At 45.3% G+C, this 56,969-nt stretch carries 63 protein-coding genes and 1 pseudogene (1 of these 64 running past the window's edge); 47 read left to right on the forward strand and 17 right to left on the reverse strand.

Annotated features, from left to right (window positions below; translation table 11 throughout):
* Window positions 1–1,048 (reverse strand): YkvI family membrane protein (locus C7R92_RS09235; protein ID WP_106834027.1); only part of this gene is annotated, 1,048 nt, incomplete at its 3' end.
* 53 nt (window positions 1,049–1,101) lie between these two features.
* On the opposite strand from C7R92_RS09235, the gene C7R92_RS09240 reads away from it, so the two are divergent.
* The 3 genes from C7R92_RS09240 to C7R92_RS09250 all read left to right on the forward strand — a co-directional run bounded on the left by C7R92_RS09240 (window position 1,102) and on the right by C7R92_RS09250 (window position 3,703).
* Window positions 1,102–1,851, forward strand: coding sequence for an MBL fold metallo-hydrolase (locus C7R92_RS09240; RefSeq protein ID WP_106834028.1), 750 nt, complete (start codon window positions 1,102–1,104; stop codon window positions 1,849–1,851).
* 33 nt (window positions 1,852–1,884) lie between these two features.
* The gene (gene mnmM / locus C7R92_RS09245; protein ID WP_106834029.1) at window positions 1,885–2,445 is read left to right on the forward strand and encodes a tRNA 5-(aminomethyl)-2-thiouridylate-methyltransferase MnmM; all 561 of its coding nucleotides are present in this window, start codon (window positions 1,885–1,887) and stop codon (window positions 2,443–2,445) included.
* Between the two features lie 166 nt (window positions 2,446–2,611).
* Complete coding sequence (locus tag C7R92_RS09250) at window positions 2,612–3,703, forward strand: YheC/YheD family endospore coat-associated protein (protein ID WP_106834030.1); 1,092 nt, start codon at window positions 2,612–2,614, stop codon at window positions 3,701–3,703.
* Window positions 3,704–3,780: 77 nt separating this feature from the next.
* Here C7R92_RS09250 and cbpB read toward each other — a convergent pair whose 3' ends face one another.
* The 4 genes from cbpB to C7R92_RS09270 all read right to left on the reverse strand — a co-directional run bounded on the left by cbpB (window position 3,781) and on the right by C7R92_RS09270 (window position 7,972).
* Window positions 3,781–4,251, reverse strand: a complete 471-nt coding sequence (cbpB, locus tag C7R92_RS09255) for a cyclic-di-AMP-binding protein CbpB (RefSeq protein ID WP_069849175.1) — start codon at window positions 4,249–4,251, stop codon at window positions 3,781–3,783.
* A gap of 266 nt (window positions 4,252–4,517) precedes the next feature.
* Window positions 4,518–5,657: an acyltransferase gene (locus C7R92_RS09260; protein ID WP_106834031.1), complete on the reverse strand. Its 1,140-nt coding sequence runs from the start codon at window positions 5,655–5,657 to the stop codon at window positions 4,518–4,520.
* A gap of 58 nt (window positions 5,658–5,715) precedes the next feature.
* Complete coding sequence (locus tag C7R92_RS09265; RefSeq protein WP_106834032.1) at window positions 5,716–6,558, reverse strand: lipoate--protein ligase family protein; 843 nt, start codon at window positions 6,556–6,558, stop codon at window positions 5,716–5,718.
* 166 nt (window positions 6,559–6,724) lie between these two features.
* Window positions 6,725–7,972: an S-layer homology domain-containing protein gene (locus tag C7R92_RS09270; RefSeq protein ID WP_106834033.1), complete on the reverse strand. Its 1,248-nt coding sequence runs from the start codon at window positions 7,970–7,972 to the stop codon at window positions 6,725–6,727.
* An 88-nt stretch (window positions 7,973–8,060) separates the two neighbouring features.
* Here C7R92_RS09270 and C7R92_RS31985 point away from each other — a divergent pair, with 88 nt between their 5' ends.
* The 9 genes from C7R92_RS31985 to C7R92_RS09310 all read left to right on the forward strand — a co-directional run bounded on the left by C7R92_RS31985 (window position 8,061) and on the right by C7R92_RS09310 (window position 18,157).
* Window positions 8,061–8,219: a hypothetical protein gene (locus C7R92_RS31985; protein WP_158265735.1), complete on the forward strand. Its 159-nt coding sequence runs from the start codon at window positions 8,061–8,063 to the stop codon at window positions 8,217–8,219.
* 91 nt (window positions 8,220–8,310) lie between these two features.
* Window positions 8,311–9,822: a tRNA (N6-isopentenyl adenosine(37)-C2)-methylthiotransferase MiaB gene (gene miaB / locus C7R92_RS09275; protein WP_017249246.1), complete on the forward strand. Its 1,512-nt coding sequence runs from the start codon at window positions 8,311–8,313 to the stop codon at window positions 9,820–9,822.
* A 6-nt stretch (window positions 9,823–9,828) separates the two neighbouring features.
* Window positions 9,829–10,272, forward strand: a complete 444-nt coding sequence (locus C7R92_RS09280) for a YlbF/YmcA family competence regulator (RefSeq protein WP_017249245.1) — start codon at window positions 9,829–9,831, stop codon at window positions 10,270–10,272.
* A 136-nt stretch (window positions 10,273–10,408) separates the two neighbouring features.
* Window positions 10,409–10,969, forward strand: coding sequence for an outer spore coat protein CotE (cotE, locus tag C7R92_RS09285; RefSeq protein ID WP_017249244.1), 561 nt, complete (start codon window positions 10,409–10,411; stop codon window positions 10,967–10,969).
* A 110-nt stretch (window positions 10,970–11,079) separates the two neighbouring features.
* Window positions 11,080–12,369 carry a putative amidoligase domain-containing protein gene (locus C7R92_RS09290; protein WP_106834034.1) on the forward strand — a complete coding sequence of 430 codons (1,290 nt, stop codon included), beginning with the start codon at window positions 11,080–11,082 and terminating at the stop codon, window positions 12,367–12,369.
* Window positions 12,370–12,457: 88 nt separating this feature from the next.
* Window positions 12,458–15,046: a DNA mismatch repair protein MutS gene (gene mutS, locus C7R92_RS09295; protein WP_106834035.1), complete on the forward strand. Its 2,589-nt coding sequence runs from the start codon at window positions 12,458–12,460 to the stop codon at window positions 15,044–15,046.
* Between the two features lie 24 nt (window positions 15,047–15,070).
* The gene (mutL, locus tag C7R92_RS09300) at window positions 15,071–17,146 is read left to right on the forward strand and encodes a DNA mismatch repair endonuclease MutL (protein WP_106834036.1); all 2,076 of its coding nucleotides are present in this window, start codon (window positions 15,071–15,073) and stop codon (window positions 17,144–17,146) included.
* A gap of 119 nt (window positions 17,147–17,265) precedes the next feature.
* Window positions 17,266–17,796: a hypothetical protein gene (locus tag C7R92_RS09305; RefSeq protein WP_106834037.1), complete on the forward strand. Its 531-nt coding sequence runs from the start codon at window positions 17,266–17,268 to the stop codon at window positions 17,794–17,796.
* A 112-nt stretch (window positions 17,797–17,908) separates the two neighbouring features.
* A complete protein-coding gene (locus tag C7R92_RS09310) occupies window positions 17,909–18,157 on the forward strand; it encodes a LexA family transcriptional regulator (protein WP_106834038.1) in 249 nt (82 codons plus the stop codon).
* Between the two features lie 24 nt (window positions 18,158–18,181).
* Here the strand turns inward: C7R92_RS09310 and C7R92_RS33100 are convergent, their stop codons facing one another.
* Window positions 18,182–19,150 carry a globin-coupled sensor protein gene (locus C7R92_RS33100; RefSeq protein WP_106834039.1) on the reverse strand — a complete coding sequence of 323 codons (969 nt, stop codon included), beginning with the start codon at window positions 19,148–19,150 and terminating at the stop codon, window positions 18,182–18,184.
* 249 nt (window positions 19,151–19,399) lie between these two features.
* On the opposite strand from C7R92_RS33100, the pseudogene C7R92_RS09320 reads away from it, so the two are divergent.
* A pseudogene (locus C7R92_RS09320) lies at window positions 19,400–19,645 on the forward strand (YolD-like family protein).
* Window positions 19,646–19,738: 93 nt separating this feature from the next.
* Here the strand turns inward: C7R92_RS09320 and C7R92_RS09325 are convergent.
* Both C7R92_RS09325 and C7R92_RS33105 read right to left on the reverse strand, forming a co-directional pair.
* The gene (locus C7R92_RS09325) at window positions 19,739–20,164 is read right to left on the reverse strand and encodes a hypothetical protein (protein WP_106834040.1); all 426 of its coding nucleotides are present in this window, start codon (window positions 20,162–20,164) and stop codon (window positions 19,739–19,741) included.
* A 29-nt stretch (window positions 20,165–20,193) separates the two neighbouring features.
* Window positions 20,194–20,316, reverse strand: a complete 123-nt coding sequence (locus C7R92_RS33105; protein ID WP_279629812.1) for a hypothetical protein — start codon at window positions 20,314–20,316, stop codon at window positions 20,194–20,196.
* Window positions 20,317–20,891: 575 nt separating this feature from the next.
* Here C7R92_RS33105 and C7R92_RS09335 point away from each other — a divergent pair.
* From C7R92_RS09335 to hfq, 5 genes are all read left to right on the forward strand, one after another.
* The gene (locus C7R92_RS09335; protein WP_146147609.1) at window positions 20,892–21,287 is read left to right on the forward strand and encodes a hypothetical protein; all 396 of its coding nucleotides are present in this window, start codon (window positions 20,892–20,894) and stop codon (window positions 21,285–21,287) included.
* A 570-nt stretch (window positions 21,288–21,857) separates the two neighbouring features.
* Complete coding sequence (locus C7R92_RS09340; RefSeq protein ID WP_106834042.1) at window positions 21,858–23,054, forward strand: alpha-amylase family protein; 1,197 nt, start codon at window positions 21,858–21,860, stop codon at window positions 23,052–23,054.
* Between the two features lie 285 nt (window positions 23,055–23,339).
* On the forward strand, window positions 23,340–24,125 hold the full coding sequence (locus tag C7R92_RS09345) for a class I SAM-dependent methyltransferase (RefSeq protein ID WP_069844676.1): 786 nt from the start codon (window positions 23,340–23,342) through the stop codon (window positions 24,123–24,125).
* Entirely contained in the window at window positions 24,122–25,081 is a 960-nt protein-coding gene (miaA, locus tag C7R92_RS09350; RefSeq protein WP_106834043.1) for a tRNA (adenosine(37)-N6)-dimethylallyltransferase MiaA, read from the forward strand. The genes C7R92_RS09345 and miaA overlap by 4 nt, the downstream gene beginning before the upstream one ends.
* A gap of 29 nt (window positions 25,082–25,110) precedes the next feature.
* On the forward strand, window positions 25,111–25,350 hold the full coding sequence (hfq, locus tag C7R92_RS09355) for an RNA chaperone Hfq (protein ID WP_007719110.1): 240 nt from the start codon (window positions 25,111–25,113) through the stop codon (window positions 25,348–25,350).
* A gap of 134 nt (window positions 25,351–25,484) precedes the next feature.
* On the opposite strand, the gene C7R92_RS09360 is transcribed toward hfq, so the two are convergent.
* The 3 genes from C7R92_RS09360 to C7R92_RS09370 form a co-directional block, all read right to left on the reverse strand.
* The gene (locus tag C7R92_RS09360; protein ID WP_106834044.1) at window positions 25,485–25,916 is read right to left on the reverse strand and encodes a VOC family protein; all 432 of its coding nucleotides are present in this window, start codon (window positions 25,914–25,916) and stop codon (window positions 25,485–25,487) included.
* A gap of 112 nt (window positions 25,917–26,028) precedes the next feature.
* Window positions 26,029–27,261: a multidrug effflux MFS transporter gene (locus C7R92_RS09365; protein WP_106834045.1), complete on the reverse strand. Its 1,233-nt coding sequence runs from the start codon at window positions 27,259–27,261 to the stop codon at window positions 26,029–26,031.
* 47 nt (window positions 27,262–27,308) lie between these two features.
* Window positions 27,309–27,776, reverse strand: coding sequence for a MarR family winged helix-turn-helix transcriptional regulator (locus tag C7R92_RS09370; RefSeq protein WP_208636194.1), 468 nt, complete (start codon window positions 27,774–27,776; stop codon window positions 27,309–27,311).
* A gap of 200 nt (window positions 27,777–27,976) precedes the next feature.
* Between C7R92_RS09370 and infC the strand changes: the two genes are divergently transcribed.
* Both infC and C7R92_RS09380 read left to right on the forward strand, forming a co-directional pair.
* On the forward strand, window positions 27,977–28,462 hold the full coding sequence (infC, locus tag C7R92_RS09375) for a translation initiation factor IF-3 (RefSeq protein ID WP_106834047.1): 486 nt from the start codon (window positions 27,977–27,979) through the stop codon (window positions 28,460–28,462).
* A gap of 21 nt (window positions 28,463–28,483) precedes the next feature.
* Window positions 28,484–29,236 (forward strand): DUF4184 family protein, encoded by a 753-nt coding sequence (locus C7R92_RS09380; protein WP_106834048.1) that lies wholly within the window; start codon window positions 28,484–28,486, stop codon window positions 29,234–29,236.
* Window positions 29,237–29,266: 30 nt separating this feature from the next.
* Here C7R92_RS09380 and C7R92_RS09385 read toward each other — a convergent pair whose 3' ends face one another.
* Both C7R92_RS09385 and C7R92_RS09390 read right to left on the reverse strand, forming a co-directional pair.
* The gene (locus C7R92_RS09385) at window positions 29,267–30,217 is read right to left on the reverse strand and encodes an AAA family ATPase (protein ID WP_069844681.1); all 951 of its coding nucleotides are present in this window, start codon (window positions 30,215–30,217) and stop codon (window positions 29,267–29,269) included.
* A gap of 105 nt (window positions 30,218–30,322) precedes the next feature.
* Window positions 30,323–30,919, reverse strand: coding sequence for a hypothetical protein (locus C7R92_RS09390; RefSeq protein ID WP_106834049.1), 597 nt, complete (start codon window positions 30,917–30,919; stop codon window positions 30,323–30,325).
* Window positions 30,920–31,051: 132 nt separating this feature from the next.
* On the opposite strand from C7R92_RS09390, the gene C7R92_RS09395 reads away from it, so the two are divergent.
* The 8 genes from C7R92_RS09395 (at window position 31,052) to glnA (ending at window position 39,085) form a co-directional block, all read left to right on the forward strand.
* Window positions 31,052–31,360, forward strand: coding sequence for a hypothetical protein (locus tag C7R92_RS09395; RefSeq protein WP_106834050.1), 309 nt, complete (start codon window positions 31,052–31,054; stop codon window positions 31,358–31,360).
* A 509-nt stretch (window positions 31,361–31,869) separates the two neighbouring features.
* On the forward strand, window positions 31,870–32,403 hold the full coding sequence (locus tag C7R92_RS09400; RefSeq protein WP_106834051.1) for a hypothetical protein: 534 nt from the start codon (window positions 31,870–31,872) through the stop codon (window positions 32,401–32,403).
* A gap of 307 nt (window positions 32,404–32,710) precedes the next feature.
* Complete coding sequence (locus tag C7R92_RS09410; protein ID WP_146147610.1) at window positions 32,711–33,172, forward strand: hypothetical protein; 462 nt, start codon at window positions 32,711–32,713, stop codon at window positions 33,170–33,172.
* A gap of 384 nt (window positions 33,173–33,556) precedes the next feature.
* Window positions 33,557–34,474: an RNA ligase family protein gene (locus tag C7R92_RS09415; protein WP_106834054.1), complete on the forward strand. Its 918-nt coding sequence runs from the start codon at window positions 33,557–33,559 to the stop codon at window positions 34,472–34,474.
* An 84-nt stretch (window positions 34,475–34,558) separates the two neighbouring features.
* Entirely contained in the window at window positions 34,559–35,851 is a 1,293-nt protein-coding gene (gene hflX, locus C7R92_RS09420) for a GTPase HflX (RefSeq protein ID WP_106834055.1), read from the forward strand.
* Between the two features lie 7 nt (window positions 35,852–35,858).
* Window positions 35,859–37,136 carry a methionine gamma-lyase family protein gene (locus tag C7R92_RS09425; protein ID WP_017249222.1) on the forward strand — a complete coding sequence of 426 codons (1,278 nt, stop codon included), beginning with the start codon at window positions 35,859–35,861 and terminating at the stop codon, window positions 37,134–37,136.
* Between the two features lie 168 nt (window positions 37,137–37,304).
* A complete protein-coding gene (locus C7R92_RS09430; RefSeq protein ID WP_015891641.1) occupies window positions 37,305–37,715 on the forward strand; it encodes a MerR family transcriptional regulator in 411 nt (136 codons plus the stop codon).
* A gap of 35 nt (window positions 37,716–37,750) precedes the next feature.
* Window positions 37,751–39,085 (forward strand): type I glutamate--ammonia ligase, encoded by a 1,335-nt coding sequence (glnA, locus tag C7R92_RS09435; RefSeq protein ID WP_007719084.1) that lies wholly within the window; start codon window positions 37,751–37,753, stop codon window positions 39,083–39,085.
* 105 nt (window positions 39,086–39,190) lie between these two features.
* Here the strand turns inward: glnA and C7R92_RS09440 are convergent, their stop codons facing one another.
* Window positions 39,191–40,324 carry a site-specific integrase gene (locus C7R92_RS09440; RefSeq protein ID WP_106834056.1) on the reverse strand — a complete coding sequence of 378 codons (1,134 nt, stop codon included), beginning with the start codon at window positions 40,322–40,324 and terminating at the stop codon, window positions 39,191–39,193.
* Between the two features lie 52 nt (window positions 40,325–40,376).
* Window positions 40,377–40,580, reverse strand: a complete 204-nt coding sequence (locus C7R92_RS09445; RefSeq protein WP_106834057.1) for a helix-turn-helix domain-containing protein — start codon at window positions 40,578–40,580, stop codon at window positions 40,377–40,379.
* A gap of 325 nt (window positions 40,581–40,905) precedes the next feature.
* Between C7R92_RS09445 and C7R92_RS09450 the strand changes: the two genes are divergently transcribed.
* The 3 genes from C7R92_RS09450 (at window position 40,906) to C7R92_RS31990 (ending at window position 43,299) form a co-directional block, all read left to right on the forward strand.
* Window positions 40,906–41,559: a helix-turn-helix domain-containing protein gene (locus C7R92_RS09450; protein WP_158265736.1), complete on the forward strand. Its 654-nt coding sequence runs from the start codon at window positions 40,906–40,908 to the stop codon at window positions 41,557–41,559.
* A 314-nt stretch (window positions 41,560–41,873) separates the two neighbouring features.
* A complete protein-coding gene (locus C7R92_RS09455) occupies window positions 41,874–43,106 on the forward strand; it encodes a helix-turn-helix domain-containing protein (RefSeq protein ID WP_106834059.1) in 1,233 nt (410 codons plus the stop codon).
* A gap of 25 nt (window positions 43,107–43,131) precedes the next feature.
* Complete coding sequence (locus C7R92_RS31990) at window positions 43,132–43,299, forward strand: hypothetical protein (protein WP_158265737.1); 168 nt, start codon at window positions 43,132–43,134, stop codon at window positions 43,297–43,299.
* A gap of 385 nt (window positions 43,300–43,684) precedes the next feature.
* On the opposite strand, the gene C7R92_RS09460 is transcribed toward C7R92_RS31990, so the two are convergent.
* Window positions 43,685–44,059: a helix-turn-helix domain-containing protein gene (locus tag C7R92_RS09460; protein WP_158265738.1), complete on the reverse strand. Its 375-nt coding sequence runs from the start codon at window positions 44,057–44,059 to the stop codon at window positions 43,685–43,687.
* 220 nt (window positions 44,060–44,279) lie between these two features.
* Between C7R92_RS09460 and C7R92_RS32820 the strand changes: the two genes are divergently transcribed.
* The 16 genes from C7R92_RS32820 (at window position 44,280) to C7R92_RS33110 (ending at window position 56,489) form a co-directional block, all read left to right on the forward strand.
* Window positions 44,280–44,783: a helix-turn-helix transcriptional regulator gene (locus C7R92_RS32820; protein WP_244195710.1), complete on the forward strand. Its 504-nt coding sequence runs from the start codon at window positions 44,280–44,282 to the stop codon at window positions 44,781–44,783.
* Window positions 44,784–44,800: 17 nt separating this feature from the next.
* Complete coding sequence (locus C7R92_RS09475; protein ID WP_106834061.1) at window positions 44,801–45,079, forward strand: group-specific protein; 279 nt, start codon at window positions 44,801–44,803, stop codon at window positions 45,077–45,079.
* A gap of 35 nt (window positions 45,080–45,114) precedes the next feature.
* Window positions 45,115–45,738: a BRO-N domain-containing protein gene (locus tag C7R92_RS09480; RefSeq protein ID WP_106834062.1), complete on the forward strand. Its 624-nt coding sequence runs from the start codon at window positions 45,115–45,117 to the stop codon at window positions 45,736–45,738.
* A gap of 361 nt (window positions 45,739–46,099) precedes the next feature.
* A complete protein-coding gene (locus tag C7R92_RS09485) occupies window positions 46,100–46,327 on the forward strand; it encodes an AbrB/MazE/SpoVT family DNA-binding domain-containing protein (RefSeq protein WP_106834063.1) in 228 nt (75 codons plus the stop codon).
* Between the two features lie 172 nt (window positions 46,328–46,499).
* On the forward strand, window positions 46,500–46,709 hold the full coding sequence (locus tag C7R92_RS09490; protein WP_106834064.1) for a hypothetical protein: 210 nt from the start codon (window positions 46,500–46,502) through the stop codon (window positions 46,707–46,709).
* A gap of 65 nt (window positions 46,710–46,774) precedes the next feature.
* Entirely contained in the window at window positions 46,775–48,454 is a 1,680-nt protein-coding gene (locus tag C7R92_RS09495) for a DEAD/DEAH box helicase (RefSeq protein WP_208636195.1), read from the forward strand.
* Between the two features lie 221 nt (window positions 48,455–48,675).
* Window positions 48,676–49,053: a replication terminator protein gene (locus C7R92_RS09500; protein ID WP_244195711.1), complete on the forward strand. Its 378-nt coding sequence runs from the start codon at window positions 48,676–48,678 to the stop codon at window positions 49,051–49,053.
* A gap of 42 nt (window positions 49,054–49,095) precedes the next feature.
* The gene (locus C7R92_RS09505) at window positions 49,096–49,803 is read left to right on the forward strand and encodes a hypothetical protein (RefSeq protein ID WP_106834065.1); all 708 of its coding nucleotides are present in this window, start codon (window positions 49,096–49,098) and stop codon (window positions 49,801–49,803) included.
* A 67-nt stretch (window positions 49,804–49,870) separates the two neighbouring features.
* Window positions 49,871–50,515, forward strand: a complete 645-nt coding sequence (locus C7R92_RS09510) for a hypothetical protein (RefSeq protein ID WP_106834066.1) — start codon at window positions 49,871–49,873, stop codon at window positions 50,513–50,515.
* A gap of 22 nt (window positions 50,516–50,537) precedes the next feature.
* A complete protein-coding gene (locus C7R92_RS09515) occupies window positions 50,538–50,963 on the forward strand; it encodes a gp33 family protein (RefSeq protein WP_106834067.1) in 426 nt (141 codons plus the stop codon).
* Between the two features lie 20 nt (window positions 50,964–50,983).
* Window positions 50,984–51,766, forward strand: coding sequence for a hypothetical protein (locus C7R92_RS09520; protein ID WP_106834068.1), 783 nt, complete (start codon window positions 50,984–50,986; stop codon window positions 51,764–51,766).
* A 65-nt stretch (window positions 51,767–51,831) separates the two neighbouring features.
* A complete protein-coding gene (locus tag C7R92_RS09525) occupies window positions 51,832–54,717 on the forward strand; it encodes a DUF927 domain-containing protein (RefSeq protein ID WP_158265739.1) in 2,886 nt (961 codons plus the stop codon).
* A gap of 13 nt (window positions 54,718–54,730) precedes the next feature.
* Complete coding sequence (locus tag C7R92_RS09530; protein WP_106834070.1) at window positions 54,731–54,916, forward strand: hypothetical protein; 186 nt, start codon at window positions 54,731–54,733, stop codon at window positions 54,914–54,916.
* Window positions 54,917–54,926: 10 nt separating this feature from the next.
* Window positions 54,927–55,325, forward strand: coding sequence for a hypothetical protein (locus C7R92_RS09535; protein ID WP_106834071.1), 399 nt, complete (start codon window positions 54,927–54,929; stop codon window positions 55,323–55,325).
* A 35-nt stretch (window positions 55,326–55,360) separates the two neighbouring features.
* A complete protein-coding gene (locus C7R92_RS09540) occupies window positions 55,361–56,329 on the forward strand; it encodes a DNA cytosine methyltransferase (RefSeq protein WP_106834072.1) in 969 nt (322 codons plus the stop codon).
* Window positions 56,330–56,360: 31 nt separating this feature from the next.
* Complete coding sequence (locus tag C7R92_RS33110; RefSeq protein WP_279629813.1) at window positions 56,361–56,489, forward strand: hypothetical protein; 129 nt, start codon at window positions 56,361–56,363, stop codon at window positions 56,487–56,489.
* 168 nt (window positions 56,490–56,657) lie between these two features.
* On the opposite strand, the gene C7R92_RS09545 is transcribed toward C7R92_RS33110, so the two are convergent.
* Window positions 56,658–56,969, reverse strand: partial view of an HIT family protein gene (locus C7R92_RS09545; protein ID WP_106834073.1) — the 3' portion only. Its footprint extends 174 nt past the window's final position; the window shows 312 of its 486 coding nt (coding positions 175–486); its start codon lies off the right edge, out of view — the gene reads right to left on this strand; it ends in the stop codon at window positions 56,658–56,660.

A 56,969-nucleotide genomic window follows, 5' to 3' on the forward strand; every position in this document is an offset into this window, starting at 1 on the left:
CACTCCCTCCTACTCGATTGCGTTCGCGCCACTGCCTGTACACGAGCATGACAAGGAAAAAGACAACCAATTGACCAAAGAGTGGATACAGGAAGCGGAGAAGCGAGCTGAACCCGATAAAACTGATCAAATAGCAAATCAGCAAAATCCCGAGTAAAATAGTCGGCCCTCGAAGGGGGGTAACTTGTCTAATCTGTTGCGCTAGACCAAAAACGTTGGCCACAAGAGTCGAGAAAATTTCGGCATACACCAATAGGGAGAATAAAAAAGGAATGGTTGGCCCCAAGCCTTGCAGCACAGCAATCATAGGCATTTCCGCGTGATGGATTCCCGGCATTTTTACAGAGAGAGAAGCATAGGCGAGCAAGAGCAGAAGGCCTATTCCCAATCCTCCTATGATTCCCCCCAGGATGAGAGGCTTCTCGCTTGTACTCTGTCTACCCATCGGAATCAAAACCGCTTGTGTAAGCGTGACATTTAAGGCAACATAATAAAAGGGAGAACTAAGCCACGCCCAAGGCCGTAAAGATTCAACGACGACATTCGTATCTAACCATGGCTTCGTATAAAGGAAGACAAGTACAGTAAAGCCAATGAGCATCGGAACAAAAATGCTGTTCACGTGATGGATGGCAAACAGCCCTTTTTTCGTCACGAAAAAAATCAAAATCATGCTAAACCAAATGCCGATTTGGGGAGATAATCGAAATGACTCCCAAAAAATCGCGCCGGTAGCAGCGAGCATGACGGAGGTAGTGCCTAGCAATACGGTTAAGAGCAAGGTATTAAATACAGTGCCAAACGGATGCCCAAATAAATAGGTGCTGACTTCTTGATAGGAATCGGCCTGAATCCGATAGGCAATCAGCATGACGCGGATGCCTGCCCAAATAAACAGCGTCGTCGCCAGAATGATGCCCACTAAGCCTTGTGTTCCATATTGAACAAAGAACTCTACAATTTCTTTGCCTGAGGCAAAACCAGCTCCTACGACTGTCCCAATATACGTAAAAGCGATCTGCCATGCGGCTCTCCATGTTCCTTGCATCTCAGACCTCCTGTCCCACCTTATTCCATCCTATGAGAGGGAGTGAACCGAATATGCGCGTTACCGTGTTAGGCTATCAATCTCCTTATCCTGGCCCAGGGGGTGCTACTCCGGGTTACCTAATTGAAACAGACCGTGTCAAAATTCTTCTCGACTGCGGGAGCGGTGTTCTTGCTCAGTTAGGCAAGCATTTGCCCATTTATGAGCTGGATGCCATGCTCTTATCTCACTATCATCATGATCATGTTGCGGATGTAGGAGTGATGCAGTACGGTTTAATGGTTCATCAGCTATTTGGCCAAAGACCTGCTGACAAGCCGCTTCCGATCTACGCTCCTGCGCTGCCAGTGGCCAATGCTCAGACATTGGTGTATCGAGATGCGACCACATTTACCCCAATCACCGAAGAAACGTCTGTTACCATTGGGGACGTCTCGATTACTTTTTTACGGACAGACCATGGTGATGGAGATCCATGCTACGCTATGCGTTTGGAAGCAAACGGTCATGTCCTCGTATACGGAGCTGACAGTGGACCAGGTACAGCCTGGGAGGGCTTTGCGAATCAAGCGGATTTGTTTATTTGCGAGGGGACCTATCTGGATTACAATTTACCAGCCAAGCAAAATGGGCATCTGTCTGTTCGCCAAGCGGCAGAACTGGCACAATCCTTATTCTGCCGTTCTTTATTAGTTACGCATTTGTTTTACGGCTATGATGAGTCTAAAGTAATCGCGGAGGCCAATGCCTTTGCTGCAGGTCCAGTTTATGCGGCGCGCATCGGCCTGCAAATCGATTTATAACAAGGTTTGTGTACATAGAGAGGAGAGTTGACTGTGTTTCCAAATGTATTAGAAGTTGCACGTAAATTAATCCGTGAACGGGTACAAGTAGGAGAAACTGTTGTAGACGCCACGATGGGGAATGGAAATGACACCTTATTTCTTGCGCAATTGGTGCAAGAAGAGGGGAAAGTAATCGCCTTTGATATCCAGCCGCAGGCGATCGAGAAAACGCGAGAGAGACTCGAGAGAGAAGGTCTGGCGAACAGGGTAGAAATGATGCTCGCCAGTCATGAGGAAATTGACAAGCTGGAGATTAGTGCCGCGGCGATCATGTTTAATCTGGGCTATTTACCGGGTGGAGACAAAGAAATCACAACACAAGCGAGTAGTACCATTCAGGCGATTCAATCAGGGTTTAGGGTGCTCAGACCAGGCGGAATCATGACAGTCATGATTTATTGGGGGCATTCGGCGGGAGAGACGGAAAAAGAGGCAGTAGAAGCATTCTGCCACGAGCTAAGCCAATTGGATTATTTGGTTTTAAAATATCAATATATCAATCAGCAAAACCAAGCCCCATTTTTACTGGCTATCGAACGCCGGGGACAATAAAAAGAACGAAATGCGATCCTTTCCCGGGCAAGCGCAGCATCCGACATCATTCCTATGAGAAAGCAATTATTTTGTCAGTTCGCGAAAGAGGTGTACAAAAATAGGCACGCTCTTGCCCTTTCTGGCACATACCCTATGTGAGAGCAATGTGGCAAGGGGGATCTACGTGGACAGAATCGGGATAATGTTGGATTGGGCCCTTATGGAGAAAGGTATTCAAGGCCTCAAGTCATATGAGCGTCTGCCTTATTATGTCGAAATCGGAAGAGAGCTTGGATTGGAGCCTGTTTTTTTCCATCCGCGGCATGTGAAGCCAGGAGATGAAAGGGTCAAGGGATATTTTTGGAACGGAAATCGACTCGTCTCCCAACTGGTTTCAGTCCCGCGCGTCATCCACAATCGTGTGTTGACAGGGGATACAAAAGCACGAAATGTGATTCGAAGATTGAGCCAAAAGAAGACGGTGTTCAATGGCTTGGTTGTACGGGATAAGAGAAGAGTACACCAGATGCTCTGGAAAAACGAACACATCCGCAGCTATCTGCCACATACCGTTCCTTATTCCATGGAGCAGTTGCGTCAGTTCTTGGATAAGTACCAGGTGGTGTACGTCAAGCCTTCGATTGGATCAGTCGGAATTGGGGTAGCACGTATTGAACGGCATGGAGGCAATTATTACTTCATTGCCTCGAAAAAGCGGCAGATTTTATCTCATTCGCAGATACTCTCCACGGTGCGACGTTGGGTCGGTAACAAAAGATTTTTGATCCAGCGAGGAATTCCTTTGGCGCGCTATGGAGGAAAAACGTTTGATATTCGTGTTTCGGTGCAGAAAAACAAAGAGAAACAGTGGACTGTGAGCGGGATGGTTGCCAAGGTTGCCAATCAGAAAAACAAGCTGAGCAATCTCTCTCGAGGTGGGACAGCAGTGCCGTTTTCGGAAGCTTTGGTACCCATCTTTCCTGAAGTGAAACAACAACAAGCGGTCATCGAAAGAGTTGGCATAGCCGCGGTGGAAATTGCGAAGCAGTATGGTTGGCATTTTTCATCATTAGCAGATCTAGGGATGGATATGGGAATTGACGAGCGAGGCAATCCGTATTTAATTGAAGTCAATGTGCGTGATCAGCGCTATTCTTTTTTCAAGGCAGGAGAGAAGGCGATGTTTAAACAAACGTACCGTCATCCACTGGAATATGCGCAGACATTACTCGCTGAAAAAAAGAACCGGAAGCATCAGCTTCTATCGCCAAGCTAATTACTCTAAAGAAGTAACGCAGAAGAATGTGAAAAAGACGGTGGCATTTATTGCCCCGTCTTTTTGTATGCCGTGACCTACGATTCTGCCGGCTGTTGTTGGTCAGCCAAAGGAAAGGGCAGATTGCGAAAGTGACGATATACCAAAGCCAATATCGATTTTCGAGTCAAGATTCCTTGGAAATAGTGCTCGTCGTCTTCAATGCAGACGAAAGGGTGATTAATGGAAACTTCCAATGCTTTCAAAAATTCATCGGTGTCACGCAATCGAGGGACTTTCGTATCCATCACATCATCTACAATATGTTCGGACATACGCTCGGTCTCGAAGCGTTCCAAACCTAGAGTCTTATTCATGATCATATTCGTGCTGATTAACCCATGCAAACGATACTGATGATCCAGTACAGGAACGGCTGAATAGCCGGACTTGATTAGGACTAGCAGGGTGTGCTCAAGCGAATTACCTAACTGCACATGTGCGACCTTTGTGGACGCGATTATGAGATCTTTGATCGGAATATGTAACAAAGGGATCTCTTGATTCATTCAGATCCACCACCTTTTCTTTCTGTCGTCTATAGCAGTAAGCACTGCTCGTGGTCCTCTTCTATGATACCGTAAGCGAGGTACAAACGGTAGGGCTACATTTAGAAAACTTGGCGTCACCAAGCCTTTGACGGGGCATTAGACGAAAAAAAGCCCGGCAGTTACGCCAGGCAAGTAATCGAGGTGTGGAACAATCGTCCCTCGTACTAGTATGGGAGATCATATTGTTTTTTACATTAGGAGTTTAGAGGAAACCAGTGTATCCCTTATGCTTTATACGTTTGATTTTTGAAAATCGGTTTTGCTTCCATACGTTTTCTTCGATTGAACCAAAAGGACATCGTCGTCAATTCGAAAAGGAAAATGCACAGTGGCGGTGTAATTACGAACATGCCGAGAACCAATGACGGCGTCGACCAGCCTAGTCGATGAATGACATAGCTCTGCAGTAAGAACAAGATCAACGGATGAACCAAATAGATAGCCATATTTTGTTTGGCCAACCGGGCAAGCCACAGACCGAGGTTAGGCAGTTTGCCGAGATAACTGGATGCAGGGTAAAAGCTGATGATCACACAGAGTGTGTACACCAAATAAAGCGGTTCAAAAATATTCATGCTCTCGTAATAGCTTTTGGAGCCGGAAAGATAGCTGTACGCCATCCAAACAGCAGCACATGCCATCACAACGATAGAAGGTATTTGAAGGCGTTTCACCCACGTCCGCCATTTATCCACATTCATCCCGGCATAAGCGCCGAGTGCAAAAGTAAATACGTACATGAAAACATAATGCTGTCCGTAAACATAACTGTGCTGCATGAGGGACAGGAATGGGTTTGCAGCCCAATCAATGGCCCATAACGGCTTAATGAACAAATAGTGATAGAGAACGTACAGACCAGCCTGTCCAATAAATAGCGCGATGATCCAGCGGAAGTTCAAGTACCGTTCCATCCACGGTTTGATCAGGCAAAACAACAAGCACAGTTGCAAGTAAAGCGGAATGTAGTACAGGTGGTAGAACGAACTGCCATTAAACAGGCTTTCGAAAAACGGTCCAACGAGCACGGCCGGGTCAGAGGTTTGGTGTTTAAAATAGGTGAAGATGGCCGTCCAAATTACGTAAGGCAAAATAACTGCGCGCCAGCGTTTTTTCCAGAAAGCACGCCAATCCAATTGTCGGTGCTGATACCAGTAAAACAGAAGCATTCCAGTTGCAAATATAAACAAAGAACGACCGAATTTTAACAAGATGATTAGAACGGCTTGTAAATCACTATTCCACGGATACGTCTTCTCATTTGAGAGAAAAAAACTGAGGATGTGAATCATCAAGACAGTAAGAGCCCCAAAAACAAAAAGGGCATTCAGATCCTGAAACGTCCCCTTTCGATTGCTATTCATAATTCCTCCGGAATTTTTCCGGCAGCACCTGGAGTATCAAAAGCAAATATAATGCCCGTTATTCGGGTAAGTGCCAGTCAGGTGCGGCCAGTTCTTTTGCGGTATAAGAAAATAAGTGTAATCGTTGCGACAAATGATGCCTCGACTCTGTCACTAACTCATTTTGCACATAAAAGGGGGTAGGTGATACAGCCCACTCAGAACGGATTGTCTCCAATAGACGTGCTTTTACATCATCCATAGTGGGCAATTTTCCAGTCAAACTCGCAATGCTGCCAACGGTAGAAGCATCAATGGAAGGAATTGGCTTATGACTTTGCATTTCATCCAAGCCGGCAAGACGGTAAAAGTGCTCCATCCATTCCCCTCGTGGTCGATCGTCGACGTTAATGCATAACTGCAAAATAGAGCCGTGTCGCGTGCGTCTTTGTGCCATACCTCCGATTTTTTTACCATGAATGGAAAAATCGTATTCCCCTGCACAGTAGGAACCCGTCACTTCTCCAAATTCCAGCTTCCCATAATCGCGCAGGCCCACGTCAAGAAGCTGGGCAACAAATGAGAAGAAGGAGTCAATGGAAATCGAAGTGTCAGGTAATAAACAAGCCATATTGAGAACGCCAGCATCAAGCGGAACACAAGCTCCACCAGATGAGCGAAGCACACAACCAAAGCCATCTTGACCAAACTTACGCAAGGCTTGCTGGAGATGAGGAAGCTTGGCGTCTCTACGGCCGAGATACAGCGCCTGATCGTACACCCAGAGATGAATCACAGGGGTTGCAGATTCAAATTGCATACTGGCTGCCAACGCTTCATCACGGATTAAAGGCTCAAGTGGACTATCCTGGTAGGTACCGGAGTCCATCCAGCGAAACGGTTGATTAACAGAAAACGACATAGGAAGGCTCCTTCACAGGACAAGAATAGCTACCATTATAACATCTGAAATGCGTTTATTTCTACGTTTTCGCTATCTTTTTTCCATTTGGTAGAACATGCATGTCAAGGAGAGTGAAAAAATACCCGACAGGCCAAGATAGCTTGTCGGGTCAAAATATGGTTCTTTATTTAGTCTCCTTGAAGGAGAAATTGTCCAGATAGGTCGTTTTGCGAGGCGCGTTTTCAGTTGCCTCTTCTTGCAGGTACAGACCGAGCTTTGTGCCTTCTTGTTTCACATACTGTTGACCGAACAAGTATTGATCGTTCAGGTAAATGGAAACCGTGTTCTCGTTAACTTCTACTTTTAAGCGATTGCTGGATTTCAGCTTGTAGGAGCTAGAAGTAATGATGTCAATATCGTCTTCTTCGACATCATTCACTTTCCCTAAAACAACGCGATCTTTTTGGACGAATACAACATTGGCTTTTCCGTCTTTCCCGTTGAAGTAAAGGCCTCCTAAACCTTCACTGCCTACGACATTGACATCGACGCTCAATTCGTATTTCTTAACTTTGTCAGACTCATTCCAATTCAGTGGCAGGAAGTAGTGATCCAGATCATCGTCATCGGATTCCGCTGTCACTTGTTTGCTAGCGACCTCCCATTTTCCTGTCGCTTTGTCTGTATTCCAGTTTTTCAATTTGGAATCAGAGAAGGAATCGCTGATATTGATTCGCTCTGGTTCTGGCTGAGGCTGCGGTTGACCAGGGGTAGGGAATACAATTTTGATCTCATCATCATCGTCACGATCCAAAATAGCACGATAGAGCAGAGAAGCAGCTTCCGCACGAGTAATCGGATCTTGTGGACGGAAATTGCCATTGTATCCTTTCATCAGATCAGTTTGGATCGCAATCGCAATATACGGACGCAGAGCTGACGAAATATCATCGTAATCACGGAACTTTTTCAATTGATTCAGGTCGGCTTTGTACTTTTGATCGTAGCGCAACAGGCGTACCAATGCGACAGCAATGTCTTCACGTACTGCAGCTTGATCTGGCTTATACGTGTAAGTGGAGCCGGATTTGTAACCAGTCAAGTAAGGCTTGGCGTATTCCACATACAGAAATGCCCAGTGATGACGCGGAACATCCTTAAAGGTTTGGTCGACGTAGCGTTTGTTTATATCTACATCTGCTGCTGCGATCATAATTTTGGCAAATTCGGCGCGGGTCACTTCATTGTTCGGTCTAAACGTCCCATTGTCATATCCTTTGATGATCCCTTTTGCCGCCATCTCCGTAATTTCCTTGTATGCCCAATGGCTACGCGGAACGTCTGAGAACGAAGGAGTGGAAGCGGCACCGACGACTGGGATAATCATTAAGAACATCAACACCGACAAAAATACGGCTAGTGCTCTTTTCATGTTAACCTCCTCAAAATGGCAATGTAGTTTTTGTTGACTGCTATTCAGACGGCGAGTGGGCTTGTATTGTTGCAGGAGAAAAAATATTATGGTGAAAATAGGAAAAAAGACGGAGTTCCAAATGGTAAGGGCATGCTTGTTTGATTTGGATGGAACGCTTTTGGAGCGGGAAGGGGTTAACAAACCGGGAATACCCAGAGATGATCGGCACGGTCTCTCGCCGTTTCGTACATTTTTTGCCTCATAATAGTTATTATGCATTAGCTTTTGTATCACCCAAAATGATATAATTCTTTATTGGTTACTTATGTAGATGATTTTAGTTGAGGTGATACATGATGAAGGAAACGAAAGAGGCGACTGTGGACTTAAAATCCGTTAAGTCTCCAAAGAAAACGGAAGACTATGCGAAATACTTCCAGGCCCCCTCTCTGAAAGATGCGAAAAAGCGTGGTAAGGAAGAGATTTTAGTCCATTACGATTTTAATATCCCAGAAGACATGCAGCACATCGGAAAAGGAAAGCGTTATCACGTTCGTACGTATGGCTGCCAAATGAACGAGCATGATTCGGAGACGATTTCTGGTATTTTGCAGGCAATGGGCTATACCTCCTCTGATTCTGTCGAAGATGCGGATGTTATCCTATTTAACACCTGTGCGATCCGCGAAAATGCAGAAGATAAAGTATTTGGAGAGCTTGGCCACATGAAGCGGCTCAAGAATAACAATCCGAATCTGATCCTCGGTGTTTGCGGTTGCATGTCCCAAGAAGAGAAAGTTGTTAAGAAAATCCTGAAAAGCTACCAGCAGGTCGACTTGATTTTTGGAACGCACAATATTCACCGTCTGCCAGAGCTGTTGCGCGATGCGATGTTCAGTAAAGAAATGGTGATTGAGGTTTGGTCCAAAGAAGGCGATATCGTCGAAAATATGCCGAAGCTCCGCGAAGGAAACACCAAGGGCTGGGTTAACATCATGTATGGCTGTGACAAGTTCTGTACGTACTGTATCGTGCCGTATACCCGCGGAAAAGAGCGCAGTCGACGCCCGGAAGATGTTATCGCGGAAGTGCGTGATCTCGCTCGCCAAGGCTTTAAGGAAATCATGCTTCTTGGACAAAACGTCAATGCGTATGGGAAAGATTTTGAGGACATCGAGTATGGTTTTGGAGACCTGATGGACGAGGTCCGCAAGATTGATATCCCGCGTGTGCGCTTCACAACAAGTCATCCGCGTGATTTTGACGACCACTTGATCGAGGTGCTGGCAAAGGGCGGCAACCTGGTGGAGCAAATCCATTTGCCTGTCCAATCCGGTTCGACAGAAGTACTCAAGCGGATGGCGCGCAAATATTCTCGTGAGCATTATCTGGAGCTCGTTCGCAAAATCAAGGACGCGATCCCGAATGTCTCGCTTTCTACCGATATTATTGTTGGCTTCCCAGGCGAAACCGATGAGCAGTTTGAAGATACCATTTCGATGGTGGAAGAGGTCAAGTATGAATTTGCGTATACCTTCATTTACTCCCCACGTGAAGGTACACCGGCTGCTGTCATGGAAGACAACGTTCCAATGGAAGTGAAAAAAGCGCGCTTATATCGACTCAATGAAGTGTTGGCTCGCATCGCACTGGAGCAGAACAAAAAACTGCAGGATCAGGTTGTCGAGGTACTGGTGGAAGGCGAATCGAGGACGAATGCGGAAGTGCTCGCGGGTCGTACGCGTACGAACAAGTTGGTCCATTTCACTGGCGACAAATCCTTGATCGGACAGTATGTGCACATAAAAATTACAGATGCGAAAACGTGGACACTCCACGGAGAACTCGTATCCAAAGTTGAGGTGTAGGTCATTATGGAACAAACAAACGTGTATACCCAGAAAGAAATTCTTGATAAAGCTCGCGAACTTGCAGCTATGATCACGCGTACGAATGAAGTCGATTTCTTCAAACGTGCCGAATTGCAAATCAAGCACAATGAACGTGTGCAAGATTTGATTGACACCTTGAAGCAGAAGCAAAAGCAAATGGTGATGTTTGAATCCATCAACAAGCCGGAACTGGTGAAAAAAGTGGAAGGCGAGTACAACCAATTGCATGAGGAGCTGGATTCCATTCCAATCGTGACGGAATTCAAGCAATCGCAAGTCGATGTGAATGATCTATTGCAAATGGTCACGAACGTGATCACGAACACCGTTTCGGAGCGTATTATTTTGGATACAGGCGGAAACCCATTGACTGGAGAGACGGGTGGCGGGCCTGAAAAGAAAAAATCTGGTGGCTGCTGCTCCTAATTCTTGATAGAAAGCCTTCCCGGCGCTGTATTGATGAGTACCCAACAACTTTCCCAAATATAAGGTGGTTGTTTGCACGCTAGTCGAATGCCCTGCATACAAATGTACAGAAACGTTGTATGGAGGAGGTAACGAAATGTCGGGTATAGACAAAGATCTACAGTGCCGGGAACTTATCGCGAAAGCAGTCTGCGGCAAAGGCCATAAATTTTCTACTACAACCCACACCATCATACCGTCGCAAACTCCTTCGACGATCCTCGGATGCTGGATTATAAACACGAACTTCCAAGCAGAGAAAGTCGGAGATGCCGTTGAAGTATCTGGTATGTATGACGTCAACCTGTGGTTTTCGTTTGCTAATAACACGCAAACCGAAGTCAAGCGGGAAACTGTTAAGTTCTCCGTACTCGTACCGCTTACGTTCTTCGACAAGAACTGCAGAGGCGATCTGGAAATCGTTGCACGCGCCGTGGAGCAACCGAAGTGCATAAAAGCGGAGTTAAGTGGTGGTGGCACAATCACAGTCAGAGTTGAAAGCGAATATGCAGTAGAGGTCATTGGAGAAACAAAGGTGTGCGTTGTTGTCTGCAATAGTTGTGATGACAAAGAGTTCCATCTGGTTGACGACTTTGAAGATAACAGTGACGAGTTTGATGACTTTGATTCCGCTACGCTACTCGACGAGCTCGACTAAAGAGGAGAAATTATCTCCTCTTTTTTCTTTTTTTCGGATGCGTACCATCCACACTTTTTTCTGGGCGCAGTCATAAGATAACGAGAGAATAGCGGGGGAGTGTGGAAGGCATGATTCTACGCACAAAGGCGAGTCAGCGAGCTAACAAGCAGGAAACGCCAGTAACACAACCGATGACGGCTAACGCTAAAGAAGTCGTAGCGTATTTGCATCGTCCAGAAATCGGGCGCTGGTTGCTCCGGCAAGGGAGAATACCTGTAACGACAGGAAAAGCAGCGCGACCGGGCTGGCGGACATATAGGATCTGCCTTTACCAAGACCATGTACTGGAAATCGCCAGGAGCGAGGAGCAATCACAATGGCTGCTGCACCGGATGCAGGAACCTGAGTGGCAATCTGTTTCCCTGCCTTCCACCGAAACGGAGGTACAGGTGGTGCAAGGGCTGGCTGCGCGCAGTTTGTATGCCGCTGGAGCCGATGCGGGTCAAGTGACGATCATGGCGGCTTCTCCCCATCGGCTTAAGGTCGTCGAGGTGGAACCAAATTGGCCAGCCAAGGATGCTGACGAATATATGCAGCAGGCTCGAGACTGGTGGGAAGGTCGGATGCGCAAACAGCCGCAAAAGCTGCAAAGCTTGGGGGCTGATCCCGAGTTTGCTTTACGCAAGCCCACTGGAGAGATGGCACTTGCTTCTGACTTCCTGAGTATTAATGGCACGGTTGGATGTGATACGACACGCTATCGGGAAGAATTAGGTCTCCATCAGCACCCGGTTGCAGAATTGAGACCTGCGCCCTCGGAGGACCCTGATCAATTATTTATGCATATCTACGATAATCTGGCACTCGCATACAAGAAAATAGGGAATTCGTCTATCGAATGGCTCGCTGGCGGAATGCCGTTTCAAGGTTATCCAATCGGCGGGCATATTCATTTTGGCGGGCTTACCCCTACTTTTTCTCTTCGGCGAAAATTGGATGCGTACTTGGCTCTTCCCCTTGTTCTGATTGAGGATGCAGGCTGTATGAGCCGCAGAGAGCGATATGGATTTTTGGGGGATGTAAGGGAGAAGGAATATGGATTCGAATATCGTACACTCCCCAGCTGGCTCGTTGATCCCCTTGTCACTCGAGGTATTCTTCATTTGGCCCATTTGGTTGCAACCAATCACGAGAAGCTACAAGCGACGCCTCATCTAAAGCTCCCGCTCATCAAAGCGTACTACCAGGGCGAAAAAGAAAAGCTCCTGCCGTACGTTGCCCAAGTCTGGCAAGAATTAAAGGAGCTACCAGGCTATACACTGTCACGAGTTCATTTGGATCGATACTTTTCTTTTTTAATCGAAAGCCAATCGTGGAGAACGGATGAAGACCTTCGCAAGACATGGAAGCTAGCATAAACAGATCTACCATTGGATGCAGGGTCAACATTACCGTACAATCATGATATAATAGCGACGAGAATTCGTAGGCTAGGAGAAGAAAATCATGGCTCAATATACCCCGATGATTCAACAGTATCTGGCTATCAAAAAAGATTATCCGGATACTTTCTTATTTTTTCGCTTAGGCGATTTTTATGAACTGTTTTTTGATGACGCCATTCTTGCGTCCCGTGAGCTGGAAATTACACTGACGGGACGTGAGGGTGGTGGTTCTGAGCGCATACCAATGTGTGGTGTTCCACATCATGCGGCAGATGGCTATATTGCAGAGCTACTGAAAAAAGGACATAAAGTAGCCGTTTGTGAGCAAGTCGAAGATCCAAAAGAAGCCAAAGGGGTCGTTCGCCGGGAAGTTACACGCGTCATTACTCCGGGAACGATGATGGAAGGCAAATGGCTGACGGATAAGGAAAACAATTATATGGCAGCGTTGGCCCAAGTAGAAGGGCGAACAGGTGTTGCTGCGTGTGATATGAGTACAGGCGAGATGTACGTTACCTCTTTGGTGGGACAAGCAGAGGCTTTTCTGGATGAAGCCTTGCAATATCGCCCCAAGGAGCTCGTCTTTTTTGGCCTCGCTGTTTTGCCGAAGACAGCATTGCCATCTACAGTCGTGGATGCAAACCAACTGGACGCATTTGCGGTGGATAGTCAATATGCGGAGCAGGCAAAAGGGCTGGATATGTCCATGCGAGCGGCGGTCAATACTCTCTTGTTCTACATAGGGACGACGCAAAAACGCAGTCTTGCCCATATGCGCCTGTTAAAACAGTACGATGCAAAGCAGTATCTGCAAATGGACGGCTTTTCCAGACGCAATTTGGAATTGACAGAGACCATTCGCGATAAGACGAAAAAAGGCTCTCTGTTGTGGCTGTTAGATCGGACTCAAACCGCAATGGGTGGTCGTCTTTTGCGCAGATGGATTGAGCGCCCATTGCTCAGTCGCGATCAGTTGGAGGCACGTCTGAGTGCTGTGGAAGCCTTGAAGGGTGATATGCTGCTTCGCTCCGATTTGCGGACTTGCTTGGATCGTGTCTATGATTTGGAGCGTCTAGCGGGTCGTATTTCCTACGGGAATGCGAACGCACGAGATCTCATACAGCTACGGATGTCTTTGGAGGCTGTTCCAGAGCTGAAGCAGTATATGATCCAAACGAATACGCCGGTATTGATGGAACTTGCACAAGGGATGGATGAGTGTACGGATATCGTCAACTATTTGGCTCATGCGCTCGTGGATGATCCACCGATATCGGTTCGTGAAGGCGGAATGATTCGGACGGGATACGATGAGTACCTGGACAAGCTCCATACGGCAAGTCGTGAAGGGAAGACGTGGATTGCCCAACTAGAGCAGGGAGAGCGGGAAGCGACAGGGATTCGTTCACTCAAAGTAGGCTTCAATAAGGTGTTCGGCTATTACATCGAAATATCGAAGTCTAATATCCACAACGTTCCGGCGGGGCGGTATGAGCGCAAGCAAACTTTGGCTAATGCAGAGCGGTACATCACACCAGAGTTGAAGGAACGCGAAGCGCTCATTCTTGAAGCGGAAGAAAAGATGATTGAGTTGGAATATCAACTGTTCGTGACGGTAAGAAGTGAGGTCGCGAAGCATATACCAAGACTGCAGAATCTCGCTGAGCGCATTGCATCTGTGGATGTTCTTCAGGCATTTGCTACGGTAAGTGACGAGCGCGGTTTTATACGTCCTGAGCTTGTGGAAAGCGGCGATTACGTCATTACAGAAGGGCGTCATCCAGTAGTGGAAGCCGTTCTGGAGCGCGAAAAATACGTGGCAAATGACGTGGAGATGGATCAGACGAATCGCCAAGTTTTGCTCATTACGGGTCCAAATATGGCAGGTAAGAGTACGTACATGAGACAGATCGCCTTGATTACGGTGATGGCACAGATCGGTTGCTTCGTTCCGGCTAAACAGGCCAAGCTGGCGATTGTTGATCAGATCTTTACTCGAATCGGGGCAGCCGACGATTTGGTAGGTGGTCACAGTACGTTTATGGTGGAAATGCTGGAGACCAGACACGCCCTGCAAAAAGCGACAGCGAAGAGCTTGATCCTACTTGATGAAATTGGCCGCGGGACTTCGACGTACGATGGAATGGCGCTTGCACAAGCAGTCATTGAGTACATTTGCCAAAAAATCGGTGCCAAAACACTCTTCTCGACGCACTACCATGAGTTGACCGGGTTAGCAGAGACGTTGAGTGGTGTCGTGAATGTCAACGCTCGATGCGAAGAACGGGAAGGAAAGCTCTTGTTCCTTCACAAAATTGAAGAAGGTCGAGCAGATAAAAGTTATGGAATCCATGTGGCTGAGCTGGCTGAAATGCCGACCTGGGTCATTGAACGGGCGCGCAGTATCTTAACTGGGCTTGAAGCGAATGGAAATGCAGGGAATGGAAATGTAGCGAGTGACGTGCAAATGTCGCTCGAAACGCTATGGACGGCACCAGTTGCTGCGGTGCGTGAAGAAACGATGCAGTTTACGTCAGCGGAGGAAGAAGCGATTATGGCTGAACTGCGCGAACTGGATTTGAATTCAACGACGCCAATGGACGCCATGATGAAGCTATATGCATGGAAACAGCAATTGAAAAAGCGATAGGGTTCGTCCGGAGGGGAGGCACTCATGGGAACCATTCAAGTTTTAGATGAGCATCTCGCCAATATGATTGCTGCAGGGGAAGTAGTGGAAAGACCGGCTTCGGTTGTCAAAGAGCTGGTCGAAAATGCAATTGATGCCAGTGCAACGACAATCGAGATCCACGTAGAGGAAGGCGGTCTGGAGATGATTCGGATCGTTGACAATGGGAAAGGGATGGATCGGGAAGATTGCCAGCTGGCTTTTGAGCGCCATGCCACCAGTAAAATCAGCAACGCTCGTGATTTGTTCCGCATTCGTACACTGGGCTTTCGTGGCGAGGCCCTGCCGAGTATTGCTGCAGTCTCGCGCATGGAGCTGACGAGCAGTACGTCCAGTAGTGAGGTAGGTACTCAGCTCTTGATTGAAGGTGGTCAGCTCGGAACGATTTCTGATAAAGCCGCTGTAAAAGGGACGGAAGTATGTGTACGCAGCTTGTTTTTTAACACACCTGCGCGCTTGAAATACATGAAGTCGATCGCTACGGAAGTCGGACATATTTCCGATTATGTGAATCGGCTTGCACTCACGCATCCGTCGATCTCCTTCCTGCTGACTCATAACGGTAAGACACTCTTGCAAACGTCTGGCGACGGAAAGCTGCTACACGTCATGGCGGCTATCTACGGTGTGCAAGTAGCGAAGCTGTTGCTACCAATTGCAGGGGAGACCCTCGACTATAAGTGGTCTGGTTTTCTTTCGAAGACGGAAGTAACAAGGGCGAATCGCTCATACCTTTCGACACTGGTAAACGGTCGGTACGTGCGCAGCTATTCGATCAACAATGCGATTATGCGCGGTTATCATACATTGTTACCCATCGGCCGTTATCCGATTGTGGCTTTGCAGATCGAGATGGATCCGTCACTGGTCGATGTGAACGTACATCCTGCCAAACTTGAGGCGAGATTCAGTAAAGAAGATGAATTGTGCAGTGCTATAGAGCAATCGGTAAAAGAGACATTGCGACAAGGCTTAGGAATTGTCAGACCCATGGCTACGCAACCAAAAGCGAAGGTCGTCACCCAGGTCGTACAACCGCAGTTTGACCTGCAAATCAGCAAGCCTGAAACACCACAATCGCCACTGTTAGCAGCGAGTCCCCGACTCCAGGAATGGATGGCCAAGCAGGAAACAACCAGTAAGCAAGTGGATGTAGTGCCTCATATCGCACTATCCCTTGAGAGTGGCACGGTGAAGGAGTCGGCAGTCAACTATGAAAAGCTGGAGTTTGCAAAAGTAGAGGCTATCCCGCATGAAATTGTGCAGGCAACTATGTTGGATCAAACGGACACGAGAGAATCTTTCCAACCTTATGAGACTAAGATTCCGGAACAATTGGACATTGCCCAGGCTCCATCCCTTGCTCCTCATTCAACGAATGAAATCAGCGGCGAGGACAATTCAGCCACAGCAGGTACCGATCAATCACAGCCACTCTTGGAAGCGACCAATGAACATGAGACGGATTCGCCTGTTCCCGTTATGTACCCAGTTGGTCAAGTACACGGCACCTACATCGTCGCGCAAAATGACGAAGGCATGTATTTAATCGATCAACATGCCGCGCAGGAGCGGATTTTTTACGAGTATTTCATGGACAAGCTTGCAGAAGAGGGCATTTCCAGCCAGATCATGCTATTTCCACATACGGTGGAGTATACGGCAGCAGAGGCGAGCAAACTGGAGAAGCGACTGTCGCTTTTGCAATCGTTTGGTTTGGAGATCGAGGCGTTTGGGGGACGGACCTTTATCGTTCGTGCGCATCCACATTGGTTCCCAGAAGGGGCTGAGCTGGAGGTCATTGAGGAGCTCATTCAGTTTGTACTGGAAACGGGCGAAAACGCCCAAGCCAATGTCGTGTTGATGCGCGAAAAAGCTGCCATCATGATGTCCTGCAAAGCTTCGATTAAAGCGAACCGCTTCCTGACACATGCAGAAATGGAAAGCTTGCTGAACCAGCTGCGCAAGACAAGCAGTCCGTATACGTGCCCACACGGCAGGCCGATTGTGATTCATTTTACTGGTTATGACTTAGAAAAAATGTTTAAGCGTGTGACCTAAACACTATTAAAATAAATCCTCAAAAAGCAATCGAAATTTTAAGTACGTATTGGAGGGGGACGGAGGATAATCCCGAAATTGCAGGGATATCTGGATATTCGGAGGCAGTTCGATATCATGTGGATGCATTGAATCTCTTGAGGGAATTCTCACAAAAGGAAGCAAAGAAACTATCTGAAAAAAAGTTAATTGCGAGTTCGTTTATTACATCATATTCAAAATCAATTGAATATATCGGCCAGATACTAGTTCCCTGTTTACAGTTGGCCAAATTAACAAATGGTATGGACGAAAGTGCAGTTAATCTCATGAGTTTGACTCTTTATGAAAAAATTCAGATGTTTAATAGAGAAACTTCCAATAAATACGTCGACCTAACGAAGGGAATAAATAGGAATATTAGAAATGCTGATGCTCATTTATCTTTACGTTATGTTCCCAATAAGGATTCGTTAGAGTTAAAGGTTCGGAAGGGGGGAAAGATTACTTTAGTATTGATTCCTATTAATAAATGGATTCTCGAGATTTATCCAATTCCAGGGTGGATAATTCAAGCATATATTTATTCAGGATGTCTATTGTGTCTAGGAATGATTAACAAGCAATTATTTGCAGAAAAGTATGATCAAATATTTAGTGACAGTAAATAAAATAAACCTCGAATTGTCATCTATATTGATAGTTCGAGGTTTATTTTATTTGCACATACGCATGGTGCTCGCATATAAGAGGAACATAAGTTCTTGTTTTGGGGGGATAGGCATGTTGTCTGATATCGAGCGGAAGGTATTAAGAGTGATCGGCAACTATTCGGCAGGGCGGCGTAGAACACCAACTGTTGATGAACTGTGTATCAAGACAGGTCGGGATAGAGGGGGCATTATGGCAATATTGCATGTCCTCACAAAAGAGGAATACATTGAGTGGAAGAGGTCAGAGCCAGATACCATGACGGTCCTGGAAGGGTGGGAAAGGAAGGAGCTACATAATAGAACACGGCCAAAGAAATAAGCTCCTTTGGCCGTTCAGTAGTAGTTAGTGATTATGAAGACGATTAGAAATTTCATCTAGTTTATGGATGATAGAAAATAATTGCTCGGAAGTAGTATCTAATTGCTCAGCGGAAACAGTTGATAATGAGACATGTTGATCAATTTTAAGTAATTGAGTGTTAATGTTCTGTAGAGATTGATAAATGTCTTTAGATGAGGCATTTGATTTATCGGCTAATTTACGTACTTCATTAGCAACAACGGTAAAGCCACGTCCGTGCTCTCCAGCTCTAGCAGCTTCAATCGCAGCATTAAGGCCTAGAAGATTTGTTTGTGTAGAAACATCTGCCACGAAGCCGCTGAGTTTCTCAATCTCCTCATTCTGCTCCTTTAACACATTCATGGAATGAGCGATCTCACCATTGTATTCATATAGTTTGGTTGCAGAATCGGTGAAGAAGGAAGAGATTCTAAGCGCTTCCTGGGTTGTAGCTGTCAATTCGGCTGCCATTTGCTCCATATTGTGGCGGTAGCTTACATTTTCACGCATCGTGTCGCCGATATACTGTTCAAGAATAATTGCAGAATCAAAAAAAACTCTTTTGATAAGAGCCTGATAAAATGCAGTTGAGTTTTTTAACGATTGAATTCTATCAGAAAAAAGACGTAAATACAGTGAGTATCCACCTAAGAACCAAGAAGCCGACAATCCAATTCTAGCATGGGTTGTACCAATTCGTTTTCGGCTGTTTACATATTCTTCATCAATAACATGAGAAGAAAGCGTTTCGATATACCAAATCTGCATGTTCTTTAATTGGTCCATAGTTACATTTGTACGAATCATTTGATTCAAGTTAGGATGTTTTTCCAATTCTTTATAAAAACAATCTACGATTTCTTTTGAGTGAGTGTTGAAGAATTCTTTGTGTGAATACAAGAGGTCTAAATCTTTTTCTGTTAGACCGTAGAACACCCTAAGTGAATTCCAATTACTATCTAGTGCAATCATGATACCAACCCCTATTTTCTTTATATGTAATGTAAAACTCTTTCAGATTCTAACAAAATAAAATGTTAAATAAAAATGAAATATTTATGAAATATATACTGATATGCTAAATATAACATATTGAAGAAACACGTATCCCTGCAATTAAGAACATGGAAGAAGGTACTAGATGTATGGGAGAGAAAGGAACAAAGCGGATGGCGAGAAGATAGAAAATCATTTCTATGCGATTCATTGAGGAGGGGCTTTATAGCAATGGCAGCTACGCCAAAGCGTCCTACAAGGGATGAGTTTGAATTAGAGGATTGGGGGATTCAGCTCTTGGAAGCAAAAGATGACGGAGATGAAAGGTCGTTGACTGTTTGAGGGATGCCTGAGAAAGTGCGTGGACGGATCATGGTTCTTGACTCGCGTACAAGACTAGTTCATGAAGATGAAAACGGAACGATAGGGAAAATACCCTTCCTGGACATTATGAAGGTGAGTTACGAGTAATTACCAGCACCAGTATTCGTCGATTTTATTTTAGCTAGCTAGTAAAAAACCGTCCCTGTTTTGAGGGGACGAGTTTCTTTACTAATACCTATACTATTTCTTCTCCCACTTACCGTTTTCCAGCACGAACTCTACAGCTGTGTTCGTTCCATCCGCGTACTGTCTCAGTATGTACAGGCTCTCACCGGACTCGTGCAGATGGATTTGGGGCATTTTATCGCCTACTTCAGTTTTAGTCAGCTGTCTAAGCTCTTTGAATAGGCCTTTGTCCATTTTCCAAACGTCAACTTTTTCAATTCGCGCGTATCCAGACAAATCTATACCAGTGTCGGCAGCGATCTCGTTAGCTCTTTGAGTGAGTAGATTATCGAAGGCTTGGGCTTCCTTTTTCGCCTCCTCGTCGCTCAACTTGCTGATGGCGACATACGACTCAGCGCGAGTGATCCCTGCCGACGTGCTATTTCCAACAAGCAGCAGCGCACCGATACTCGCGAGGGCAAATGTAGCCTTTTTGTACATACCATTACACTCCCCCTAAAACTTGGTTTCTACCAGTCGGGGTCTGCGGTTGCAATGATGACTCTTTTCCAATCTGGTTCAGCATTTTGTGGGACGTTAACAAAGGTGAACAGAAGGGCAAAAGCTGCAAGTCCAGACAACCATTTTTTCACAGTCTGTACCTCCCCTATTAAATGGATTCAAGCAGTGTTTTGCGACAACTACCAGTCCGGCTCGGCCCCATACCATATGACTAGGTGTTCCGGTTGACTTAGTGACATTGACGGAATTGCTGTGACAAGGAAAGCAAACGCGAGTATGAGTAGCTTCTTTTTCACGAGCAGCACCTCCTATTCCTTTATGCCCTCATTATGGCAGAATCTCTCTTTCCATGTTTTCGAAAGAGAAAGCCCTTTGTTGCAGCCGATGATGTTTTAGGAAGAGTCCCACGCCCTCTATAACTTTGTCGGACGCCCTAGTAGCTGATACTTTGCAGAAGGCTCTCGAACCCGTCCTCAACGTGTCCAATCGCGAGTAGTTAGAGATGGTGAACAATACTTATCCCAGCATTCTATTGATAAAAAAGAAGTATCAACAGTTGGGGATTGGTTTGATGCAGGTTATGATGTTTATGGATATGAGATGGATAAGGCTGATAATTAAACAATAAGAATCATGAGAGGCCCTTACTGTTTTGATTAAGTAAGGGTTATAATTTTTTTAACATGCTTTCAATGATTGGGGTGTAATGATGATCAGAAAAGTTGCTATTTTAATGATTATTGCCCTACTTGTTTTCGTTGGAATACATCAATTTTGGCCTGGCTTATTTTATCCAGAACTCCCATTTTCCTCAGTTAAGAAAGAGGTAGTTTTTGAGTTAATTAAACAGTCACCCGATCATCTAGTAACAGTAGCCCAAGAGGACGATTTTTCATGGTACGGGGCACAGTTTGAACAAGGGAGGGCAATCGATCTTTTTTTGGACGTGATGAAAAAAAATGGATGGACTTTGATTGATCAGGATGGTGCTGGATACTTTTTCTCGCAAAGTAATAATAAAATTGTAGTTACAACACAAATGTGGACAGGAAAAATAATGTTATTTAAAGTACCGGCTGCTGTTTCACTAATAACCAAATAAATGATGAACGGAATAGAATTTTTAAGACTCGCCCCCTTTTGGGAACCACATAACAAAGACGCACGTCCACAAGACAACATCTAGTGATAAATATTCTCCTTTTCCTCTGAGGAAGAACGCGCAAAATACGTTGAAAAATTTGTGAAGGCGGAGTAAGGATTTCAGAAACAAAATCTTACAGATTATAAGAGTGAGTAAACAAAAGTGATGAGTTCCTTCATTAAATAGAAGATAAAAGCCTCGGTTCATGTGACCGAAGCTTTTATGATTAATTTGCTTATTCATATTCTGTTACAACAGAAATGGGCGTGATTCAGTACAAAATTGACAACGCACATAAGTAAAACATATAAAAATGCGTACTCTAAATACATGAAATACCGCGCGAAAATTCACTAGGTGCAGGTATTTCGTTCCCTGTACCTTGTAATAATGAAGCGTGTGATGTAACAGACACCCCCTTCCTTGGGGGTGTTTCTTTGAGAAGTTTATTCAGAAAATTTTAATAATCAAGATTGATTTTAGACAAACACCGACATATGATTACTTGCAAAAACGAGGTGAAACGAAATGAGTTCATCACGCCAAGTCGGAATGTTTATTTATCCGTGGGACATAGCCGAGAGCGGTATCGAAGCTGTGATACAAACATTGGAAGGTGCCAAATGTAATACAGCGGTGGTCAATAGCAGCTATCATCAGGGGAGATTTTTTCACCCGCAAAGCAAAACGTTTCGCAGGCTGCCGCTTTCAGGGGTGTCGTTTACGCCTGAATGGTCGAAGTATAACCGTTTGCGCCCGACCGTACACGAGCAAATCGCACAAGCAAGCGTTCTTGCCAAAATGAAAGAAGCTTGTGAGCGGGCAGGAATGGGGTTTCATACATGGTGGGTTGGCCTTCACAATTCTACGCTAGGTTTGGCTCATCCAGATCTTTGTGTGCAAAACATTTGGGGGGATACATACACGTACGCGTTATGTCCTTCGCAGCCTGAGGTTCAGCATTACGCCAAGGCACTATTTGCAGATACGTTAGAGCAAGTCAAGCCAGAGCGGATTTTGATCGAAGCGACCGCCTTTTTGCCGATGAAGCATGGCGAGCATCATGAAGTATGCCTCCTACCGTTAGGAGAATCATTACAATGGTTACTCTCGTTCTGTTTTTGCGGGGCATGTACGCAACGTGCTGAAGCGAAACGAATCGATGTAGGAGCTGTCCAACAGCTTGTATCAAGGCTGGTCAATCAGATGGTGGAAGCCGATTCCATCTCGCAAGTATCTGTAGAAACGAGAGAAGTCGCCTTCTTGCTGCTGGAATACCCGGAATTGTATCACTATCAGCAAACTCGTCTGGAAGTGGTAGATGGGCTATGGAGGAGCCTGAAGGACATCGCGCTGAGTAAGGGGACTGCATTGGATGGCTTTCCGTCCTCGACACCGTTTTATGTGAATCAGTCCTATTGGGAAGGGGTTTCATTACGAAAAGCTGCGGCTACTCTCGATCGTGTCGTCCCTCTCGCCTATGGAGACAGTGTTAATGAGGTGGCGTATACGTTTCATGCGATGAAGCTTGTCGCCCCAGAAGCTGCGTTGGGGGCTGCTTTTTCCCTGCATCATAGCCAAATCCAGTCAGCGTTTGATCTGGCAGCGAGGGTGGGAACTGCGGTGGACGCAGGCGCTCAATCGATTACGTATTACAATCTCGGTTTGTTAAATAACCGCAGGCTGAACTGGATCAGACAGGCAAACCTTACCATAGAGGAGTAGAAATACTCGCAACCAAAAAGACCCAGGGAACTTCACGGGTCTTTTTTACATGGGTGAAACTGATGGACTGGAAAATCATACTACAGTCCGACGTGCTTTCATAAAAAATGGTATGATTGTCATAGTAAAGAGGAAAGCAGTTTGGTTCAGATTCTATTTGACCGGCAAATTAATCCTGCTTACAATAATATGATCGTTACCGTTTATGTAAAAACCGTCTAGTCGTTTTTCTAGAACAGCAGTTCTTGTCAAAAAGGGCGAAGACGTAAGGAAGGGAACAAAGGCGTGATTGTTACGACAGGACTTGAGCCTGGTGAAGAAACCTTGCGTCACGCAGCTGAATTGGCTAGTACATTGGGGCTACAGGTTGTGAATCGACGCGATTATTCATTGGGTCAAATGCGCAAGCGATATGGGGTAGAAGAAGTACTGGTGGTTTCCGCTCTTGGAGCACGTCTGGAAGTGCCGGGGAAAAAACCATTCTTTTTTCATCCGAATACATCTGCTTTTCGTATAAAGCGGCTCATGCGCGGCGATACTGATACTATGCTTGTTGCTTGCCAAATTCATCCAGGGGATGAAGTGCTTGACGCAACCTTGGGTTTGGGTGCTGACGCTATTGTATTTTCTCACGCGACTGGTGCAAATGGGAAAGTCGTTGGCATCGAATCTGAGCGATTGTTAGCCATCTTGGTAGAAGATGGGCTACGGCACTGGTCATCCGATGCGGAAGAACTGGAGCAAGCCATGCGTCGTATTGAGGTGCGATGTGGCAACCATCTAGAAGTACTAAGAGGACTGCCTGCACGTTCCTTCGACGTCGTTTATTTCGATCCTATGTTCGAGATAACTGTACAAAGCTCGTCGGGGATCGCCGGAGTCCGGGAGCTCGCCAATCCAGATGCTCTTTCAGAGGAGGCTGTTTTGGAAGCGCAGAGAGTTGCGAGAAAACGTGTGGTAATGAAAGAAGGAAAAGAAGGTAGGTTGTACGAGCGCTTCGGTTTTACACCGTTTCGCTCCCGCGGCCAGCAGGTCGTGTACAGCTACAAAGAGATAGGTGGAGGGGAGTGACCTTGCAACAGAGAGAAAGGCTAGTCGTGATTATTGGGCCAACATCGGTCGGCAAGACCCAGCTAAGTTTGGAGCTGGCCGAACAGTTCGACGGTGAGATCATTTCCGGAGATTCCATGCAAGTATACCGTGGAATGGATATTGGCACCGCAAAAGCAGAACCAGAGGAGCTTGCGCGTATACCGCATCACCTCATTGATATTAAAAATCCAGACGAAGAATACTCTGTCGCGATGTTTCAGGAAAGTGCCGCAACGTTGATTACTGACATCAACCAACGTGGTAAACTCCCGTTTATCGTCGGCGGGACAGGTCTGTACATAGAATCGGTTACCCATCGATTTCAGTTTTCCACTACTTCTCAAGATCCTGAGCTCCGTGATCGTCTGCAAAGATTGGCTGACAGCGAAGGCGTGGAAGCACTGCACGCCAGACTGGCCGATGTCGATCCGATTACAGCCGAACGCTTGCATCCTAATGATGTAAAGCGGGTGATTCGCGCATTGGAGATTTATGAAAGCAGCGGGTACAAAATGTCCGACTTTCAGCTGCGGGCGCAGCATTCCCCTTATGATTTGGTGATGATCGGCCTCACGATGGACCGCGCAAAGCTGTATGAACGAATCAACCACCGGGTCGAACTCATGATCGAAGCGGGACTAGTTGAGGAAGTGAGGGGGCTCTTGGATGCTGGCTACGACGCGTCGCTGGTCTCCATGCAAGGCTTGGGTTATAAGGAGCTCATTCCTTATCTGTATGGAGAAATCACGCTAGAAAAAGCAGTGAACGACATACAGCAGCGAACGCGGCATTTTGCCAAACGCCAGCTTTCTTGGTTCCGTCGCATGGCAGAAATTCAATGGTTTGACATGACTGATCCGGCGGAACATAGGAATAACGTGGAAACTATCAAGCGAATATTGGCAGGAAAGTTTCAACAATTGCCGAATATATAACATACAAGTCCTTTTAGGGGGTAGTGTACATGAAACAGACGATCAACATTCAAGATACGTTCTTGAATCATTTGCGGAAAGAAAACATCGCGGTTACCATTTACCTTGTGAACGGATTTCAATTGCGCGGGTATATTAAAGCATTCGATAATTTCACGATTGTGATTGATAGCGAAGGCAAGCAACAATTAGTATACAAGCATGCGATCTCCACTTTCACTCCGCAACGCCCTGTATCGCTTATGTCTCAGGAGAACAACCAACAGTAAGCGATGCAACACCAACAGCCAGGATACATGTGATCCTGGTTTTTTTTATTATCTGGCGCGATTGATGGAAATACCTTAAGCGCAAAAAGCAATAAAGAAGCCCTGTCGCCATAGAAGCGAACAGGGCTTTCACATTACTCCATGCAATGATTATTCGTGTAAATTTGGAACGTGATGCCGAACTTGTCCTTCACATTGCCATATGCTGGGCTGAAGAACGTTTCTTGCAGTGGCATAATCACTTGTCCGCCTTCTTGCAGGGCATCAAAAATCTTATGAGATTGTTCTTTATTATCGGTCGAGATGCAGATGGTCACTTGATCACCAAGTTGATGAGGTTGTCCTGGAAAGGTATCGGAAAACATCAATTCTGTTTCGCCGACGCGAATAGTAGCATGTCCGATACGATTCTTGGCTTCTGCAGGTAATGGGAACTCCGGATTTTCCGGCATTTCACCGAAGGTTTGCTTGAACAGCACTTCAGCACCTAGCGCACCCTCATAAAAGCTAATCGCTTCACCCGCAGTACCATTCAAAACGATGTAAGGAATCAAACGCAATGCCATGTGTCAACATCTCCCTTGGTTTTCATATGACCAACTTGTCAAACCCACTTACTATTCTTGCCCATACTGTAATTGTAATGCACAGAACGTATGTTTGCAATAGGGGAATTGATCAGGAGGCTGATAAATTCCGATGAACCATGACTATGTAGCAGACAATGGCGCCGATCGTAGAAAGAGCAATGATGATCCCCATTGGTACTGCGGTATATTCGCCGCTGATTCCCACAAGTGGAGCGACAATTCCGCCGCTAATGAAGGAGAGTAGCCCCTGGAGAGCAGATGCGCTTCCTGCTGCCTTGCTTTGATTTTGCATGGCGAGAGAAAATCCAGTTGCGCCCACAATCCCTACACTGGATACGACAAAGAAAAGGGGAACGAGCACAGCAATAAGACCAGCTTGTAAAAGAATCATCGTCAGAAGGAGGATTCCGCCGACTCCCGCAATGATAATCCCAGCAATGAACAAGGAAGTTTCTTTCACTTTACCTGCAAGCTTACCTGTGATTTGACTCGCAATAATAATGCCTACACCATTAATCGCGAAAATGAGACTAAACGTTTGGGGAGACACTTCAAATATTTTTTGAAAAACAAAGGGCGAACCGGCGATGTACGCAAACATGGCAGCTGTCACCAGGCCCTGCGCGATGGCGTACCCCATGAAAACGCGATCCTTCAGCAAGGTACCAAAGGTTGTCAGTGTATTGCCGATTCCCGCCTTGGAGCGGCGCTCTTGTGGCAATGTTTCTGGAAGAGCAAGCAGCACGACGAGAAACATGATAGCACCAATCAGGCCCAGTACGACAAACACGCCGTGCCAGGTAGTAAATTGGAGGATTTGTCCCCCTACGATAGGTGCCGCGATCGGAGCGATTCCGTTAATGAGCATCAAGAGGGCGAAAAACTTCGTCAGCTCTGTCCCAGAGTACAAATCGCGAACCGTAGCACGAGCGATAACAATTCCAGCAGAACCAGCAAGACCTTGTACGAAGCGAAGCAAGACGAACGTATAAATAGAGGGAGCTACCGCACACAAAAAGGAAGAGACCGCATACAAAATGAGCCCGATAATTAAAGGGATTCTTCGACCACGTACGTCGCTGATCGGCCCCGCGAACAATTGACCAATGGACAGGCCGAGCATGCATGCTGTCAAACTGAGTTGGGTCATGGAGGTGCTCGTCTGCAAATCATCGGCTAGCATAGGAAGTGCAGGTAAATACATATCTAGGGACAGTGGACCAAAAGCAGAAAGCGATCCTAGAATCGCCGCCATCCACAGCCGGCGTGATTTATTGCCGGTTAGGGACGTGGAATCAAGTTCTTTTGCTAGATTATTCACGGCAAGTTGTCAAACCTTTCTCATTATTATTCCAGGAAAGAAGCTTTTTACAACTCAGAAGTCGGTTGCGTATTTTGCAAGTAAAAAGCTTGGAGATTGCTGTGCATACGATCGAGCAAGCCCCGCAAAACATCTTTTTCTTCCTCTGAGAATCCGATGAAGCAGCTTTCCTCAATGACGCGTAATACTTCTTTGACATGCTTGGTAGCCATCCGACCTTTGTCGGTAAGATAAACGCGGGAGATACGTTGGTCCCGTTCATCTGCTCTGCGCTCGACAAGTCCCGATTTGGCCATTCGATTAATCATGACGGTAAGCGTAGCGGGCTTTACTCCGATTTTTCGGGCCAATTCTCTTTGAATCATTCCATCTTTTTCAATCAAGCGCATCAACAGAATGGGTTGACCCGGATAGACGTCGTATTTTTGAATCAGAAATTCTACATTTTGCCGATGCATTTTCATTACATGCGATGCAGAATGGGTTAATGCGGTTGCATAACTGAACTCCACCAAAGTACCCCCAATTAATTAGTTTGCTAATGAATATTCTGTGAAAGACGTCCGTAAGTTCATGCCTTGTCCTATTATACAAAAACGAATGGTCTTCGTCATGAAAATGATTTGCATTTACGAGTTTTGGAAGGATACACTGCATTCTTTGGAGAAGTAATGATGTCCTTTAAAATCGAATGAACAGGTTAGGTGAGATTAAGATGATCCTGAATGAAAAAATAAAAGCGGCAGCCGTACAATTAACAGGGGTAAACGGGGAAGATCTCGGAATCATCTCCACAAAAGAAGCGCTTCAAATGGCAAAAGAACAAGGAGTGGACCTGGTATGTCTTTCGTTGGTTTCGAGTCCGCCGCCTTGTCAGTTACTGAATCGAACGAATTATAAGGAACAGGTCAGTAAGGAAAATGCTAAAAACCGGAAAGCTGAAAAAGGCGTAAAAGTAAAAGAAATTCGTTTACGTGCTTACATCGAAGACCATGATTACGATACGAAAAAAAGACAGGCAGAACGAATTCTTTCATCCGGGGATGCTGTGCAGTTGACTGTAAAATTGGAGAAAAAGGAAAGTCAGGAAGCCAAGCGATTAATTGAGCAGTTCATCAAAGATCTGGCTCATTGCGGAAAACAGGATAAAGGGATTCAAGTAAGCGGCAAGCAGGTAGTTGCCAATCTATTGCCACTCTAATGACGAAAAGGGAGTAAGCGCATGCCTTTTACTTTTGCTCATCCGGCTATTGTACTGCCGTTACGAAAATGCAAGTGGTTTTCGTCCTCTGCCCTCGTTTTTGGCAGTATGGCACCCGATTTTGAGTATTTCTTCCGGATGCAGCCATTCAGCGTATACAGTCACACCATGCTCGGATTGTGGCTGGTTGATTTGCCCATCGCGATCCTATTAGCGGTTTTGTACCAGTACGTGGTCAAAAAGCCATTGCTTGCACGTTTGCCAGAGTGGATTGAACGAGGACTAGGCTACACAGACATTGGTAGCAGAATGCCAGCGTGGCGAGCGGTAATTGTGTTTATATACTCAGCGTTACTCGGCAGTCTGAGCCATATTGCATGGGATGCCTTTACCCATGATGGTGGACGTATGGTAGACCACTTCTTGTTCTTGCAACAAACGATCTCGATCGCCCATTATAAGGTGCCTGTTTACAAGCTACTACAGCACGGCAGTACCCTTTTCGGCGGATTGGCCATTTTGTATGTCATTGCGCGAAGTGCGCGGAAAAACAGACAGATCGTCATGAGACAAGTACCTGTCTTGGAAAAATGGTTGTTTTGGTTCGGAGTGGGGTTGTTTGGTATCGTGACGGTCTTTTATCACGCATTCCTGGTAAAAGGAATTTCGCCCTTTGTCCATCCTTTGCAGCAAGTGGTTCCGTTTCTCTCGGGATCACTGCTTGGAATCGTAGTGCTCTGCTTCGCTTTGGACAGGCTCAGATTGAAAAAGTAAAATCCCTCAATATGAGGGATTTTATTGTTTCTAAATTGAAAAATCCTCGGACTTCAGATTCATTAAATCATCACGAGTTGGGTCAGGAATTTTGAGCAATCTAACAGCTTGCACACGTATTGCCTTTTCAATATTATTTCGCACATATCGTGCATTACTGAAATTTACATGAAACGGATCGCTCGTTACTGTGAGCAGTCTTCTTCTCAGTTTTTCACTTGCTTCAGCAGAGATTCTATACTCCTTGTTCTTTGCCATTACATTTGCAATATCCATCAACTCATCCACCTCATAATCAGCAAAGTTGATGTGGACGGGAAAGCGTGAAGGCAGTCCCGGATTTAAGTCAAGGAAAGTATCCATTTCATCATTGTACCCTGCAATTATACAGACGAAATCATTGCCAAAGTCCTCAAGGCATTTGGTAAGACAGTCTACAGCCTCTTTTCCAAAATCTTTTTCACCGCCACGAGCTAATGAGTAGGCCTCATCGATAAACAGTATTCCTCCCATGGCTTTCTTAACAAGATCACGGGTTTTTTGTGCCGTGTGCCCAATAAATTCACCAACGAGATCTGCACGTTCCACTTCGGTTAGGTGGCCCTTAGTTAAAACACCCATTTCCTTAAAGATCTTTCCGAAAAGGCGTGCAATTGTTGTTTTCCCAGTACCGGGATTTCCCTTAAAAACCATATGGAAAACTTGCTTCTCAATTTTAAGCCCGTGTCGTTCCCTTGCTTTATTCATTTTGATGAGCGCATAAATTTCATAAATCGTTTTCTTGGCTTCATGTAAACCAATCAGGCTTTCTAATTCTTCAAAAACAGTTGTTAAATTTGAACTCGACGTGGTACGAACTATTTCAGGTAAAGTATTTAGCTGCTTAACACTTACTGGTCGATTGAATACAACTTGAATTCGATTATTACTACTTGAAGATTCGAGCACCTCAGTTTGAGGAATGGCTCCTGCTTGCTTCACATGTTTCACCTGCCTTGACCATCATACAGAAAGTATACTCAGGAACATCGGAAAACCTGCCAATTTTTACGCGAAAGGCACCTGATAAACAAGTGCCTTGGAAAACTACTTGATTGCATCAAGAAGATCGTCTTCATTAATTGAAGGAAATGCTTCTGATTCAGCAATGCTTTCAAATTGACTATCAACAGATTTCTTAGAATTCAAACCTTTTGAGTTGTCGGATTTATAGAGTTGGTGAGGTAAATTTGGGATCAAGATGTGCTTCTTAAGATCTTCATCGTAACTACCATTTAAGAACAAGAGATATTCACCCTGCTCTAATTCTTGAAATTTAGGTGCTACTATGTCAGCCATTTCTTTACCTCCGCCAGTGTCGAAACCAATAACACGATAAACTTCGACAGTATCACCTTCTGAAATCTTTTGGTCAGTCTCGTTGTTATATACTTTATCTACTTTAACTTCATATACATAAAATACGATTTCAGAAACTTGTTCTTTTCTGTACTCATTAGGTAATTTTGCTTTGATAATCACGTTTGAGTTTTCAACCAACTCGTCAGTTGACTTATATACTTTAGCCAAAGCATTGCTATGAGAGTCTGCGTGTGCTGTTTCCTTGATTTCTTTAAAAGCTAGCGCTGACCATACTCCAACAACTAAAGCTGCCGTTGAAATCATTGTGATTAATTTTTTCATTCACTACACACCTTTTCATCAATGTGATGATACTCACAATATCTTAACTTAATCTGGAAGTAATGATGATGAAACAGGATATCAAATTATTGGAGTGGTTTGTCGGCGTGTGTTAGCAAGGAGGTAAATCCTATGAAGAAAATAATAGAATACTTGATGATATTCTTGCTCTCTGGGACTTTCTTGATTTTCGGAAAAGTATTTGTTTATATGCTAGGTGATGAACATGCATTTGGAGATTCTGCGCCTTTTAATTTTAGTTATTTTCTATATTACATTGTGGCGCTCTATATCATTTATCTGGGTGTCAAAAGGTTGGGGTTAAATAATCGAAGTAAGACAAATAAAGTACTCGATATCACAATATTTATTCTCTATGTTACTCTAGTATATTTGCTTGCAAGTACGTTTATCTCAAGATACGTTGTCTACTTTGTGTAGACAGAAAACGTCTCAGTGTTTTAATGATTTCTGCTAGTAAGGAAAACGAAAGGTTGAATCAAAACGAGAAAACATGTTCTTAGCATTAATATTCTGAAGTCTTTAAAGATCAGTTTGAAAAAGAAGCGTTCATTTCTGGAGGATGTATCTAAAATCTTTATCAGAGTGAGGGGGCCGGAGGTCTATGACTTTTTTGTTGATTAATTCAACTTCTATCACAACAATTTTTTATTTTAATAATGAGAAGAGTGATTCAATTAAATTTGATCTAACAATATGATCATGTTCCTGTTGAAACAGCACTGTTAAGAAGCACAGAAGAAGGGGAACAGCTAATTGTTGAAAAGGAAGCGGTAATTGGAGAAGGGTTATATGTTGAAACAAGAGTAGGGCGTTATCAAGATGGTGAGCAAATTGGAACTGCCCTCGCAATTCCCACAAAAGATACTTATTTTACTGCGATTCCGTTTAAGTTCTTATATGTAACAAAAGATGGTAAAGCATATCAAATGATCACAAAGAAGAATTCCGTAGAGATATTTGAACTCCCTTTTACTAATGAAAAAAAGACTAATATTGACAAGCAACTTCTTAAAAAAATCCAACCTGAAGATAAACAAAATATAGCATTCTTTGACGAAGAAAAGCTTGAGATTAGAAGTTCTAAAGCGAAAGCTCAAGCAAATGATTGGTATACTGCGTTACAACGAGCAGAAGAAATGACATATATCTCATGGGATTACAATCCTAAGAAAATGAAGACTTCTTCAACTAAAAACACTACACCGCCTGATCATTTGGCAAAAGTTTCGAAGACGGTTGAAGAACAGGGTATTCCATATAACTGGGGAGGATATGATGGTGTAGATACTTCAAACTCTTCAGGGAAAAATTTTAAGGATAGCATATCAAAAGGGGATACGGTAGGCAACGTAAATACGAACCTAGACTACCGTTCGTCTGGTACAGCAGGAATTGATTGCAGTGGTTTTATATCATCTGCATATGAATTAGGCGACAAATATTTGGAACCTCTAATTTGACGAAGAAATTTAAAAAGACTAGCTGGTATGACTTCCAAGCAGGTGACATCGGGCTTAGAAAAGGACATGTTTGGATGTTGGAATCAGTCAAAAAAGGATCAGACAATCCTAAAGGAGTTTATACCTATGAAGCAACAACTGACGGGACAGGAGACAAAGCAAAGTCGTACTATAGAAGTTGGGATGATGCTCAAAGTTACACACCTTATACGATAAAAGAATAAAGCGAATTTACATTTATGCTAAGATATTCATATTATTGGGTATCTTAGCTTTTATTCTAACGACAGTAGGGGGATGTGATATTTTGCATAGAAATCTAATGAAGGGTATGTGGATTTTGCTTTGTTATATTCTGACTACTCTATTAGCAGGATGTCTTCCAGCAGATGAAAAGGTGAAAGAAAACCATCAAGATACGGATGTAGTATTGAATCAATATTTTGATGCTTTGAGTAAACAAGACTATGACACAATGGTAAAATTGTATGGTGGTGATTATGAATCCTTGATTGGAAACAATCCGTCAGTTGCCAAAGATGATTATAAAAAGCTTTTTGAGAATTACTGTACAATCAATGGAGGAAACATAGTAAAAATCGATACGATAATTGAAAAAACCAAGATCAGTGATGAAGAGTATATTTACAAACTTTCTTTTAAATATTTGGATGATACATCGTTTGAGAACGGTAAGCAAATTGAATACACTGTGAAAAAAATAGACGACTCTTTTAAAGTAATGGGATTGCCACCATATATCCCATAGGAATGATTTTATGTTTGAATAATAAATCTAAAGTTGAATGAGGGAACACTAATCGGGGTTAAAGTGCTGATACAGTAGTTTATACTCATATCAGAAAAATAGAAGAACATGATGACGGAATCATTATGAAAAGTGCAAATGGACAGAAAGATCATTGGCAGATTAAAGCTACAGATTACGATAATGAAGTAGATATTATTCTGCAAATGAATGCACAAACGGGAGAAGTGAGTCATTTAACCAAAGAGGAAAGGTAAACGACCGTTACTCCGTGAGCGTAGAGTGATGGTCGTTCAGTTTTTTTCGATGTTTCCCATTCGAAATTCCATAATATGATATAATCTTCCAAAATAAAGGGCTTTACCAAACATGCGGAGGATTAAGATGGAGCAAAAGAAATATACGGACGTCATACGTCTCGGCCATCAAACGACAGAAGGTGTATTTAGCGAAGGGGATTTCATTATCATTCAAGAAAAGCTTGACGGAGCGAATGCAAGCTTTCGATACGATGAGGAAACGAACAGCATCCGAGCATTCTCTCGAAATATGGAATTGCATGAGGAAGAGAATCTGCACGGCTTTTTTCAATGGACACAACTGCTCCCGAAAGAGGAAATCGTGGCGGGCATGGTTTATTTCGGAGAGTGGTTGAATCCGCATAAAATCAAATATCCTCGGTATGAAAAACAATTCTATTTATTTGATATGTACGATACCGTTGCCTGCGAATATGTGGATTTCTCTATCGTGGAAAGGGAAGCGCAGCGACTTGGTTTGCATCTCGTACCGGTCTTTTATCAGGGGGATTACCAAGGGGAAGAGCATCTCAGATCGTTTGTCGGCAAAACAGCCCTAGGTGGCAAGCTCCGGGATGAAGAAATCGGTGAGGGCATCGTCGTGAAAAATGCCGATTACCGGGATCGTTTTGGACGACAGCTATTTGTCAAAATCGTCACGGACGTATTTAGTGAAGTCAAACGTCAAAAGCCCCCGAAAGATCCGAATCAACCGAAGTCGGAAGAAGTATTGTTTGTAGAGCAGTATGTGACGCTCGCACGTGTGGAGAAGTTTCTCTACAAACTGATTGATGAAGGTGTACTGGAAGAGACATTTGGCGTAAAAGACATGGGGATTATCCTGAAAAATCTGAATCTCCGCATTCATGAAGATCTCCTCAAGGAAGAGGCGGATGCCCTGCCTGATGGATATGATGAGAAAGAACTCCGCAAAGTGATTAGCAAAGTGATTCCGCTTTTCGTGAAGGAGATTTTCTCAGAGGAAGCGGCAGGTAACCCATGACACAAGGATTTCAGTTGGCGTGCCCTGCTGCCGTAACGTTTTGGGCAAAATGTGGTATGATAGTGCATGAAGGGGCGTGAATCGGTGAACGATCTGATCAAAACGAAAGAAACAGCCATACTGATTGGTTGCTATTTAGATAACCGGAATGAAGAAAGAACCCGTCTTTCCATGGAAGAATTGCATGAGCTGGCCGCTACTGCTGGTGTAGAAGTACTGGACGTCATCACGCAAAATCGGGACCGGGTTGATTCTGCCTGGTATTTGGGGACAGGAAAAATTGATGAAATCGCGCAGAGGGCTGAAGAGCTGGATGTGGACGTCATCATTTTCAACGATGAGTTGTCTCCGAGTCAGACTCGTAATTTGGATAAAGTTTTTGATTGCAAAGTGATTGACCGTACGCAGCTCATTTTGGATATTTTCGCAGGGCGTGCACAGTCACGTGAAGGGAAAATCCAGGTAGAGCTGGCGCAGTACAACTACTTGCTGCCTCGTCTTGCCGGGCAAGGAAAGCAGCTGTCTCGTCTCGGGGGCGGAATCGGTACGCGTGGTCCGGGTGAAACCAAGCTGGAAAGCGACCGTCGTCATATTCGCAAGCGGATTAGTGAACTCAAACAGCAATTAGAGGATACGGTTCGGACGAGACAATTGCATCGGGAGCGTCGGAAGAAAAACAATGTGTTCCAGATTGCGTTGGTCGGCTATACGAATGCTGGGAAGTCGACGATCCTCAACAAGCTTACGAATGCAAACACGTTGCAGGAAGACAAACTGTTTGCCACTTTGGACCCGACGACTAGGCAATTGGAGTTGCCGAGCGGACTGGATGTGCTATTGACGGATACGGTTGGTTTTATTCAAGACTTGCCTACGAGTCTGGTCGCTGCATTCCGTTCGACGCTAGAAGGTGTGAAGGAAGCGGACCTCATCCTGCATGTGGTGGATAGTCATCACCCTGATTTCCAAGTACACATGGAAGTCGTAGACAAGATTTTGCGCGAGCTAAAAGCAGAAGAGATTCCGCAGCTAGTCGTTTTCAACAAGGCAGATATGCTCACAGAGGGCTCTTACTTGCCGCGTGCAGACGAATCGATTCTGATTTCTGCCATGCGGGAAAATGACCTGAAGCAACTGCTCACCCGTATTGAGTCATTTGCCCTGCAATCTTTCAATGAAATGAAGCTGCGCGTTCCTGTTGAGCGCGGAGACATTCTCTCCTTATTGCATCGGGATGGGGTAGAGATGGAACAAGAATTTAATGAAGAGGAAGCGGCCTACTTGATCACCGTTCGTGTGAACAAGGATAATCCGATATACGGCAGGATTGTTCCTTTCCTCCTGGATAAACCAGAGACTGTTGAAGAGAGTTGGTAAGTAACAGATGTTTTCATATTTTTCCCATGGAGAAAAGCTTCGCCCCCTCGTAATGGAGGTGGAAGCGACAATCTCAGAGAGACATCGTCAAATTTCCGCTTTGGTGGATACGAATCAACTGAAAGTATTGCGTTCCTTCCAAAAGCATGAAGTCAATGAATTTCATTTTTCAACATCCACAGGCTATGGCTACGATGATTCTGGACGTGCAACGCTGGAATCGATTTACGCCGAAGTGTTTGGTGGCGAGGCGGCATTGGTGCGTAACCATATTATCTCGGGTACACATGCGATTGCGATTTCATTGTTTGGCATTCTTCGTCCAGGCGATGATCTTCTCTATATTACGGGCAAGCCATACGATACGCTTGAAGAAGTAGTAGGTGTGCGCGGCGAAGGGCAAGGCTCACTCAAGGATTACGGCATCGGTTATAGCTACGTGCCTTTGACGCCAGAAGGTGAAATTGATTTTGTGGCAGTCGCACAAGCGATTACACCACAGACGAAGGTCATTGGGATTCAGCGTTCGCGAGGCTATGCAGATCGACCTTCTTTTACCATTGTGAAAATCAAAGAAATGATACGGGTTGTAAAAGAAATCAAGCCTGATCTGATTGTATTTGTAGACAACTGCTACGGAGAGTTCACGGAGGAGCAAGAGCCATTGCACGTAGGTGCAGATATCATGGCAGGCTCTCTCATCAAAAACCCGGGTGGCGGCTTGGTCAAGACAGGCGGTTATATAGTAGGACGCGAGGATTTGGTTCAGCTCGCATCGTATCGGATGGCAGCACCGGGAATTGGCGCAGAGGGTGGTGCATCGCTCTACTCGCTACTGGAGATGTTCCAAGGCTTTTTCTTGGCCCCACACGTAGTGGGAGAAGCTTTAAAAGGAGCGGTATTCTCTTCGGCAATGCTGGAGCGTCTGGGCTTCAAAACAAATCCACTGTGGCATGAGCCGCGGACCGACCTGATTCAATCCGTGGAATTCGGCAGTGCAGAACGACTGATTACGTTTTGCCAAGGGATCCAAAAAGCAGCACCAGTCGATTCACACGTCACTCCGTATCCAAGTGAAATGCCTGGGTACGCTGATCCTGTGATTATGGCAGCAGGTACGTTTATTCAAGGGGCGAGCATCGAATTCTCGGCAGATGGCCCAATTCGTCCACCTTACTTGGGCTTCGTTCAAGGCGGGTTGACGTACTCGCACGTAAAAGTGGGGATTTTGACGGCGTTGAATGGGATGCTGGAAAAAGGCTTACTCGAAATTCCGGGAGAATAGGATAAAAGCGCATGGAACGGACGGCATTCTCTGGATGATGGAGGATGTCGTTTTTTATGTGAAAAAACTGTACATAACTTTCTGTGTAATATTATCTAACATCTATTGACAGGGATTTTGTTATAAAATAGAATAAGACTAAGAAATACGAAACAGGAGGGACAAGTCATGAGTGATGACCTTCGCCGGAATATGGCCCTCTTTCCCATTGGGATCGTCATGAAGCTGACGGATCTCACTGCGAGGCAAATCCGTTATTACGAACAAAACGACCTGATTCAGCCCGCCCGCACAGAAGGGAAGCAGAGGCTCTTTTCTTTCAACGACGTAGATCGCTTGTTGGAGATCAAGGCTCTGATTGAAAAAGGACTGAATATTGCAGGGATCAAGCAAGTCCTGCAAATGCAAGAGCCTGCTATGGAACAAACCGAGATTACCACGACGTCCGAAGAGAAACGCAAGGACATGTCCGACAAAGAGCTGCATCAGCTCCTAAGGCAACAGATTATGTATCGCGATGCCACTCGCCATGGCGAGGGTGCATTGATACGTGGAGAGCTTTCCCGCTTCTTCCACTAGATAGAAAGCCGATATAGAGACAGGAGGAGAGAAATGTGAGCAAGTTTACAAGAGAAGACATCATGCGCATGGCCCAAGAAGAGGACGTAAGGTACATCCGACTGCAGTTTACCGACCTGATGGGGATCATTAAAAACGTAGAAATCCCGCTGTCCCAATTGCCAAAAGCACTCGATGGCAAAATGATGTTTGATGGTTCTTCCATCGAAGGCTTCGTTCGTATCGAGGAATCCGACATGTACCTGGTACCTGATCTGGATACATGGGTTGTATTCCCGTGGGGCAATGAGTTTGGCAAAATTGCACGTCTGATCTGTGATATTCACATGCCAGATGGCTCTCCATTCGAAGGAGATCCGCGCTACATCCTGAAGCGTGCCCTGAAAGAAGCCGAAGAAATGGGCTTCACAGCATTCAACGTAGGTCCAGAGCCTGAGTTTTTCCTGTTCAAGCTGGACGCAAAAGGTGAGCCTACGCTGGATCTGAACGACCAAGGTGGATACTTCGACTTTGCTCCACTCGACTCCGGTGAAAACTGCCGTCGTGATATCGTATTGACGTTGGAAAAAATGGGCTTTGAAGTGGAAGCATCTCACCACGAGGTAGCTCCAGGTCAACACGAAATCGACTTCAAGTATGCAAATGCACTTCAAGCAGCTGACCAAATTTTGACGTTCAAACTGGTTGTTAAAACCATTGCGCAAAAACACGGTCTGCATGCGACCTTCATGCCAAAACCGCTGTACGGTGTAGCTGGTTCCGGTATGCACGCGAACCAATCGCTGTTCCGTGGTAAAGAAAATGCTTTTTATGACGAGTCCGATGTAATGGGACTGAGCCAAACAGCGAAGCATTACTTGGCAGGTATTTTGCAACATGCTCGTAGCTTTACTGCGATTACGAATCCGCTCGTAAACTCTTACAAGCGTTTGGTTCCTGGTTACGAGGCTCCTTGCTACGTAGCTTGGTCTGCGAAAAACCGTTCTCCATTGATTCGTATCCCTGCTTCCAGAGGCTTGAGCACGCGTATTGAAGTACGCAGCCCAGACCCTGCAACGAACCCATACTTGGCGTTGGCAGTTATGCTGAAAGCTGGTTTGGACGGAATCAAAAACAAGCTTACGCCACCACCTGCCATTGATCGCAATATCTACGTGATGACCGAGCAAGACCGCGAAGCAAACGGAATCGAGAACTTGCCTGCTACTTTGAAGGAAGCAATCGAGTGCCTGAAAGCAGATCCGGTGATTTGCGAAGCATTGGGCGAGCATGCATTGGTACACTTTATTGAAGCGAAAGAAATTGAGTGGGATATGTTCCGCACACGCGTTCACGATTGGGAGCGCGAGCAATACATGACTGCTTACTAATAAGCGAAACCCCTTGTGCCTGTAGGTGCGAGGGGTTTTTTTATTTGGTGGGTGCGGCTGTAATAATCGTTTCACCCACAAACGCACCCACAAATCACCCGCAAATTACTCATAAATCTTCTGCATATGGTCTTCGAATTTCTTCATGTTGTCGCTTTCAATTTTCTTCGAAACGTGAGCATACACATCTGCTGTAATTTGCATACTGCCATGGCCTAGTCGCTCTTGGATATATTTCATATCCGCACCAGTTTCCATGAGCAAGACTGCGTGAGTATGTCGCAATGAGTGGATAGGCATGGAGGGGATGTTTACTTTCTTTAACGTTCGTGAAAAGGCGTTAAACAAAGAAGACTTTGGTATGAAGTTACCATCTTTTCTACACAAAACGAGATTAATATCATGATGGTAGAGTTCCCCGAATCCTAATTTGTTTTTGTTTTGGTAGGATAAGTGGTGTTTGAGATCATTGATCAGTGATTGGCTAATTTTAACTGTTCTATTTGAGTTAAATGTTTTAGTATCACCAAAAAACTCGTCTTTACTTTTTGCTTGGAAATCGAGAGTCTTATTAATGCTAATCGTAAATTGCTTAAAGTCTATGTCTGTCCATTGTAAAGCAGCTGCCTCTCCTTTCCGCATACCGGTTTCAATTAGCACTTTGAAGAACATCCAGTAAATATAATCGTACTGGAGGGTTGCCTGTAAAAAACGAGGAATATCACTTGATTCCATGAATTTAATTCCCTCTTGTTTTGACTGGCCCTTGATTGTAACCCCTATGCACGGATTTTTTTCGATTTTACCTAATGTGACTGCTTTCTCCATCGCGTTGAACATTGTAGTATGGACGATCTCGATTGATCGTTTACTGTAGTCTTTTTCAGTAAGGTGATTTAAAAATTTTTGATACATTATTGGCTTCACGTCTTGAAGCATAATGTTATCAAAGTAGGGGAGAATGTGGTTCTGAATATTTCTTTGGTGCAGTAGATAGGTGTTTTTACGGATAGTGTCTTTTTTGTACTCATCCAACCAAATTTGTAGAAAGCTCTTTAGTGGTATCTCACTCTGTTCATGAAACTCTAGTAGTTTATTTTCATCTTCCGCGGCCGCGAGTTGTGCTTCCTTTTTTGTTGCAAATCCACGTTTGGACTTCTCTTTATGCTTTTGAGTAAAAGGATCTTTAAACCGGATTCTGTATTCCCATTTTCCCCCGATCTTTCTGAAGCTTGCCATGTAATCAACTCCTTTAATCGAATTCAAAAAAGCGCATCCAGCTGGGTGCGTTTTATTTGTTGTCAGGAATGTGCTCGATGATGTCTTCGATGCGGCAATTTAAGTGAGTGCAGATTTTGTCCAAAACATCCATAGCTACAAACTCGTCTTTTCCCATTTTTGCTACTGTTGCCCCTGATAGAAACTCCCGTAACTCCCCTTTTTTTATTTCTCTCTCGATCATGAGTTTCCACAGAGGCTTGTAACTAAAAGCCATATAAATGCACCTCCTCATTAGATGTATTATAAAACAAAAGTTTTACTAAGTAAATTTATGTTCGTGTTCACAAATAAAATTATTGACGGCGAGCAAGTTATGACTAATAATATGTTTAATAACACAAACAAAAGTGTGATAATGCAAACATTACAAGGTGGTGGCTATTATGTTGAGCACTGAGAACATTAGTAAGATGCAAAAATACAGTAAATTTAGTAGTAAGGAGCAACTAAGACATACTATAAATACACACATAAAGAGCCTTAAAGGAAAGTTGTCTACATCAGTCATCAGTGTACTTGATGTAATCAGGAAAAGAGCCATGAATGAATCACAAAAAACATTAGGTGCGGCATATCTACTTATCGAGACGATATGTAAGATGACTAAGTTAAGTCGCTCCACTGTAGAAAGAGCAATCAGGAAACTCGAGCAGTTCGATATTCTAAAACGAACCTCTACTTCCAGAAAAACGGGACTCCAAGGGGCGAACATTTACTATTTTTTGCCCTCGAATGACGGGGTTGAGATGATGGGGTTGGACAAGCCTGAAACGCTTGATACAACAAAGGTTGAGGCGCCCAAGCAGGAAGCTAATACGGGGGTTTTTAATACTCCAAAAAGACCAAAAGAAACTAAGAAAGATAACGTAAACGGAACGCGCCTCGTGAAAGACATCTCTGTAATTCCTTCTTACATCCCGAAAGAATTCGCCATTTTAATTCAGCAGGGATTTTCATGTGGACGAGTGATCAAACAGTTCTGGAGCAAGGTGGTGATGTTTAAAAACGTTACAGGGTGGACTCGTAACGAGAACGTGTTGCCGATTGCTGCAGATGCATGGGAATACGCCAAGAACGAATACAAGAGGGATAAAAAAGAGTGGGAGCTTGATCGATTCTTGAAGTGTTTCTACGGGACGATGAAGCGGATCGAAGAGAAAAGAGTCGAAGAATTTGCTGCTTTGTGGACGTAATTTTAAAAAAAGTTTGTCGATACTATAAATTTATATTAAGGAAAATGCTATAATATTTGGGTGAAATTTACTTTCGTTAACATGTAATCAAAAAACTGGTAAAAGCAAAAAGCCAACGGGGTTTATACAGGTGCGAACTGTACAAACTCTTTACCACCAAGCATACCCTTGGTGGCGGGCCGAAGCCACTTTCCGTTGACATAAACAATATTTTACAGCTTTGATCTGGATACAACAAGTGGCACAAAAAACTAAATCCTGCCATCTATATAATTGGTGTAAGGCTTTTGCTTCTCAAAGGAGAGAAGTTATAAATGCCAAATCTTAAACGTAAGCTGTTCGGATTGTTATTGAAGAATCTAAGAAATGACCGAGGATGGAATCAGGACAAACTCGCCGAAGAATTGGACGTCTCAAGACAAACAATTGCAAACACTGAACGAGGTCAAAATGTACCCAAAGCAAAATTTGTAGAACACGCTTTTCAATTGTTTGGTTCGGCAGAGCTGATCGAGCGTTACGTCAGTATCCAAGAGGATAGGAAAGAACTAATAGCATTGGCCACTGCTGTTGTAACAGACCAATACCATCCTGTTGCTAATTCAGTCATGAAACAGGTAATCAGGGAATCTTTAAAGACTAACGACCTTCATTCCATTTTCTCAACGTTATTCCAGATGATCATGTGGGAACTGAAATTCAAAGGGAAAGTGAATCGACGCAAAAACGATTGGTTGATTAAGGTGACACAATATCTTGATCCAGACCCGGATGCTTTCTTTGAAATGATCGAAAAGCTTTACCATCATTCGAGAGAATCCAGTAACTTCTCTGCTTTTATAACAATTACCGAGGGCATAAAATGCAAGGTATCACTTGGGAATAGTCGCCTTTCACAGATTCTTTGTTATCAAGCCAATGCGTATTTTTACTCTGGCAATATACGAAAGGCCTACAAAGTGTCTTCTAGAGCACTGGACACCATGAATGGTGAAGTATATAAGCATACAGCCTTTGCTTACCATCGGCACGCTCTGATTTGCATGCAACAAATTGAGTTTGAAGAAGCTCTCGAAGCTGAATTGGTCAGCCTTAGTCTCATAAATCCCTCTGAATATCATTATTCAATTGTTAAAGCCGGGCTTGCTCGTTTGTACTACATGAACGAGGATTATGGCAAAGCGAACGAGTATTGGGAGGATGCATTCACAAAGTATGACTTACACGATCCTGCAAGGACACATTCGTTAAATGACATGATAATGATGGAGATCAAGCTGGGGAACCTGGAACAAGCACACGCAAAGATAATTGAATGCGGCAAACTCTTGGACCGCGCAAAGGAAAACAAATGGCCACACTACAATGTAGAAAGTATGCTTTTGAGAAGAAACAAGGTAATGATTGAAGCAGTCGAGAGCGGAAACTTTCTTTCACCAGCAGTGGGTAATATTCTTCAAGAGCTCAACAATAGCTATTTGAGAGATGAAAGAGAACTAACTAAAAATTTTGTCCTAGAGAGAATGTTTTTATCTAGTAGAATATAAGTATCTCGGAAAAGGAGGAATTATTATGAAAAAAATACTTGTTGTACCTGTTATGGCTTTGATGTTGGCTCTCGGGGTGTTTAGTGGATCAGCTCTAGCTGGACCACCTGAATGGGCTCCGGTACAAGGTGACCCGGTGCCACCTAGCGATGGTGGGGGTATTGTAGCTTTTAGCGGCCCGCCAGAGTGGTAAGGATTTCGGTGAATCTCATAAATGTAAAGTGATTTACAAATTTTGGTGAAAATAAGTAGTTGCACTTTACAGAAAAAAAATTTGATTGGTATAAAATAACGGTAGGCATATAAGCCTGTCGTTATTTTTTTTGTTGCAGGACTGGAAACAGTTGAAAAATGTACAAGATACTCATACAATAAATGAGAACGCACGTTCGAATTAAGGGGGAGAAGTGCTTGAACACAGTTAAGTCAACAAAATGGACTCCAGAACTCGTAGAGATGTTACATAATCTTTTGAAAGAGGACCATAGTGAAGCTCTCCAAAATATCGAAGACACCGTTTCGCAAGAAAATCCAGATAAAAGAAAGAACGACCGATCTCCCCATTGAGATTGGTCGTTTTATTTCAAGGCGTTTAAAATTCCGATTACACGATCCAGGCTTTCGTCGTTGTCGTCCATTGCCATCAGGATACGAACAGCCTCTTTCTTCTTTTCGCTTACATCTGGGTCATTGAGAATTTTTTCGAAAGCATTAGCGACTTCTACCTGCCCAGCCAACTTCAACAAGTCTTCCAGCGGGTGGTCGTATGCGGAAGCTAACTTTCGAAGAGTTTCTGATGTTGGATTGACAGGCTGCTTAGTGCTTCGATTCATATTTAGTTCTAAATCACGGATGTATGTGAAGTTTAGTCCAGTTATTTCAGCGACTTCTCTCAGAGAGAGTTTTTTCTGTTTTCTCAAGGCTTCAAGCGTCTTGCCAAGTTCGTTTTGCATTGGATATTTACACCTCGTTTTTGTAGTGTAGACACTACAAATTGTAGTATATATACGACGAAATAGGAAGAGATCATTTGTTCTTTTGTGCAGTTTTTTAGAAAAACCTATTGACGTATTGTGTTGTACAACATACAATCTGACGTATGAACAACACAACATGTCATAATCAATTTACATATTGTTGCATCTTAGCAACAGCCAGGGGGTGAATGTCTAAATGAAAAATACCATTAAGTCTCTACGTTGTCTTCCAGAATATAATCTTTCCCAAGCGAAACTGGCAGAGGAGCTTGGCACATCAAGAGATCGGATCAGTGCTATAGAGAATGGCGCGGTTCCCAGCGGAAAACTGATGTTAAGAATTTGCACCTACTTCAATCGGGATATACGAGAAATTTTTTTTGATGATGGTGTTGTATGCACAATACAAAGTTCTAAAAAAAACAGCAAAAGCAGCGAGTTAAGTAAGCAAAATGAGGTGATGTACGACGAGCAAGGCCGTATGTTGTACCATCCAGATTTTCACCATAATCAGGGGAAACGCTTTACAGATGAAGAGACGGCCTATCTTTGTAAATTCTACGCGACCGATACTCTCAAATCTCTTTCACTTGCTCTTGGTCGCTTAGAAAAGTCATTGGCGTACAGGATTGCCTATCTCAAAAAGACTGGGCTTATAGATTACTACCGCTCTAAATGGGATCGCCAAATGAATGCTTGAAGAAGGGAGAGAATCTTATGAAAAAACTAGTAGCTATCGACCTAAATGAACAAGAAATAAGAAATATGTGCCATGAACGTATCAGCGAATTGGTAAAAGAAGTTGATGCAGAAAAAGTATTTTGGGATACGACAGAGCTTAAAAAGCGTACGTGCATGTGCTGGAACACCATACAGGACAAAGTATTCTTTGATCCAAGATTCCCCAAATTCAAGGTGGGTGGGAAGTGGTATTTCCCCGCAAGAGAAACAAGAGAATTTTTAATTAAGTGGCTGTATGAACAGCCAAAGCATTGATCAATTGTTGATAAGCATGGGAGGAGGAGAAGATCATGAACATTCGAGTTGAAAACTGGAGGGGTCATTCGATTCGTTTTGTAGAAGCTGCCCCTGGTGATTGGCATGGAGTAATTCAGGATGTCTGCACAGCGCTGGACATAAAGAACGCTTCACAAGCAGCCAAGAGGCTGAAACCAAAACATAAGGGTATATGCAAAATATACACCCTTGGTGGTGAGCAAGAAGTTCTTTGCGCGAATGAATTTGGGATATACAAGTTGATTTTTCGAAGCAACAAGCCCGAAGCGGAGCAGTTTGAGGACTGGGTTTTTGAAACTATTAGTGTGTTACGTAAATCATCTGGTCTCGAAGGATTCCAAATTTTCCGCATGCTCGACAAAGACCATCAGAAAGAAGCTATGGAACGTTTGAAAACCAGCCTGATTGAACCTGTACGGGTGGATTTTATCAAGGCGAACACGATAGCCAACAAAGCTGTGTCGTCGGTTTTTGGACACCCCAAGATGATTAAGAAAGACCAAATGACGCCAGATATGCTCATTCAAAGGCAACAAATCTTAGAGGATACTGTGAACTTGATGGGAGTCAAAGAAAAGTTTGCGTTGGATATGTCAGTTGCAAACGCGATTTACGGGAAGTATCGGCCAGCACAATAATCAGACAAGCCAGAAAGGGGGAAGTGACAGGCTATGAGGTATGACTTTGATTCTGCGATTACCCGAATAGCAGAACTTTGGTGAATCTACCGTTCCCTGCGACATCAGCCTGCTGACGGCACATGGGACTGGTGGATCGTGAAGGAAGTCAACGAGTTGGAAAAGGAAATGGCGGCAGCCAGAGAAAACGAAAAGGCCACTGCTCGCAACAGTGACCAACTCAACACAAAAACAAATTTGAATAGTCCTATCCTACCACAGTTTCTTGAGAGTGGACAAGCATTATGACAACCGTTGCTGCGGTCGTTATCGAAGACCGTATGATCTTGAATCTAACTGAAAATACAGGAGGAGTAAGAATTTGAAATCAGCGGGCATTGTAAGAAAAATTGATACTTTGGGACGAGTTGTTTTGCCAATGGAGTTGCGCAACACCCTTTGTCTTCCAGAAGGGACTCCAATGGAGTTCTTCGTGAATAATGACCAAATCATTATCAAGAAGTATGAACCAGGTTGTGTTTTATGTGGGAGTGTTGAGGACGTTCAACCTCATAAGAGCGGAAAGTTGGTTTGCAAGGCTTGCCTGTAAGACGTGGGCTTCGGCCCTGCGTGCAGCTGATTGAAAATTGTCAGTTGCACGGAGGTTCGAACCTCCAATTACATAACGAGGTCATCGGGATCAGTCATCGGAGCTGTACGGCTGCCGTAGAGGTTGGGACGGCGGCGGCCTCGTGAATAACGAGGGGAAGGAGGGGAGCGAATTGAACGAAGAATTGACGGCGTTACTTGATGAACATCACAAGATCAAGACACGATTGGACTTTGTGAACGAACACAAAGAGATGGCAGAGAAAGAAGTCCTCCGTCACCGCAGCGAGGCAGCCCGTCTGGAGCGGCAAGCAGAAGAAGTCGCCAAAGAGATCGTAGCTGTAATGAAAGAAAAAAGCCCCGTGCTGGAACACGGAGCCTAAGACAAAAACGATTAGTTCTATCCTATCCTGTCAGACGAATTGACGCAAGGAGGTGAGGGGACGCCTTGAACCTTGCTTACCAATATCCCAAAGCGATCCTCCACGATAACAGCATTATTCTGGTAGATGTCCCGTTTCAAGACAAAGAGTTGGCGAAGGCGATCGCGGGATACCAGGGATGGAGCAAAGCCCCAAAAGGGTGGAAGTATGCAGCCCAGCCAGAAGTGGTAAAAGACATCAAGCGGATCATGCCGAACGCGATCATTGATCCAACAGTCTTGGAGAAGATTGGACAAGTTGTTGCAACTAGCGATACCGTCCATCAATTGAAGTCGGCTGAAGGACTAGCTGTACAGATGCCAGTCAAAATAAAGCCGTTTGAGCATCAAAAGAAGGCATTCGCCATCGGCACGATGATTCCATATGCAGGGCTCCTCATGGAGCAAGGCTGCGGAAAGTCGATGACGAGTGTGGCAATTGCAGGCCATCGATTCTTACATGACGGATTGAAACGGGTTCTAGTAATCGCGCCCACCTCAGTCGTTCCAGTATGGCCACGAGAGTTCAACGACTATGCAGATTTCTCGTTTGATGTGCGGGCGTTGACTGGAACCAGCAAAGACAAGTCGAAGCAGCTGGATACCTGGAAGTCGGATCCGAGCGTTCTACAAGTGGCGGTGGTTAACTATGAAGCTACCTGGCGTATGGAGGAAGCACTTGCGAAGTGGGTCAAAGACGGCATGATCATCTGCGACGAGTCGCAACGCATCAAGACACCAAACGCCACGCAGTCCAAGTGCATCCATAAGCTCGGCAAGTTGGCGCGATTCCGGTTGATTCTTACAGGCACGCCCGTTTCTAACTCGCCTCTGGATTTCTTTAGTCAGTACAAGTTTCTGGATGAATCGGTGTTTGGCGGCTCATACATGGCGTTCAAGAATCGCTACGCGCTCATGGGCGGGTTTGAAAACAAGCAGGTGATCGCCTTCCGCAACATGGACGAGTTGGTTCGCAAGGCACACTCTATCGCTTTCCGGGTATCAAAAGCGGAAGCGCTGGACTTGCCAGCTGAGACCACGCAGCCGTTGTTTGTGGAACTGGATAAGAAGACCCGAGCCACATACAACGAGCTCAAGAAGGAAGCCATCACGGAACTAGACAATGGCGAGAAGATCACCGCACAGGTGGTGCTTACCAAGCTGCTACGCCTGGCGCAAATCTCTGGTGGCTTTGTAACAGACGAGAACAAGCGCGTTCACCAAGTAGGGCGAGAGAAGCTGCAGGCGTTCGAGGAAACGCTCGACGATCTGATGGCAGCCGGCAAAAAGGTCGTCGTGTTCGCCCGATTCATTGCTGAGATCGAAGCCATCAACAAGATTCTGGATCAGAAAGGCATCGACTATGGATTCATCACTGGTGCTGTCAGTCAGACTGAGCGCGGCGAGGTCGTGAAAAAGTTCCAAGAGGATCCGAATTGTCGGGTGTTCGTCGCCCAGATACAAACTGCTGGGTTGGGCATCACGCTGACAGCTGGTGACACGGCAATCTTTTTCTCCATGGACTTCAGCCTGGCGAACCATGAGCAGGCAAAAGCGAGAATCCATCGGATCGGACAGAAAAACAACGTGACATACATCTATCTGCTCGGCAGAGACACGGTGGACGAGAAAGTGTTCGATGCTCTGAAATCCAAAAAGAACGTTGCAGATAGTGTTGTGGACAACTGGAGAGACTTTCTCCAATGAGTAGGGACGTGAATTGAATTGAACATGGTTTGCGTGGGAACATTCAATCCCCTTGGAATCAAGTTCTTAAACCGTCCTGGTTGCGGGGAAAAGTGGAAAAACGATACGCGGGACGGGCTATGCCCGATATGTAGAGGACGATTGATCCCTGAATCTAACGTTACAGATAAGCACAGAGCAAACATGCTTTCAGTCAGGACCAAATAAAGGAGGGGCATACCATGCCAAACATGATCGATCTCACTGACTTTGCTGGTGGAGCTGTAACTGAGCGGTTCAACCAGGAGTTGCAAAAAGCTCTGGAGAACATCGCGGATCCAAACACAGACCCGAAGAAATCCCGCACCGTGACCGTCAAGGTGACACTCAAAGCTGATGAGAACCGCGACATTGCAGACGTGGACATCACGACAAGCAGCTCACTGGTAGCAGCCAAACCTGTTCTTACGAAAATCCTCATGGATCGCGACGGCAAAGGGAACGTGGTCGGTGCCGAGCTGAAATCTGGCAACAAAGGTCAGACGTACATCAATGAAAAAGATCAGGTCGCTGACGACACGGGCAAAGTTATTGATTTGCGAGCAAGCGCAACCAAGTAATTCCGTTTTACCCAAAATCCAAAATATAAGGAGTGTTTCGAAATGATTAAAGAAGCGTTACAGTATGTTGCTGGTTTGGCTAATACCCGTTTGGAACATGTTGGAGATCAAGTTTTCTCGACTCAGAAGTTGTATGTCGTGGATCAGCCTACGCCAGCCAACATTCTCGTTCGCAGCCTATCTGGCATCGTGGAGTACTTACAGTCGGAATTTGACTGGACGGAAAAGCTGATGATTCATGTGAAATCTCCAACAGAGGTAGAAGTATTCAGCACCTTCAACCGCGATTTTCAACGGAATGTGCTGATCAAGGCAGAAGCCATGTTGCCAACGTTCCGATTTGACCACTTCTTCGATACAGAACACTTCAATATCAAATTGCAATCAATGTTCGTTCCCAATGATGATCGCGCTACCCTGCTGAAGCTTGTTGGAAACATCAAAGAGGATAGCGTCAAGGAATTTGGCGATGACGGCATTAGCCAAACGGTAACAGCAAAAACAGGTGTTGCAACAGTGGGAGAAGTCCTTGTGCCAAATCCCGTGGTATTGATGCCATTCCGCACATTCGTAGAGGTGGACCAACCAGCAAGTAATTTTGTTTTCCGTATGCAAAAAGGTCCAACATGCGCGTTGTTTGAAGCAGATGGCGGCGCGTGGAAGTTGGAAGCAATGAAGAACATCAAGGAGTACCTAGGAGCAGCACTGGCGGCCGAAATCAAAGGCGGAAAGCTCTATATCATCGCCTAATAAACACAAGGTGGAGCAGTGGAAAACTGCTCCTTCTTTCTCCCAATAAATAAAGGGGTGTGCAGAAATGGGATGCGATATTCACCTGTACGTTGAACAAAGGACGGAGAACGGCTGGGAAGCTGTGCAAGGCATAAATCCTTGGATCGCTAGGTACAAGGCATTTGCTTTGAATGCCAGAGAACGTGGTGAAAACGAACGAGCTGCGGAGCTCGACAGATACGTGGTCGAAATGGAAACGAAAGAGCTATGGGTCTACGAAGGCTGGCTCTACAAAGAAAGAAATTACGCCCTGTTTGCAATGCTGGCTGATGTACGTAACAACTACGATTACAAACCCATCTGCCAACCAAAAGGACTGCCTGGCGACATATCTGATGTCGTGGGTAAAGAGGCTGCTCGATGGGAAGAAGATGGCCACAATCATAGCTGGCTGACATTGCAAGAATTATTGACCTATGACTGGGATCAAACAACAACCATCACTGGTTGGGTCGAAAAAAATGTGGCAGACAAGTACAGACAAACCGGGAAACGACCTTCTTACTGGTTCTACGATACAACGAATCGGAACAACAATTACGAGCAGATCAGTTGGCAAGTGAAATATTCAGAACACGTCCAGCAATTCCTTGATTATGGCCTTCTAAAGCTCAAGCAATATGCTTGCCCACCAGAAGATATTCGCATTGTTTTCTGGTTCGACAATTAAAAGGAATGGGTGTGGATCTTCAATGGATACAGCAGATCAAATCGTTCAGCAACACAGTCCAGTCTTTGCCCTAGCTGACCAGCTGGTAGCTTTGCGGGAGCGTAAGGAGCAGTTGAAAGCACAAACCGAAAACAACAACGCCGAAATCGAGCGCACCGAGCGCGAGCTGCTTGAACAAATGCAAGAAAATGACCTACAGAACTTCAAACGAAGTGGGAAGCAGTTTATCTGCTCTACAAAAGTATGGGCTTCTGCTGTAGACAAAGACAAAGTGTACGACTGGATGAAAAATAATGGCTATGGCGACTTGGTCAAAGAAACCGTGAACGCCAACTCTTTCAACTCACTCGTGAAAGAGTTGCTAGATCAAGATGGTTTTGTTCCTGAAGAAGTGGCGGATGTTATCAATGTAACTGAGCGTGCCACGATCATCGTTCGCAAAGGTTAAAGAGAAGGAGACTGATATATATGAGCAATCTACCTGTGATTCAAAACCCAACAATCAACCTCCCAATGTTGAACAATCCGAGCGAAGTGTTTGAAATCCTCGAAGAAAACATGGCTGGAGCTACACCAGAATTCCCTCGTGTGAAAGTGCCATCTGGTGGCGGGATCGCGTTCGAAGTACCTGGCGACGATCCAGAGAATCCTGACAGCGTGAAGGAACTGGAAGGCGTTGTTCTCGATCACTTCCCGGTCAATGCCTTCTGGAAACAAAAATTCTCAGGGGAGAACAACCCGCCTGATTGTTCCTCGGTTGACGGAAAGATTGGTAAAGCACCCGAAGGAGCTCCAGTAAAGTGGGCGGGAGGCATGCAAGACTGCAAAACCTGCCCGTTCAACCAGTGGGGGACTGGCGTGGATCAGCAAGGCAACCCAACGAACGGTAAAGCCTGCAAGAACATGCACCAATTGTTCATCTTACGCGAGAACGAAGTATTTCCTGTTCAATTGACACTGCCACCAACGAGTATGCCGAACTGGACGGCCTACACAGCGCGTTTGTCTGGAAAACTGAAGCGATTCTATGGCGTGGTAACCAAAGTGAAGCTGAAAAAGGCAAAAAGCAGCGGCGGCATTGATTATAGTGAGGCAATCTTTGGTTCATCGAAAGAACTGTCTCCAGAAGAGATCCCAGCCATGAAGGCGCTGAGTGATCAGCTCAAGGGAGCCATGCGGAAGGTGGCTATCGACAATATGACTGAGGGTAGCGAGCCATCAGAACCACAAGCAGCGGAAGAGATTATGTAATGACAGCAGTGGGGTGGGGGATTGGATTGGATCAACCACCCCTCCCAATGGGGGGGAGGGCAAGCATGCAAGACAATCATTTTCTGAACGAAGCACTGAGGTATGCGGCCATGGGTTGGTCAGTCATTCCTCTGCGTGTCAAAGATAAAAAGCCAGCGATATCCAAACAGAATGGTGGCTGGGAGCCATACCAGGAGCAGCGAGCTGACGAGGAACAGATCAGACAGTGGTGGGGACGATTCCCTCAAGCCAATGTCGGCATCGTGACGGGTTCTATATCAGGAATCATCGTGCTTGATGTGGATGGACCAGAAGGCCGCGCCTCGCTGGAGAAGATTACCGAGCGATTTGGAGTTTTGCCAGCAACGCCAGAGTCCACAACAGGCAAAGGCAGCCACTACATTTTCAAGCATCCAGGTGGCGACCTGCGGAACTTCGCCAAGAAGGGAATCAATCTTGATTTCCGCGGGGACGGCGGTTACATTGTGGCTCCTCCATCGGTTCACCCGAACGGCGGTGTGTATCGATGGGAGCAGGATCCCGAGCAGGTAGCGCTTGCTGATCCGCCTGACTGGCTGCTTGAGCTCTTGAAGAATGACCAAGCGCCATCCTGGTTCCATGAAATGTTCCCACCGCCTAAGAGCACGAGGCAGACAGGCGAGCGCAAGGCTGTGAGCGGACAAGCAGGCAATGGTCAGGCGGATACCATATTGCGTAATTGCGCATTTTGCCAGCATTGCAAAGGTACAGCCGAAACGCTATCCGAGCCTGAATGGTACGCGATGATCAGCAACTTGGCGCGAGCTGACAGTGGCCCTGACCTCATTCACGAGCTGTCCAAACCACATCCTGGTTACCGCGAGCGCGATACGGAGCAGAAGATCGAGCATGCTTTGCAGGACGGCGAGCCGCACACCTGCCAGTACATTCAGCAGAATCTTGGCTTTACCGGATGCCCTGATGGCGGCTGCGGCGTCAAAGCGCCAATCGGTTTCGTTACTTCACCCGTTGTTATGGCAAAGCTGCAGGTCGAATCCTGCATCATTTCTCTGAAAGATGAAGCCAAGCGCGAGAAAGTCTTTGATGACGAAGTGATCGGGGCGCTTGCGGTGCTACGCCAGCGGGATACTACGGAATACATCAAAGCAAAAGGCACGATCAAAGATTTATGTGGAAAGCTGGTCAGTCTCAACGACTTGGAGAAGGCCGTAAAGGAGCGACAAGTCAGAGAGGGTCATCTGAAGATAGTCCGTGAGCAGGAGCCTGAGAGCCTACCAGCTGAGTGGATGGCGGATGCGCCTATGGAAAAGGCGATCAAGCCACGAGGATACAAGATCGGTGAACATGGCATCACGACAGTGGAGTGGAAAGGCGATTCTACAGAGGAAATCACGGTTTTCCCGGCACCTGTCCTCCTATCAAAGCGTTTCCGTAGCATCGATGATGGGCGAGAGAAAGTGGAGCTCGCTTACAGGTGGGATGGCGAGTGGAACCGCCTTGTGGTGGATGCTGATATTCCATTCACCGCCAGCAAGATCGTCACGCTGCGTAAAGACGGCTTTCCAGTGTCATCGGAAACGGCGAAATACCTGGTCAAATATCTGGATGCTTTTGTAGCAGCCAACAAGGAAACGATCCCGATACAGCGCTCTGTCGCTCATATGGGATGGATTGGATCCCGACACTTCCTTCCTGGTCTTGAAGGTGACATCCACCTCGACGTGGAGCCAGGAGGAACGGCAGGCGTGGCAGCAGGCTACCGTCAGGAAGGCACGCTGGAAGAGTGGATCAAATTTATCGAACCAGTTAGGATGCACCCCATTGCGCGGTTCACGATTGCAGCGGCTTTTGCTGGACCATTGATGTCCCTTGTTAATCAGCGGGTATTCATCATACATAACTGGGGACCATCGCGCGGCGGGAAGACAGCCACTTTGAAAGCAGCACTAAGCGTATGGGGCGAGCCTGAGACGATCATGGCAAGCTTTAACTCAACCAAGGTAGGTCTTGAGCGGTTGGCTGGATTTTACTCGGATTTGCCGCTGGGAATCGATGAGAGGCAAGTTGTCGGGGACAAACAAGGCTTTGTGGAGTCTCTGGTCTACATGCTGGGTCTTGGAAAGGGGAAGGCGCGGGGAGCCAAGGGAGGCGGCTTGCAGGCGTTCCAAAGCTGGCGAACCATTGCCCTAACAACAGGTGAGGAGCCACTTTCTAGCGAGAGCAGCACAGCGGGTATCAAGACTCGCGCTTTGGAGATCAATGGACTTCCTATCGAGGATGAAAAACTGGCACGCACGATTCATCAGGGCATTGCGGAGAATTACGGCATGGCTGGCCCGATGTTTGTGAAACGGATCATGGAAGAGTTGGACAAGGACCCCAACTACTTCAAGGAAGATTACGCCAACATGATGCGGGAATGGGAAGAACGAAACATCGATGCGCTTGGGAGCCACTTGTCGGCACTAACAACAGTCATGATGGCAGACTTTTACGCCAGTAAGTGGATATTCGGGATGGATGAAGTCGCCGCAATGAAAGAAGCGAAGGAACTGGCGGACACAATTCTCGGCAAGCTGGATACCGGACAGAGTACAGACGATGCTGTTCGCGCCATGGAGTACCTGGCGAGCTGGTATCACGTCAATCAGCTGAATTTTGGCTCGAGTCCTACCATTCAGTGGTACGGCATGTGGACACAGGACGGCATTGCGATATTCCCGACTGCTTTCGAAAAGGCGATGAAGGACGGCGGTTTTAACAGTCGCCGCATACTGAGTGACTGGTCGGATCGCGGCTGGATCGAGTCGGAGGTTTATCCAGGTGACAACAAAAGGCGCAACAAGATCCGTAGACAGATCAATGGACGGCGATATCAGGTCATCTTAGTCAGACACGACACGATGCGGGATTTGGAAGAGCGGATGGATGAGGAAATGCAATTGACATGAGTGGGGGATGGGTATGGAGCACGAAAAACAGCAGCAGGTTAGGGAGCTAGAAGACAAGGTGAAGCGGTACGAAATGGCGTTGATAGAGATTGAAGCCTTGGTGTTTTGTAATGAAGAAATTCCAGTGAAGTTTAGAGAAGCGATTCAGAAGCAAGTGGTCCTCAAAGCTGGAGTCAATCCACCTCGTAAACGTGAATAGGAGGCTGGGAATGTACAACTTCAAGCCGATCAGCAAATTTGATCAACGAATGAGTGGGATTCGAATTACGGCAGATAAGCAAGAACGGTTAACGCTGAGTGCGGAATTGCAGCGCATGCTTGCCTATCAGAGTGGAGAAGCTTTCTATCTCTATTTTGATGCAGAATTACGAACCATCGGACTTTCGAAACAACCAGCAGGCCAAGACCATATACCTTATTCGTTTGATAAAAGAGGATACACCCAGGCTAAAGATTTCCTAAGACAATGCGGCATCGATACATCAAGTGAAGCGGTGAAGTTCATTTATGAAGGGGAGTTTGATGGCATATTAGCTTTCCGTCAAGCTGGGTTTAGATGGTCGTCGTCATTCCGAATGGAGAGGAACGGAAATTTAGAAAGGGTTTAACAGTTGCTCAATTATGTTAAATAGGCGGTGAAAGCATGAGGATGCTGTCGCTATTCGCTGGCATCGGCGGGATTGATTTAGCAGCTCATTGGGCCGGGATCGAAACAGTAGCGTTCTGTGAGATTGAGCCGTTTTGCCAGAAGGTTTTGCAAAAGCATTGGCCGGAAGTGCCAATCTTTGATGATGTACGAACGATTAACAAACAGCAGCTCATAGAGAAAGGGGTAATAGGGGATGAACGAGCAATTGACATTATTTGCGGAGGATACCCTTGCCAGCCTTTCAGTACTGCCGGGGAGCGAAAAGGCAAGGATGACGACCGTCACCTCTGGCCGGAGGTTAGCCGTTTATTACAGGAGATCAGGCCAACTTGGTTCCTTGGTGAGAATGTTGCTGGGCACGTCACTCTGGGGCTCGATGATGTGCTATCTGACCTGGAAGGAATCGGCTACGCCGCAGAACCGTTTGTTATTCCGGCTTGTGCCGTCAACGCCCGACACAGACGTGACAGAGTATTTATTGTTGCCCACTCCATGCGTAGCGTTCTCAGCTCCGAACAAGAAAGCCAACATCAAACAGTGGGGAGAAGACAAGACTCTCTGGCACATGGCGAAAAACAACTCTTGGCCCGACTTGAAGATGTGGCCGACTCCGCAAGCAAGGGATTACAGGAGTGGAGACAATCCGGAATCTCCCAGGGCAAAACGAAAAGCGGAACAGGGATGGAACTTGAACCTGAACGATGCAGTGAAGATGTGGCCAACGCCAACGGCTCAGGATGCGAAGAACAGCACGTTACCTCCAAGCCAAAAGGACAGGGATTCTATACCGGGGGCACTGCTTCGGGATGGGAACAGTGGGCAATTGAACCCGGCGTGGGTAGAGTGGCTAATGGGATTCCCAAACGGGTGGACAGACTTAAGTCACTCGGAAACGCTGTAGTACCACAACAGGTTTTCCCGATATTGTGGGCAATCAAAAAGATACACGATGGAGCACTATAGCAAACTGCGTATGGGGAATAGGAGTGATCGAATGGTGTTGGTAAATACAGTGAAGTGCCCAGGGTGCGGAGCGATTATGGAGCTTGGCATTCACTACGATATGGAATGTAAAAGACCATCTTGCGGAAAATGGTTCTACGAAGAGGAACAAGACTCTTAACAAACTGCTTAGGGAGTGAAAACTGGTGCAGAAAAAGAAGTGTCAACTATGCAAAGGAACTGGTTTTATAGCAAGAACGTACGATTGCCTGAAATGTAAAGGTAAGGGTCATTTTTATACAAAGAAAACAGCTAAGAAAACATATTAGTTACAAAATGCTCATTATGGTTATTCAAGCAATGCTTCTCGTAGTTTATTAATCGAATTGATTATTTGATTAGTTTCTTCAATGGAATTCATATTCGTACGAGCATGTAATAGGGCGGGGCGCAAAGATTCAACGGATCGCCCGAACTGTGTCATCCATTCGTAACGTGGAACCATCCATATATGAAAATGATGGGTAGTATCCTCGTTGTAAAAATAATAGACATGTTCAATTCCTAATACTTCTCGTTGTGCTTTTCTAATCTTCCGAATTAAGAGTATGTAATCGTGTGCTTCTTCCTCGGTTAGTTCATCAAGACATTTAATGTGGCG

It is taken from the genome of Brevibacillus porteri (assembly GCF_003013475.1).
Taxonomy (GTDB): Bacteria; Bacillota; Bacilli; order Brevibacillales; family Brevibacillaceae; genus Brevibacillus; species Brevibacillus porteri.

Excerpts from the sequence above, each read along its gene's own strand:
- C7R92_RS09240 (WP_106834028.1), top strand. The coding sequence starts at position 1,102 with ATGCGCGTTACCGTGTTAGGCTATCAATCTCCTTATCCTGGCCCAGGG.
- cbpB (WP_069849175.1), bottom strand. The coding sequence starts at position 4,251 with ATGAATCAAGAGATCCCTTTGTTACATATTCCGATCAAAGATCTCATA.
- C7R92_RS09260 (WP_106834031.1), bottom strand. The coding sequence starts at position 5,657 with ATGAATAGCAATCGAAAGGGGACGTTTCAGGATCTGAATGCCCTTTTT.
- C7R92_RS09265 (WP_106834032.1), bottom strand. The coding sequence starts at position 6,558 with ATGTCGTTTTCTGTTAATCAACCGTTTCGCTGGATGGACTCCGGTACC.
- C7R92_RS09270 (WP_106834033.1), bottom strand. The coding sequence starts at position 7,972 with ATGAAAAGAGCACTAGCCGTATTTTTGTCGGTGTTGATGTTCTTAATG.
- C7R92_RS31985 (WP_158265735.1), top strand. The coding sequence starts at position 8,061 with ATGGTGAAAATAGGAAAAAAGACGGAGTTCCAAATGGTAAGGGCATGC.
- miaB (WP_017249246.1), top strand. The coding sequence starts at position 8,311 with ATGAAGGAAACGAAAGAGGCGACTGTGGACTTAAAATCCGTTAAGTCT.
- C7R92_RS09280 (WP_017249245.1), top strand. The coding sequence starts at position 9,829 with ATGGAACAAACAAACGTGTATACCCAGAAAGAAATTCTTGATAAAGCT.
- cotE (WP_017249244.1), top strand. The coding sequence starts at position 10,409 with ATGTCGGGTATAGACAAAGATCTACAGTGCCGGGAACTTATCGCGAAA.
- C7R92_RS09290 (WP_106834034.1), top strand. The coding sequence starts at position 11,080 with ATGATTCTACGCACAAAGGCGAGTCAGCGAGCTAACAAGCAGGAAACG.
- mutS (WP_106834035.1), top strand. The coding sequence starts at position 12,458 with ATGGCTCAATATACCCCGATGATTCAACAGTATCTGGCTATCAAAAAA.
- mutL (WP_106834036.1), top strand. The coding sequence starts at position 15,071 with ATGGGAACCATTCAAGTTTTAGATGAGCATCTCGCCAATATGATTGCT.
- C7R92_RS09310 (WP_106834038.1), top strand. The coding sequence starts at position 17,909 with ATGTTGTCTGATATCGAGCGGAAGGTATTAAGAGTGATCGGCAACTAT.
- C7R92_RS33100 (WP_106834039.1), bottom strand. The coding sequence starts at position 19,150 with ATGATTGCACTAGATAGTAATTGGAATTCACTTAGGGTGTTCTACGGT.
- C7R92_RS09325 (WP_106834040.1), bottom strand. The coding sequence starts at position 20,164 with ATGTACAAAAAGGCTACATTTGCCCTCGCGAGTATCGGTGCGCTGCTG.
- C7R92_RS09335 (WP_146147609.1), top strand. The coding sequence starts at position 20,892 with ATGATGATCAGAAAAGTTGCTATTTTAATGATTATTGCCCTACTTGTT.
- C7R92_RS09340 (WP_106834042.1), top strand. The coding sequence starts at position 21,858 with ATGAGTTCATCACGCCAAGTCGGAATGTTTATTTATCCGTGGGACATA.
- hfq (WP_007719110.1), top strand. The coding sequence starts at position 25,111 with ATGAAACAGACGATCAACATTCAAGATACGTTCTTGAATCATTTGCGG.
- C7R92_RS09360 (WP_106834044.1), bottom strand. The coding sequence starts at position 25,916 with ATGGCATTGCGTTTGATTCCTTACATCGTTTTGAATGGTACTGCGGGT.
- infC (WP_106834047.1), top strand. The coding sequence starts at position 27,977 with ATGATCCTGAATGAAAAAATAAAAGCGGCAGCCGTACAATTAACAGGG.
- C7R92_RS09380 (WP_106834048.1), top strand. The coding sequence starts at position 28,484 with ATGCCTTTTACTTTTGCTCATCCGGCTATTGTACTGCCGTTACGAAAA.
- C7R92_RS09390 (WP_106834049.1), bottom strand. The coding sequence starts at position 30,919 with ATGAAAAAATTAATCACAATGATTTCAACGGCAGCTTTAGTTGTTGGA.
- C7R92_RS09395 (WP_106834050.1), top strand. The coding sequence starts at position 31,052 with ATGAAGAAAATAATAGAATACTTGATGATATTCTTGCTCTCTGGGACT.
- C7R92_RS09400 (WP_106834051.1), top strand. The coding sequence starts at position 31,870 with ATGATCACAAAGAAGAATTCCGTAGAGATATTTGAACTCCCTTTTACT.
- C7R92_RS09415 (WP_106834054.1), top strand. The coding sequence starts at position 33,557 with ATGGAGCAAAAGAAATATACGGACGTCATACGTCTCGGCCATCAAACG.
- C7R92_RS09425 (WP_017249222.1), top strand. The coding sequence starts at position 35,859 with ATGTTTTCATATTTTTCCCATGGAGAAAAGCTTCGCCCCCTCGTAATG.
- C7R92_RS09430 (WP_015891641.1), top strand. The coding sequence starts at position 37,305 with ATGAGTGATGACCTTCGCCGGAATATGGCCCTCTTTCCCATTGGGATC.
- C7R92_RS09440 (WP_106834056.1), bottom strand. The coding sequence starts at position 40,324 with ATGGCAAGCTTCAGAAAGATCGGGGGAAAATGGGAATACAGAATCCGG.
- C7R92_RS09445 (WP_106834057.1), bottom strand. The coding sequence starts at position 40,580 with ATGGCTTTTAGTTACAAGCCTCTGTGGAAACTCATGATCGAGAGAGAA.
- C7R92_RS09450 (WP_158265736.1), top strand. The coding sequence starts at position 40,906 with ATGAATGAATCACAAAAAACATTAGGTGCGGCATATCTACTTATCGAG.
- C7R92_RS09455 (WP_106834059.1), top strand. The coding sequence starts at position 41,874 with ATGCCAAATCTTAAACGTAAGCTGTTCGGATTGTTATTGAAGAATCTA.
- C7R92_RS31990 (WP_158265737.1), top strand. The coding sequence starts at position 43,132 with ATGAAAAAAATACTTGTTGTACCTGTTATGGCTTTGATGTTGGCTCTC.
- C7R92_RS09460 (WP_158265738.1), bottom strand. The coding sequence starts at position 44,059 with ATGCAAAACGAACTTGGCAAGACGCTTGAAGCCTTGAGAAAACAGAAA.
- C7R92_RS32820 (WP_244195710.1), top strand. The coding sequence starts at position 44,280 with ATGAAAAATACCATTAAGTCTCTACGTTGTCTTCCAGAATATAATCTT.
- C7R92_RS09475 (WP_106834061.1), top strand. The coding sequence starts at position 44,801 with ATGAAAAAACTAGTAGCTATCGACCTAAATGAACAAGAAATAAGAAAT.
- C7R92_RS09480 (WP_106834062.1), top strand. The coding sequence starts at position 45,115 with ATGAACATTCGAGTTGAAAACTGGAGGGGTCATTCGATTCGTTTTGTA.
- C7R92_RS09500 (WP_244195711.1), top strand. The coding sequence starts at position 48,676 with ATGCCAAACATGATCGATCTCACTGACTTTGCTGGTGGAGCTGTAACT.
- C7R92_RS09505 (WP_106834065.1), top strand. The coding sequence starts at position 49,096 with ATGATTAAAGAAGCGTTACAGTATGTTGCTGGTTTGGCTAATACCCGT.
- C7R92_RS09510 (WP_106834066.1), top strand. The coding sequence starts at position 49,871 with ATGGGATGCGATATTCACCTGTACGTTGAACAAAGGACGGAGAACGGC.
- C7R92_RS09515 (WP_106834067.1), top strand. The coding sequence starts at position 50,538 with ATGGATACAGCAGATCAAATCGTTCAGCAACACAGTCCAGTCTTTGCC.
- C7R92_RS09520 (WP_106834068.1), top strand. The coding sequence starts at position 50,984 with ATGAGCAATCTACCTGTGATTCAAAACCCAACAATCAACCTCCCAATG.
- C7R92_RS09525 (WP_158265739.1), top strand. The coding sequence starts at position 51,832 with ATGCAAGACAATCATTTTCTGAACGAAGCACTGAGGTATGCGGCCATG.
- C7R92_RS09530 (WP_106834070.1), top strand. The coding sequence starts at position 54,731 with ATGGAGCACGAAAAACAGCAGCAGGTTAGGGAGCTAGAAGACAAGGTG.
- C7R92_RS09535 (WP_106834071.1), top strand. The coding sequence starts at position 54,927 with ATGTACAACTTCAAGCCGATCAGCAAATTTGATCAACGAATGAGTGGG.
- C7R92_RS09540 (WP_106834072.1), top strand. The coding sequence starts at position 55,361 with ATGAGGATGCTGTCGCTATTCGCTGGCATCGGCGGGATTGATTTAGCA.
- C7R92_RS33110 (WP_279629813.1), top strand. The coding sequence starts at position 56,361 with ATGGTGTTGGTAAATACAGTGAAGTGCCCAGGGTGCGGAGCGATTATG.